Annotated in this window: 54 protein-coding genes, 1 pseudogene and 1 riboswitch (1 of these 56 only partly in view); of the genes and pseudogenes, 24 read left to right on the forward strand and 31 right to left on the reverse strand. The window is 71.1% G+C overall.

Annotated elements, in window-relative coordinates:
* The first annotated feature begins 10 nt into the window (after window positions 1-10).
* Window positions 11-349 (forward strand): YnfA family protein, encoded by a 339-nt coding sequence (locus tag C0R66_RS00570; protein ID WP_101523041.1) that lies wholly within the window; start codon window positions 11-13, stop codon window positions 347-349.
* Here the strand turns inward: C0R66_RS00570 and C0R66_RS00575 are convergent.
* Genes C0R66_RS00575 through C0R66_RS00585 form a run of 3 tightly spaced genes read right to left on the reverse strand, consistent with a single transcriptional unit; the run spans window position 346 to window position 2,959 of the window.
* Window positions 346-1,581, reverse strand: coding sequence for an arginine deiminase (locus C0R66_RS00575; RefSeq protein WP_101523042.1), 1,236 nt, complete (start codon window positions 1,579-1,581; stop codon window positions 346-348). The two genes, C0R66_RS00570 and C0R66_RS00575, sit on opposite strands and share 4 nt — an antisense overlap.
* Window positions 1,582-1,590: 9 nt before the next feature.
* Window positions 1,591-2,346: a GNAT family N-acetyltransferase gene (locus tag C0R66_RS00580; RefSeq protein WP_101523043.1), complete on the reverse strand. Its 756-nt coding sequence runs from the start codon at window positions 2,344-2,346 to the stop codon at window positions 1,591-1,593.
* Window positions 2,347-2,350: 4 nt separating this feature from the next.
* Entirely contained in the window at window positions 2,351-2,959 is a 609-nt protein-coding gene (locus tag C0R66_RS00585; RefSeq protein WP_101523044.1) for a TMEM165/GDT1 family protein, read from the reverse strand.
* A gap of 114 nt (window positions 2,960-3,073) precedes the next feature.
* Here C0R66_RS00585 and C0R66_RS00590 point away from each other — a divergent pair, with 114 nt between their 5' ends.
* A complete protein-coding gene (locus C0R66_RS00590) occupies window positions 3,074-3,475 on the forward strand; it encodes an Rv0909 family putative TA system antitoxin (RefSeq protein WP_101523045.1) in 402 nt (133 codons plus the stop codon).
* A 51-nt stretch (window positions 3,476-3,526) separates the two neighbouring features.
* Here C0R66_RS00590 and C0R66_RS00595 read toward each other — a convergent pair whose 3' ends face one another.
* A complete protein-coding gene (locus tag C0R66_RS00595) occupies window positions 3,527-5,053 on the reverse strand; it encodes an SDR family NAD(P)-dependent oxidoreductase (RefSeq protein ID WP_241901524.1) in 1,527 nt (508 codons plus the stop codon).
* 209 nt (window positions 5,054-5,262) lie between these two features.
* On the opposite strand from C0R66_RS00595, the gene C0R66_RS00600 reads away from it, so the two are divergent.
* Window positions 5,263-6,285: a zinc-dependent alcohol dehydrogenase family protein gene (locus C0R66_RS00600; protein ID WP_101523046.1), complete on the forward strand. Its 1,023-nt coding sequence runs from the start codon at window positions 5,263-5,265 to the stop codon at window positions 6,283-6,285.
* A 26-nt stretch (window positions 6,286-6,311) separates the two neighbouring features.
* Here C0R66_RS00600 and C0R66_RS00605 read toward each other — a convergent pair whose 3' ends face one another.
* Window positions 6,312-7,637: an HNH endonuclease signature motif containing protein gene (locus tag C0R66_RS00605; protein ID WP_101523047.1), complete on the reverse strand. Its 1,326-nt coding sequence runs from the start codon at window positions 7,635-7,637 to the stop codon at window positions 6,312-6,314.
* A gap of 115 nt (window positions 7,638-7,752) precedes the next feature.
* Between C0R66_RS00605 and C0R66_RS00610 the strand changes: the two genes are divergently transcribed.
* Window positions 7,753-8,205 carry an EVE domain-containing protein gene (locus C0R66_RS00610; RefSeq protein WP_101523048.1) on the forward strand — a complete coding sequence of 151 codons (453 nt, stop codon included), beginning with the start codon at window positions 7,753-7,755 and terminating at the stop codon, window positions 8,203-8,205.
* A 99-nt stretch (window positions 8,206-8,304) separates the two neighbouring features.
* Here C0R66_RS00610 and C0R66_RS00615 read toward each other — a convergent pair whose 3' ends face one another.
* On the reverse strand, window positions 8,305-8,583 hold the full coding sequence (locus C0R66_RS00615; protein ID WP_101523049.1) for a GlsB/YeaQ/YmgE family stress response membrane protein: 279 nt from the start codon (window positions 8,581-8,583) through the stop codon (window positions 8,305-8,307).
* A gap of 103 nt (window positions 8,584-8,686) precedes the next feature.
* Here C0R66_RS00615 and C0R66_RS00620 point away from each other — a divergent pair, with 103 nt between their 5' ends.
* The gene (locus tag C0R66_RS00620; protein ID WP_199286750.1) at window positions 8,687-9,349 is read left to right on the forward strand and encodes a response regulator transcription factor; all 663 of its coding nucleotides are present in this window, start codon (window positions 8,687-8,689) and stop codon (window positions 9,347-9,349) included.
* 88 nt (window positions 9,350-9,437) lie between these two features.
* On the forward strand, window positions 9,438-10,133 hold the full coding sequence (locus C0R66_RS00625; protein WP_101525955.1) for a type 1 glutamine amidotransferase domain-containing protein: 696 nt from the start codon (window positions 9,438-9,440) through the stop codon (window positions 10,131-10,133).
* An 11-nt stretch (window positions 10,134-10,144) separates the two neighbouring features.
* Here C0R66_RS00625 and C0R66_RS00630 read toward each other — a convergent pair whose 3' ends face one another.
* On the reverse strand, window positions 10,145-10,738 hold the full coding sequence (locus C0R66_RS00630; protein ID WP_101523050.1) for a dihydrofolate reductase family protein: 594 nt from the start codon (window positions 10,736-10,738) through the stop codon (window positions 10,145-10,147).
* Window positions 10,739-10,756: 18 nt separating this feature from the next.
* Between C0R66_RS00630 and C0R66_RS00635 the strand changes: the two genes are divergently transcribed.
* Complete coding sequence (locus C0R66_RS00635; RefSeq protein ID WP_101523051.1) at window positions 10,757-11,479, forward strand: B3/B4 domain-containing protein; 723 nt, start codon at window positions 10,757-10,759, stop codon at window positions 11,477-11,479.
* A 13-nt stretch (window positions 11,480-11,492) separates the two neighbouring features.
* Here the strand turns inward: C0R66_RS00635 and C0R66_RS00640 are convergent, their stop codons facing one another.
* Both C0R66_RS00640 and C0R66_RS00645 read right to left on the reverse strand, forming a co-directional pair.
* Window positions 11,493-11,729 carry a DUF3099 domain-containing protein gene (locus C0R66_RS00640; RefSeq protein ID WP_101523052.1) on the reverse strand — a complete coding sequence of 79 codons (237 nt, stop codon included), beginning with the start codon at window positions 11,727-11,729 and terminating at the stop codon, window positions 11,493-11,495.
* Window positions 11,726-12,394: a Type 1 glutamine amidotransferase-like domain-containing protein gene (locus tag C0R66_RS00645; RefSeq protein WP_101523053.1), complete on the reverse strand. Its 669-nt coding sequence runs from the start codon at window positions 12,392-12,394 to the stop codon at window positions 11,726-11,728. The genes C0R66_RS00640 and C0R66_RS00645 overlap by 4 nt, the downstream gene beginning before the upstream one ends.
* A gap of 136 nt (window positions 12,395-12,530) precedes the next feature.
* Between C0R66_RS00645 and C0R66_RS00650 the strand changes: the two genes are divergently transcribed.
* Window positions 12,531-13,235, forward strand: coding sequence for a 4a-hydroxytetrahydrobiopterin dehydratase (locus tag C0R66_RS00650; protein ID WP_101523054.1), 705 nt, complete (start codon window positions 12,531-12,533; stop codon window positions 13,233-13,235).
* Window positions 13,236-13,278: 43 nt separating this feature from the next.
* Here the strand turns inward: C0R66_RS00650 and C0R66_RS18480 are convergent.
* From C0R66_RS18480 to C0R66_RS00665, 5 genes and pseudogenes are all read right to left on the reverse strand, one after another.
* Window positions 13,279-13,458 (reverse strand): annotated as a pseudogene (locus C0R66_RS18480) (VOC family protein); the annotation flags it as partial.
* A gap of 99 nt (window positions 13,459-13,557) precedes the next feature.
* On the reverse strand, window positions 13,558-14,769 hold the full coding sequence (locus tag C0R66_RS00655) for a benzoate/H(+) symporter BenE family transporter (RefSeq protein ID WP_101523055.1): 1,212 nt from the start codon (window positions 14,767-14,769) through the stop codon (window positions 13,558-13,560).
* A gap of 24 nt (window positions 14,770-14,793) precedes the next feature.
* A riboswitch (ZMP/ZTP riboswitch) is annotated at window positions 14,794-14,870 on the reverse strand.
* Window positions 14,871-14,923: 53 nt separating this feature from the next.
* Window positions 14,924-15,688: an SGNH/GDSL hydrolase family protein gene (locus C0R66_RS00660; protein ID WP_241901690.1), complete on the reverse strand. Its 765-nt coding sequence runs from the start codon at window positions 15,686-15,688 to the stop codon at window positions 14,924-14,926.
* Window positions 15,637-15,930 (reverse strand): hypothetical protein, encoded by a 294-nt coding sequence (locus C0R66_RS19215; RefSeq protein ID WP_241901525.1) that lies wholly within the window; start codon window positions 15,928-15,930, stop codon window positions 15,637-15,639. The genes C0R66_RS00660 and C0R66_RS19215 overlap by 52 nt, the downstream gene beginning before the upstream one ends.
* 150 nt (window positions 15,931-16,080) lie before the next feature.
* Window positions 16,081-16,299 (reverse strand): hypothetical protein, encoded by a 219-nt coding sequence (locus C0R66_RS00665; RefSeq protein WP_101523056.1) that lies wholly within the window; start codon window positions 16,297-16,299, stop codon window positions 16,081-16,083.
* Between the two features lie 4 nt (window positions 16,300-16,303).
* On the opposite strand from C0R66_RS00665, the gene C0R66_RS00670 reads away from it, so the two are divergent.
* Window positions 16,304-16,483 (forward strand): hypothetical protein, encoded by a 180-nt coding sequence (locus tag C0R66_RS00670; protein WP_101523057.1) that lies wholly within the window; start codon window positions 16,304-16,306, stop codon window positions 16,481-16,483.
* Window positions 16,484-16,535: 52 nt separating this feature from the next.
* Here C0R66_RS00670 and C0R66_RS18485 read toward each other — a convergent pair whose 3' ends face one another.
* Window positions 16,536-16,706: a hypothetical protein gene (locus tag C0R66_RS18485; protein ID WP_158647807.1), complete on the reverse strand. Its 171-nt coding sequence runs from the start codon at window positions 16,704-16,706 to the stop codon at window positions 16,536-16,538.
* A 360-nt stretch (window positions 16,707-17,066) separates the two neighbouring features.
* On the opposite strand from C0R66_RS18485, the gene C0R66_RS00675 reads away from it, so the two are divergent.
* The 4 genes from C0R66_RS00675 to C0R66_RS00690 all read left to right on the forward strand — a co-directional run bounded on the left by C0R66_RS00675 (window position 17,067) and on the right by C0R66_RS00690 (window position 21,865).
* On the forward strand, window positions 17,067-18,368 hold the full coding sequence (locus tag C0R66_RS00675) for a hypothetical protein (protein ID WP_158647808.1): 1,302 nt from the start codon (window positions 17,067-17,069) through the stop codon (window positions 18,366-18,368).
* A gap of 1 nt (window position 18,369) precedes the next feature.
* Window positions 18,370-19,626 carry a YlbE family protein gene (locus C0R66_RS00680; protein WP_101523059.1) on the forward strand — a complete coding sequence of 419 codons (1,257 nt, stop codon included), beginning with the start codon at window positions 18,370-18,372 and terminating at the stop codon, window positions 19,624-19,626.
* 88 nt (window positions 19,627-19,714) lie between these two features.
* Window positions 19,715-21,175, forward strand: a complete 1,461-nt coding sequence (locus C0R66_RS00685; protein ID WP_101523060.1) for an APC family permease — start codon at window positions 19,715-19,717, stop codon at window positions 21,173-21,175.
* Window positions 21,176-21,352: 177 nt separating this feature from the next.
* Entirely contained in the window at window positions 21,353-21,865 is a 513-nt protein-coding gene (locus tag C0R66_RS00690) for an Lrp/AsnC family transcriptional regulator (protein WP_101523061.1), read from the forward strand.
* Between the two features lie 223 nt (window positions 21,866-22,088).
* Here the strand turns inward: C0R66_RS00690 and C0R66_RS19795 are convergent, their stop codons facing one another.
* Complete coding sequence (locus C0R66_RS19795) at window positions 22,089-24,578, reverse strand: excinuclease ABC subunit UvrA (RefSeq protein WP_277869144.1); 2,490 nt, start codon at window positions 24,576-24,578, stop codon at window positions 22,089-22,091.
* A 49-nt stretch (window positions 24,579-24,627) separates the two neighbouring features.
* Window positions 24,628-26,400 carry an FUSC family protein gene (locus tag C0R66_RS00700; RefSeq protein ID WP_101523062.1) on the reverse strand — a complete coding sequence of 591 codons (1,773 nt, stop codon included), beginning with the start codon at window positions 26,398-26,400 and terminating at the stop codon, window positions 24,628-24,630.
* A 190-nt stretch (window positions 26,401-26,590) separates the two neighbouring features.
* On the opposite strand from C0R66_RS00700, the gene C0R66_RS00705 reads away from it, so the two are divergent.
* On the forward strand, window positions 26,591-28,369 hold the full coding sequence (locus C0R66_RS00705; RefSeq protein WP_101523063.1) for a DEAD/DEAH box helicase: 1,779 nt from the start codon (window positions 26,591-26,593) through the stop codon (window positions 28,367-28,369).
* An 84-nt stretch (window positions 28,370-28,453) separates the two neighbouring features.
* On the opposite strand, the gene C0R66_RS00710 is transcribed toward C0R66_RS00705, so the two are convergent.
* The 4 genes from C0R66_RS00710 to C0R66_RS00725 all read right to left on the reverse strand — a co-directional run bounded on the left by C0R66_RS00710 (window position 28,454) and on the right by C0R66_RS00725 (window position 30,820).
* A complete protein-coding gene (locus tag C0R66_RS00710) occupies window positions 28,454-29,053 on the reverse strand; it encodes a YceI family protein (RefSeq protein WP_101523064.1) in 600 nt (199 codons plus the stop codon).
* Window positions 29,054-29,173: 120 nt separating this feature from the next.
* Entirely contained in the window at window positions 29,174-29,926 is a 753-nt protein-coding gene (locus C0R66_RS00715) for an AI-2E family transporter (protein WP_158647809.1), read from the reverse strand.
* Window positions 29,923-30,402 carry a hypothetical protein gene (locus C0R66_RS00720; RefSeq protein ID WP_101523066.1) on the reverse strand — a complete coding sequence of 160 codons (480 nt, stop codon included), beginning with the start codon at window positions 30,400-30,402 and terminating at the stop codon, window positions 29,923-29,925. The genes C0R66_RS00715 and C0R66_RS00720 overlap by 4 nt, the downstream gene beginning before the upstream one ends.
* Before the next feature lie 121 nt (window positions 30,403-30,523).
* Entirely contained in the window at window positions 30,524-30,820 is a 297-nt protein-coding gene (locus tag C0R66_RS00725) for a hypothetical protein (protein WP_101523067.1), read from the reverse strand.
* A 145-nt stretch (window positions 30,821-30,965) separates the two neighbouring features.
* On the opposite strand from C0R66_RS00725, the gene C0R66_RS00730 reads away from it, so the two are divergent.
* Window positions 30,966-31,208 carry a hypothetical protein gene (locus C0R66_RS00730; protein ID WP_241901526.1) on the forward strand — a complete coding sequence of 81 codons (243 nt, stop codon included), beginning with the start codon at window positions 30,966-30,968 and terminating at the stop codon, window positions 31,206-31,208.
* A 22-nt stretch (window positions 31,209-31,230) separates the two neighbouring features.
* A complete protein-coding gene (gene glmS / locus C0R66_RS00735) occupies window positions 31,231-33,036 on the forward strand; it encodes a glutamine--fructose-6-phosphate transaminase (isomerizing) (RefSeq protein ID WP_101523069.1) in 1,806 nt (601 codons plus the stop codon).
* Between the two features lie 159 nt (window positions 33,037-33,195).
* Here the strand turns inward: glmS and C0R66_RS18490 are convergent, their stop codons facing one another.
* Window positions 33,196-34,767 carry a hypothetical protein gene (locus C0R66_RS18490; protein ID WP_158647810.1) on the reverse strand — a complete coding sequence of 524 codons (1,572 nt, stop codon included), beginning with the start codon at window positions 34,765-34,767 and terminating at the stop codon, window positions 33,196-33,198.
* 184 nt (window positions 34,768-34,951) lie between these two features.
* Between C0R66_RS18490 and C0R66_RS00745 the strand changes: the two genes are divergently transcribed.
* A complete protein-coding gene (locus tag C0R66_RS00745) occupies window positions 34,952-36,409 on the forward strand; it encodes an NAD-dependent succinate-semialdehyde dehydrogenase (protein WP_101523070.1) in 1,458 nt (485 codons plus the stop codon).
* A 3-nt stretch (window positions 36,410-36,412) separates the two neighbouring features.
* Here C0R66_RS00745 and C0R66_RS19800 read toward each other — a convergent pair whose 3' ends face one another.
* Together C0R66_RS19800 and C0R66_RS00755 are read right to left on the reverse strand one after the other, a co-directional pair.
* Window positions 36,413-37,135 carry a TetR/AcrR family transcriptional regulator gene (locus tag C0R66_RS19800; RefSeq protein WP_277869145.1) on the reverse strand — a complete coding sequence of 241 codons (723 nt, stop codon included), beginning with the start codon at window positions 37,133-37,135 and terminating at the stop codon, window positions 36,413-36,415.
* Window positions 37,120-37,836, reverse strand: coding sequence for a pirin family protein (locus C0R66_RS00755; protein ID WP_101523071.1), 717 nt, complete (start codon window positions 37,834-37,836; stop codon window positions 37,120-37,122). Before C0R66_RS00755 ends, C0R66_RS19800 begins: the two co-directional genes overlap by 16 nt.
* 17 nt (window positions 37,837-37,853) lie before the next feature.
* Here C0R66_RS00755 and C0R66_RS00760 point away from each other — a divergent pair, with 17 nt between their 5' ends.
* Genes C0R66_RS00760 through C0R66_RS00780 form a run of 5 tightly spaced genes read left to right on the forward strand, consistent with a single transcriptional unit; the run spans window position 37,854 to window position 44,743 of the window.
* On the forward strand, window positions 37,854-39,221 hold the full coding sequence (locus C0R66_RS00760; protein ID WP_101523072.1) for a GH1 family beta-glucosidase: 1,368 nt from the start codon (window positions 37,854-37,856) through the stop codon (window positions 39,219-39,221).
* A 36-nt stretch (window positions 39,222-39,257) separates the two neighbouring features.
* Window positions 39,258-40,313, forward strand: coding sequence for a sulfotransferase family protein (locus C0R66_RS00765; RefSeq protein ID WP_101523073.1), 1,056 nt, complete (start codon window positions 39,258-39,260; stop codon window positions 40,311-40,313).
* Window positions 40,303-41,292 carry a glycosyltransferase family 2 protein gene (locus C0R66_RS00770; RefSeq protein ID WP_241901527.1) on the forward strand — a complete coding sequence of 330 codons (990 nt, stop codon included), beginning with the start codon at window positions 40,303-40,305 and terminating at the stop codon, window positions 41,290-41,292. The genes C0R66_RS00765 and C0R66_RS00770 overlap by 11 nt, the downstream gene beginning before the upstream one ends.
* Window positions 41,289-43,127: a hypothetical protein gene (locus tag C0R66_RS00775; RefSeq protein ID WP_101523074.1), complete on the forward strand. Its 1,839-nt coding sequence runs from the start codon at window positions 41,289-41,291 to the stop codon at window positions 43,125-43,127. The genes C0R66_RS00770 and C0R66_RS00775 overlap by 4 nt, the downstream gene beginning before the upstream one ends.
* Window positions 43,127-44,743, forward strand: a complete 1,617-nt coding sequence (locus tag C0R66_RS00780; protein WP_101523075.1) for a glycosyltransferase family 2 protein — start codon at window positions 43,127-43,129, stop codon at window positions 44,741-44,743. The genes C0R66_RS00775 and C0R66_RS00780 overlap by 1 nt, the downstream gene beginning before the upstream one ends.
* Before the next feature lie 12 nt (window positions 44,744-44,755).
* Here the strand turns inward: C0R66_RS00780 and C0R66_RS00785 are convergent, their stop codons facing one another.
* The 3 genes from C0R66_RS00785 to C0R66_RS00795 form a co-directional block, all read right to left on the reverse strand.
* The gene (locus C0R66_RS00785) at window positions 44,756-45,496 is read right to left on the reverse strand and encodes a PIG-L deacetylase family protein (RefSeq protein WP_101523076.1); all 741 of its coding nucleotides are present in this window, start codon (window positions 45,494-45,496) and stop codon (window positions 44,756-44,758) included.
* Window positions 45,497-45,559: 63 nt separating this feature from the next.
* Window positions 45,560-46,729, reverse strand: coding sequence for a MarP family serine protease (locus C0R66_RS00790; protein ID WP_101523077.1), 1,170 nt, complete (start codon window positions 46,727-46,729; stop codon window positions 45,560-45,562).
* Between the two features lie 46 nt (window positions 46,730-46,775).
* Window positions 46,776-47,678 (reverse strand): SCO6745 family protein, encoded by a 903-nt coding sequence (locus C0R66_RS00795; RefSeq protein WP_101523078.1) that lies wholly within the window; start codon window positions 47,676-47,678, stop codon window positions 46,776-46,778.
* A 60-nt stretch (window positions 47,679-47,738) separates the two neighbouring features.
* Here C0R66_RS00795 and C0R66_RS00800 point away from each other — a divergent pair, with 60 nt between their 5' ends.
* Window positions 47,739-49,337 (forward strand): arylsulfotransferase family protein, encoded by a 1,599-nt coding sequence (locus C0R66_RS00800; protein WP_101523079.1) that lies wholly within the window; start codon window positions 47,739-47,741, stop codon window positions 49,335-49,337.
* 22 nt (window positions 49,338-49,359) lie between these two features.
* On the opposite strand, the gene C0R66_RS18495 is transcribed toward C0R66_RS00800, so the two are convergent.
* Entirely contained in the window at window positions 49,360-50,901 is a 1,542-nt protein-coding gene (locus C0R66_RS18495) for a hypothetical protein (protein WP_158647811.1), read from the reverse strand.
* Between the two features lie 81 nt (window positions 50,902-50,982).
* On the reverse strand, window positions 50,983-52,155 hold the full coding sequence (locus tag C0R66_RS00815; protein ID WP_277869146.1) for a nucleotide sugar dehydrogenase: 1,173 nt from the start codon (window positions 52,153-52,155) through the stop codon (window positions 50,983-50,985).
* Between the two features lie 70 nt (window positions 52,156-52,225).
* Here C0R66_RS00815 and C0R66_RS00820 point away from each other — a divergent pair, with 70 nt between their 5' ends.
* Entirely contained in the window at window positions 52,226-52,957 is a 732-nt protein-coding gene (locus C0R66_RS00820; protein ID WP_101523083.1) for an N-acetyltransferase, read from the forward strand.
* Window positions 52,958-52,988: 31 nt separating this feature from the next.
* Here C0R66_RS00820 and C0R66_RS00825 read toward each other — a convergent pair whose 3' ends face one another.
* Complete coding sequence (locus C0R66_RS00825; protein WP_101523084.1) at window positions 52,989-55,004, reverse strand: NADPH-dependent 2,4-dienoyl-CoA reductase; 2,016 nt, start codon at window positions 55,002-55,004, stop codon at window positions 52,989-52,991.
* A gap of 49 nt (window positions 55,005-55,053) precedes the next feature.
* Window positions 55,054-55,512, reverse strand: the 3' portion of a protein-coding gene (locus C0R66_RS00830; RefSeq protein ID WP_101523085.1) for a PadR family transcriptional regulator. Its footprint extends 87 nt past the window's final position; only the last 459 of its 546 coding nucleotides appear in the window; its start codon lies beyond the right edge, outside the window; it ends in the stop codon at window positions 55,054-55,056.

Here is a 55,512-nt window from a genome sequence, read left to right on the forward strand (position 1 = left end):
TGCTGTGCCCATGAACGTGACGCGCTCGGCGCTCCTCTTCGTGGTCGCCGCGGTGGCCGAGATCGGCGGTGCCTGGCTCATCTGGCAGGCCGTGCGGGAGAACCGCGGTTGGCTGTGGGCCGGCGCCGGCGTGGTGGCGCTCGGCCTCTACGGCTTCGTCGCCACCTTCCAGCCCGAGGCCAGCTTCGGCCGGATCCTGGCGGCGTACGGCGGGGTGTTCGTGGCGGGCTCGCTCGCCTGGGGGATGGCGCTCGACGGCTTCCGCCCCGACCGGTACGACGTCGCCGGCGCGCTGCTGTGCCTGGTCGGCGTGGCGGTCATCATGTATGCCCCCGGCCCGCCTGACTAGTCGACCGGCAGCGGTGCCCGGGAGATCGGGCAGCTCATGCAGCGCGGCCCGCCGCGACCCGAGCCGAGCTCGGAGCCGGCGATCCGGACGACCTCGATGCCGGCCTCCTCGAGACGGTCGTTGGTCTCGTCGTTGCGCTCGTAGGCGACCGCCACCCGGGGCGCCAGCGCCAGGGTGTTGTTGCCGTCGTCCCACTGCTCGCGCTCGGCGGTCACCGGGTCCAGCCCGGTATCGATCTGGTGCAGCGTGTCGATCTCCATCGCCTTCGCCGCGGCCACCAGGAACGGCTCCGCCCCGGCGACCAGCAGCCGGCCCGGCTCGCCCTGCGTCACGGCGTACGCCTGCAGCGTGTCGGCGACGGCCGGGTACATCACGATCTTGTCGACGTCCACCATGGTGCACACGGTGTCCAGGTGCATGGTGGCGCGCTCCTGCGCGATCGGCACGGCGAGCACGGTGTGCGCCAGCTGCTCGGAGAAGACGTGGCGGGCGAAGCGCTCCACCCCGGCGGGCGTGGTCCGCTCGCCGACGCCGACGGCGATCACGCCGGGCGCGAGCAGCAGCACGTCACCGCCCTCCACGCTCTCGTGCTGCCAGCCGTGGATGGTGGCCGTGCCCGCGAACCGGGGGTGGCGGGTGTAGATCAGCTCGGTCAGCTGGGTCTCGCGCCGTCGGGCCGGCATGGCGAGCGAGGTGATCGCCACCCGGTCCCGGATCCACACCGAGGAGTCGCGGGTGAAGAGCAGGTTGGGCAGCGGGTCGATCAGGAAGTCGTCGCTGGCCAGCAGCGAGGTCACCAGGCCGAACCCGCCGCGCACCTCGTCGTTGCGCACTCCGGCGGTCAGGAAGAGCGCCAGCTCGTCGGGGGAGTGGTCGTGCAGGGCGGCGCTGAGGTAGGTGGCCATGGTGTCGCCCAGGTGCAGGGTGTTGGTGACGCCCTCGATCGCCTGCGCGCGGGCATCGGCGTCGGCCAGGGTCTCGACCAGCAGGTCGGTCAGGTAGAGCACCTCGACGTCCCGGTCCCGCAGCGCCTGCGCGAAGGCGTCGTGCTCCTCCTGCGCCCGGCTGACCCAGGGGATGCCGTCGAAGAGCAGCTTGTCGTTGTTGCGCGGGGTGAGCCGCTTCAGCTCGGGGCCGGGACGGTGCAGCATCACGGTCTGCAGGGTGCCGACCTCGGTGTCGGCCCCGTGCCCCTTGGCCGGACTTGGGTTGGGCGTGCCTGTCGAAGCCATGGCGAGACTCTAGACGGCCCCGCCTGCGAAGAACTCCTCGGCGAGCAGGGCGTAGCGCAGAGTGTCGGTCCACCGGCCCTTTGACCAGTAGTCCTGGCGGAAGTGGCCCTCGCGGCGCATGCCCAGCCGCTCGCACAGCGCGGCGGAGCGTTCGTTGCGCGCGTCGAGCTCCGCGGTGAGGCGCATGAAGCCGTAGTGCCCGAAGCCGAGCCGGAGCATCGCGCGGGCCGCCTCGGTGGCCAGCCCCTGGCCGGCCACGTCCGGATGGACCACCCAGCCCAGCTCGGCCTGGGCGTACTCGGGCGCCTTGAACATCAGCACCACGTCGCCCACGACCCGGCCCGCCAGCTCCATCACCAGTCCCAGCCCCTGGGGCGGCTCCTGGTCGTCCCCGGCCAGCCCCAGCCGGCGCCGGATCTCAACCGCCGTCTTGTCCCGGGACATGGGCTCGCTGAGCAGGAGCTCGGAGACGTCCGCACGGCCGTAGTAGGAGTGCAGGTCGTCGACGTCGTCCAGCTGCACCCGGCGCAGCACCAGTCGCTCGGTGCGCAGCGGCAGCTCGGGTGGCAGCGGCAGCAGCAGCCGGTCCCTGGCCTCGGTCACCCAGCTCGGCGGATCGAGGAGCTTGGCCGCGGCCTCCCCCAGCAGTCCCCGGGCCACGTTGTCACGACGATCGGCCTCCAGCCGCAGCGCGCCCTGGTGCGCCTGGTCGAGGAGCCGCTCACGCAGCAGCGCGCGCACGACCAGCTCCTGCTGCTCGGTCATCGCCTCAGCCTGCCACCAGCTCGTAGACCGAGACCAGTGCCAGCACCAGGCAGACGGTGGCGCCCGCGTAGTGCAGCACCGAGAGCCTCACCTTGCTCAGCAGCACCCGGCCCACGATGACCGCGAGCCCGGAGACGGCCAGGAGCGCGCCCCAGGCGCCGAGGAAGACCGAGAGCGGGTCGTCGTACTTGGCGACCAGCGAGAGGGTGAGCAGCTGGGAGAGGTCACCCCACTCGGCCGCGAACAGCACGATGAACGAGGTGGCGACGACCTTGAACCCGTGCACCTCGCCGCGTGCGGCGGCCTTGTCCGCGAACTCCTGCTCGGTACCGGAGGCCTCGGCGTGGCTGCGCGCCTCGCGGAACAGCAGCAGGGCGCCGAGCAGGAACATCACCGCGGCGGCGGCGCGGACCACGTCGGTGGGCAGGAACGACGCCGCGGATCCCAGCGCCACGGCGATGCCGGTCTGCACCGCGAAGGCCAGACCCACGCCGATCCACACCAGGAGCGGACGGAACTTGGTGCTCATGACCAGCGTCGCGATGAACGTCTTGTCCGGCAGCTCCACCACGAAGATCGCGGCGAAGGTCAGGACGACCACGAGCGGGTCCATGACGGTGCTCCTCAGGTGCTTGCGTACGGCGACCGAGGGGTCGCGTCAGTGGGGTCAACCTACTCTTGAGCCGGAGTCCGCCAGGACCCCGCATCCGCTCTCCAGGAGGTAGAGATGTCCCTTGCCAAGGACCTGAAGGCCAAGATCGACGAGCTCGAGCTGGAGCGCCGGCTCAAGGCGCTCGTCGACGACACCGAGAAGACGGCCGGCGAGGCGGTCGAGAAGGCCGGCGGCCTGGCTCACGAGCGACGCGACGAGATCGCCCGGGCGCTCGAGAAGGCCACCACCAAGATCAACTCCCAGACCAAGAACCAGTACGTCGACAAGGTCGAGAAGGTGCGCCACAGCCTGCTCGAGGGGCTCGACAAGCTGGCCGCCCGGCGGCGCCTGGGCGACCCGGTCGCCCCGATCGAGCCGCCGACGGGTCAGACGCAGGACGAGACCCAGGCCAAGATCCAGGACGGGACCCAGGGCGGGACTCAGGCTGACCGGCCGACGGACCCGCCCCTGTCCTGAACCTCAGCTGTCCTGAACCTCAGCTGTCCTGAACCTCAGCTGTCCTGAACCTCACCAGGGCGAGGGTCGGTAGTCCTTCACGAAGCAGCCGTAGAGGTCCTCGCCCTGCTCGCCGAGCACGATCGGGTCGTAGACCCGGGCCGCGCCGTCGACCAGGTCGAGCGGCGCGTGCCAGCCCTCCTCGGCGATCCGCAGCTTGTCCTCGTGGGGACGCTCGTCGGTGATCCAGCCGGTGTCCACCGCGGTCATCAGGATCCGGTCGGTGGTGAACATCTCCTCCGAGCTGGTCCGGGTCATCATGTTGAGCGCGGCCTTGGCCATGTTGGTGTGCGGGTGGCCCGCGCCCTTGTAGCGGCGGGAGAACTGCCCCTCCATCGCCGAGACGTTCACGACGTACGCGCGCCGGGCTCCGGCCTGCACGGCGGCCCGCATCGCCGGCCGCAGCCGGGAGACCAGCAGGAACGGCGCGATCGAGTTGCACAGCTGCACCTCGAGGAGCTCCAACGGGTCGACCTCGTCGACCACCTGGGTCCAGGAGTTGTTGACCTGCATGTCCGGCAGCAGCCCGCCCGCGTCGACCGCGGTGCCGGTCCGGTGCGCCTCCAGCGAGGCGGAGCCGGCCTTCAGCGCCAGCGCCGAGATCGACGCCGCGGTGTGCGCCGCGTGCGCGACCTCGGCGGACTCGCCCTCGTGGCGGGGGACCGCGTCACCGGACAGCGCGCCCGCGATCGCCGCCGGGTGCGCCTCGCTGATGCCGTCGAAGGAGACCATCTCGGGCAGGGCCAGGCCGGCCGGCAGCGGCGCGTCCTCCATCTCGATGAGCTGGGAGTAGGCCCCGGGCGAGCGGCGTACGGTCTGGCAGGCGTTGTTGATCAGGATGTCGAGGGGACCGGCGGCCGCCACGTCGTCGGCGAGGCTGATCACCTGCGCCGGGTCGCGCAGGTCGATCCCGACCACCTTGAGCCGGTGCAGCCAGTCGGCGGAGTCCTCCATGGCGGCGAACCGGCGTACGGCGTCCTTGGGGAAGCGGGTGGTGATCGTGGTGTGGGCGCCGTCGCGGAGCAGCCGCAGCGCGATGTACATGCCGATCTTGGCGCGGCCGCCGGTGAGCAGTGCCCGCTTGCCGGTGAGGTCGGTGCGCTGGTCGCGCTTGGCGTGCGAGCTCGCGGCGCAGGTGGGGCAGAGCCAGTGGTAGAACGCGTCGACCAGGGTGTAGTCGTTCTTGCAGATGTAGCAGCCCCGCGGGTTGATCAGGGTCCCGGCGAACGCGCCCGGGGCGTTGGAGACCAGCGGGATGCCGGCGGTCTCGTCGTCGATCCGCATCGCCGATCCGGTCGCCGTCTGCTCGGTGATCGCCCGGTCGTGGGCGAGCTCGGCCTCCCGCTTGCGGGTACGCCGCTCCTTCTTCAGGGCCTTGTACATGTGCGAGGCCGCCCGCTTGACCCTGACTAGGTCCGCGTGGTCGTCGGGGAGCTCGTGCAGCTGGTCGAGGACCCGGATGGTGGTGGCGAGGTCGTCGGGGTCGATCCCGGGACCGGCCGGGGGTGCGTCCAGGGGTGCTTCGTGGTGCTGTGTCACTGACGGATCTTCCCACCTGCGCGGCGGGTTGCGGGCATCTCGGAGCAGACCGGTGAGGTGACTCACGTCCTCGGGGTGAGTCCTTGTGCCCTTGTTGAACGGCCTGAGCTCCTCCCATAGTGGATCGGGACCGCTCACGATCAGCTGCCCTCGGGACCGTTCGGCGGACCGTTCGCCGGACCGTTCAGGGCGCGACGAAGGAGAGCCTCATGCGAGGAGCCATCCTGCACGGCCCCGGAGACGTCCGGGTCGAGGACCGTCCGGACCCGGTGCTCGAGCAGCCGACCGACGCGATCATCCGGCTGAGCGCCACCTGCGTCTGCGGGTCGGACCTGTGGCCCTACCGGGGCATCGACCGGTCCGGGCCAACGGCCCCGATGGGCCACGAGTACGTCGGCATCGTCGAGGCCGTCGGCGACCAGGTGCAGGCCATCAAGCCCGGCCAGTTCGTGGTGGGGTCGTTCTTCGCCTCGGACAACACCTGCGAGATCTGCCGGGCGGGCTACCAGTCCCGGTGCGTGCGCGCGGAGGGCGTGGGTGGGGTCGGCACCCAGGCGGAGCTCGCCCGCATCCCGCTCGCCGACGGCACCCTGGTGGCCACCCCCGAGGTGCCACCGGCGGAGCTGGTGCCCAGCCTGCTGGCCGCCTCCGACGTCCTGGGCACCGGTTGGTTCGCCGCAGTGGCCGCCGAGGTCGGACCGGGCAAGACCGTCGCCGTGGTCGGCGACGGCGCGGTCGGACTGCTCGGCGTGCTGGCCGCCAAGCAGCTGGGCGCGGAGCGGATCATCGCCATGTCGCGTCACGAGCCCCGGCAGCGGCTGGCCGAGGAGTTCGGCGCCACCGACATCGTCGTCGAGCGCGGCGACGCGGGTGTCGCCCGGATCAAGGAGCTCACCGGGGGGCTGGGTGCGCACTCGGTCATCGAGGCGGTCGGCACCCAGGAGTCGATGATGCAGGCCATCCGGTCCACCCGCCCCGGGGGCCACGTCGGCTACGTCGGGGTCGCCCACGACGTCTCGCTGCCCGGCGGGGAGCTGTTCTTCGCCGAGGTCCACCTGCACGGCGGACCGGCGCCGGTTCGCCGGTTCCTGCCCGACCTGATCGAGAGGATCTGGAACCGTCGGATCGACCCCGGCAAGGTCTTCGACCTCGAGCTACCGCTGGAGGAGGCGGCCGAGGGCTACCGCGCGATGGACGAGCGGCGCGCCGTCAAGGTCCTGCTGTGGCCCTGATCGTCATCCCTTGAGCAGGTCGGCTCCTACCGCCTCCGGTGGAACCGCCACTCGCCGGAGGAGTGCTGTCGCAGGTCCCACGCCGGATCGTGGGCCTTGCGATGGTGGAACCCGCAGAGCGGAAGTCCGTTGTCCAGGTCCGTGGCCCCGCCGCGACCCCAGGAGAGCCGATGATGGTGGATCTCGCACCAGGCGAAGGGCCGTTCGCACCCTGACGTTGCGCACGTCTCGTGGCTCAGGGACAGTGCCCGGCGTTGGGTCGCGGAGTGCAGTCGTCGTTCCCGGCCCAGGTCCAGCGGCTCCGAGGCGCCGCCCAGGACGGCGGGGACCAGACCGGCCTCGCACGCCATCCGTCGGGCCTCCCCGGCGGTGATCCGGACCCCGCTGTCCAAGCGGGCCGCGCCGATCCCGGTCAGCAGTGCGTCGAGGTCCAGCGTCACCAGGACCGTGGCTTGCGACGGCGACAGGCCGGTGGTGGGCAGGTGCTCGATCAGCTCGCAGAACCCCTGCCCGCGGGTCTCCAGGTAGGACTGGGACTGCGGGGCGGAGGGATCGATCGTGCTGGACGTGGACCCGTCCGCGGCGCGCTTCAACCCGAGCCGGCGAGGGCTGGTCAGGTGTGCCAGCACGGTCTCCAGGAGGTTGCCGTGCAGCTCCGGGATGCGAAACTTCCCCGACCAGGTGCCGTCGCCGTTCTCATGCAGGGACAGGAAGGTCTCCGCGTCCGCACCCGCCTTCTCCCGGGTCAGCATCTTGAGCTCGTGCTCGTCGGCCAGGGTCCGGTCGATCGGGTCGAACATCCGACGCGCGGCCTGCCGGAGCCGCTTGGCGTTCATCGGCCGTCCCGAACGGGTCGAGTCCCCGGTCGCCTTGCCCACCAGCAGCTCCTCGGCGGCAGCGACCTGCTCAGGAGTGGCCCGGTCAGGAGCCTCCTCCGCGGCGTCCACGATCACCCGGACCTGGTCGACCCGCAACCGGCCGGCCGCGAACGCCTCCCGCGTCGCCGCATACTTCGAGCCCAGCAACCTGCCCAGCCTCAGGCCCGACGCCTGCGAGGCCCGGGTCGAGCCCAGCAGCCCGGCGAGCCAGGCGTCGGTCCCGGTGGCGGCACCACCCAGGTCGGGGTCCTCGGCCACCCGCCGGGCCTCCGCCTCGGCCGACAGGCGCAGCCGCAGCGCGGTGGCTGCGGACTCCAGCTCGCCCACCCGTTGCAGGGCCTCGGCCAGGTCGGCGGACCCCACCGCATCCGCCGGCACGGCCCCGGCGCCTCGGACCGCCTCCTGGGCGGCCGAGACCAGCATCGTCACCCGGGAGGTCATCTCCCGGGAGGACTGCAGCTGGCTGACCGACATGAGACAAGCCAACCGCGCACCGCCGACAGTTCCGGCCCGGAGAAGGCCCCGATCTCGAACCCTGGACAGGTGTTCGAAAAAAGGCAGAATTGCCCCCTGTGACAGGGTGAGACCCGTGGCAACCACGACACCAGCGCTTACCCGCGAGTCGCTGGGTGCCTGGCTGATCAAGACCAGCCCGGGCTCCACGTCGGTGGAGGATCTCCTGGCCGGCAGGCGCGCCGCCGTCACCACCAGGTGTGTGCGCAGGTCCTACCGGACGGACCTGATCGAGTCGGACCAGCCGGTGCTCCTGTGGATCAGCGGGCGCGACCGGCAGCACCCGCCGGGCATCCACGCCGTGGGCCGGACGACCGGAGCAGCTGTGGTCGACCGTGACGGTCAGCTGGTGATGCCGGTCGAGCTCGAGCCGCTCTCGCGTCCCGTCCCCAGGGCGGAGCTGCTCGCCCATCCCGTGCTCTCGCAGCTCGAGGTGCTCCGGATGCCGGCCGGCAGCAACCCGTCCTTCCTGACGCACCGGCACCTGGACGAGCTGCGGCACGGCTGGCCCCAGGCGGAGGCGCTCTGACCCGCCAGACCTAGGCGGGTCTCTCTAGCCGCAGGGTCCACCATGCGAGCGGACCGGGGCCACTTCGCAGTGGCCCCGGCGCCGGGTTCGTCGGTCGCCTCAGACGTGGGCCGCGCTGCGGCGCTGCGACCACTGCCAGATCAGCAGGGCAATGACGGCGCCGATGATCGAGCCGATGATGCCCGCCGGCTGGAAGAGGCCGTCGTCTGCGTCCTTTCCGAACAACAGGTAGCCGAGCAGCCCGCCGACCAACGAGCCGACGATGCCGAGCACGATGGTCGCGACGATGGAGAGGTCTTGACGACCGGGCACGAGGAGTCGGGCAACGAAGCCGGCGATGGCGCCGACGATGAGAATGGTGAGGATGAGTCCGAGCATGAGTCTGCCTTTCTTCGAGAGGCCGACCGGTGCGTCCTCTGTCCACCACCAGACCACCCCTAGGAGGGGTGTGGCACACCCCTAGGTGGGTTAGCGTGCGGTGGTGAGCAATGGAGGTCGCCCCATCCAGGTCGCCCTGGTGGACGACTACGACGTCGTGGTCATGGGGGTCGCCAACATGCTCGAGCCGTACCGCGACCGGGTCGTGGTGGCCGAGCTGGACACGAACCAGCCCGTCGAGGACGGCGTCGACATCGCGCTGTACGACTCTTTCGCCCAGCCGGAGTCAGATCGCGCGGAGATCAAGACCCTCATCGACAACCCACGTGCCCGACGAGTCGTGGTCTACACCTGGAACTTCCACCCAGACCTCCTCGCGACAGCCCGTGATCTTGGTGTGCACGGCTACCTGTCCAAGGCTCTCACCGCCCGAGAGCTCGTCACCGCCCTCGAGTCCGTGCACGCGGGCGAGATCGTGGTCAGCCCTTCATCGGCCACGGTCCGCACCCAGGGTGGTGACTGGCCCGGCCGTGGCGAGGGGCTGACCGATCGGGAGGCGGAGATCCTCGCCCTCATCACCCAGGGCAAGAACAACGCCGAGATCGCAGCGTTGACCTACCTCAGCCCCAACACGGTCAAGTCCTACATCCGCGGGCTCTATCGCAAGATCGACGTCGAGAGCCGCACCCAAGCAGTTCTCTGGGGTGTGCACCACGGGTTCCTGCCCGACAAGCGCCGGATCGAGCACTGGCGAGGCGGCCCCTGACCGAGGCTCTTCACGACCTCACCACCGCGTGGGTAGCGTCGTGAAGGTCGCCGTACGGCGGCCCCGCAACTGCCTCGAGGAGATTGACGTGCCGAAGATCTTGTTCGTCCTGACCGGCGCCGATCACTGGACTCTCAAGGACGGAACCAAGCACCCGACCGGCTTCTGGGCCGAGGAGCTGCTCGCCCCCCTGGAGGTCTTCTCCGACGCCGGGATCGACGTCGACTTCGCCAGCCCGCAGGGCGGGACGCCCGTCGTGGACGAGGGCAGTCTCGCCCCTGCCACCATTGGCGAGGAGGAGTCGAGGAGACAGCGCGAGGCTCTCGAGGCACTCGCAGGCCGACTCGAGTCACCCCTGGTGCTCGCCGACGTCGACCTCGACACCTACGACGCCGTCTTCGTGCCCGGCGGCCACGGCCCGATGGAGGACCTCGCTGTCAGCGACGACCTGGGCCGCATCCTCGTGACGATGCTCGACGGCGGCAAGGTCGTCTCCTCGGTCTGCCACGGCCCGGCCGGTCTCCTGCCGGCCAAGCGCGCCGACGGATCCTGGCTCTTCGCCGGGCGCCACCTGACAGCCTTCACCGACGCCGAGGAAGAACAGGCCGGGCTCGCCGACAAGGCGCCCTGGCTCTTGGAGTCCCGGCTCCGCGAGGCCGGCGCCACCTTCTCCTCGGGAGAACCGTGGGCGCCCTTCGTGGTCGTCGACGACAAGCTGGTGACTGGCCAGAACCCGGCCTCCAGCACCGAGGCCGCGCAGAAGGTCGTCGACCTGCTCACGTGATCGGGTCGTCCTCAGGCCCGCCGGTAGACCAGGTGCGTGACGTACGGCGTCGTACGGCTGGAGACCGGTGACCAGGCCAGGTCGCCGGCGCCGTCGAAGACCCGCAGCCCCTCGCCCACGGTGAACGGCACGACGTGCAGCCGCAGCTCGTCCACGACCTCGGCCGCGAGGTAGGCGTTGAGCGTGCTCACGCCGCCGGCGATCGAGACATCGCCGTCGCCGGCGGCCTCGCGGGCCTGGGCGAGCGCGGACTCCGGCCCGTCGGTGACGAAGTGGAAGGTGGTCCCACCTGCCATGACCAGCGGCTCCCGCGGGCGGGAGCAGAGCACGAAGACGGGAGCGTGGTACGGCGGCTCCACGCCCCACCAGCCCTGCCAGTCCAGGTCCCAGTCGCCGCGGTCGGGCCCGAACATGTGGCGTCCCATGATGTAGGCGCGGGCCTGCAGGATCCCGGCGATCTCGGCCTCGCTGTCCTCGCGGTGCTCGAGCATCCAGGTGTGCAGCCGATGGCCCACGTGTGGCCCGAAGGGGTGCTCCAGGGACTGGTCGCGACCCGCCCCGACGAGGTCGAGGGAGACGGCCATGTTGGCGCTGACGATGCCCATGGGGGCACGCTAGGACCCATGGTGACTGACCGCAACGAGCTCGACCTCTTCCTCTCCGGAGCCCGGATCGAGTCTTCGGTCTTCGCCCTGCGACCCGACTACCGGGCGCTCCTTGTCGCGGTCGGCGGCATCGCACCCGCCGCGAGTGACGACGTCAGCGAGTCGTTGCTCGGGCGCGCGGAGGCGATGGCGCGGGACCTGGCGGCCCGGGGCCCGGTGGAGGAGATCCCGCACGTGGCCGCTTGGCGGGAGGCCTACCGCGCCTTCGGTGCGAAGCCGCAACGCACCCGCAACAGCCTCGAGGCGCTCCTGAGGCGGGCCCCTGGCGGGCTGCCGCGCGTCAACCGGCTCACCGATGTCTACAACGCGATCAGCGTGCTGCACCAGGTCCCACTCGGCGGTGAGGACCTCACCCGCTACGCCGGCTCACCGCGCCTGGTGCGCAGCGACGGCACGGAGCCGTTCGACACCACGGCCGGAGGGGAGATGGTCACCGAGCACCCCGAGGTGGGGGAAGTGGTGTGGTGCGACGACTCCGGCGTCACCTGCCGCCGCTGGAACTGGCGGCAGGGACGACGGACCCAGCTGCACGACGGCACCACGACCGCCCTGTTCATCATGGACGCGCTCGACCCGATGACCGACGACGCCCTGACAGCGGCCGCGGACGACCTCGTGGGGCACCTCGGGCCCGACGTCGTCTCCGCTCGAAGGCTCATCGCGCCCACGACGAGCCGCTGAGGAGCCGGGTCCGTCAGTGGTCCTCGCCCCAGTTTGCGACCAGGACGGCGACCGGCGGGATGACCGCGGCGACGGCCGACATGGCCACAGCTGCCGTGGTGGACCACAGCCGGACCAGGCACCAGGCCAGCACCAGCAGCACCAGGCAGGTGCCCATCAGCGCGAAGTACCAGTGCCGGCGTCTGCGCAGGCGCTCGCTCTGTGCCTCACGGACGGCGCTCACCGAGGTGCGCCGAGGGTCTCGTCTCATCGCGATTGCTCGAAGTGCCGCCACTTCCCCTCGGAGACCACCTCGACGGCTCCCTCGACGACCTTGATGGCCGTCTGCTCGTCGATGGCGTACGACGGGACGCCGAGGTCCGCGGCCCAGCGCTCGGCGTGGGCCATGGTGTTGGTCGGGAACAGGTCCAGGTGCGGGAAGATGGAGAAGTCGACGACTCCCAGGGTGCGGTCGTCCGACGCGGACGGCCACTCCACGAAGTAGTCCCCGATCCGGGGCGTCAGCACCATGCTCCCGGCGCTGACCCCCACCCAGACCGTGTCGGCCAGGGACGGCAGCAGGTCGGCCAGGCTGGACTCCCGCATCCAGTGGCACAGGTACGTCGCGTCCCCGCCGTCGACCAGCAGCACGTCGGCCTCCCGGACCCACGGCACCCACCGGTCCGCGCCGATGGTGGGCAGCGCGGTGAGCTCCAGCACGCCGAGGGAGGACCAGCCCAGACCGGTCTGGGGCTGCCAGGTGGGCCCGGCGGCGATGAGGCCGCGGACCGATGCCGGTCCGCACATCGGGTGGCCCCACTGGGCGGTCGGGATGCACAGGGCGTGGGACTCCGCGACCGGCTTGCCCAGGAGCTCCTCCAGGGCGGAGTGGATGCTGGGATTCGTGACGCCGCCTGAGGTGAGCAAGAGCTTCACGGGTGCCTCCGAGTGGGCCGTGTGCGAGGCCCCGGCAGGGACCCGGTGATCTGGGGATCGTAGTGCGGCGATCCTTCTCCGGGACACCCTTGAGTCGGCGCGCGTTCGCGGCAGGTCAGCGCTATGGTCGCTGGGCATGGACATGCTGCGGGGCGAGCAGATCGCCGAGGCCGACCTCACCGAGTGGCGCAAGCTGGCTCAGGGGCTGCATGCGCGGTACCTGGTGGACGGCTTCGACGCCGGCGCCAGGTTCATCGCCACGCTGGGTCATGTGGGCGACGCGGTCGGTCACTACCCACGGGTGTCGATGGGCAAGGGGTACGTCGACCTGAAGCTGGTCAGCGACGACGCCATCTACCGCGACGACGACGGCACCGAGTACGTCGTCGAATGGGTGACCCAGCAGGACGTCGACCTCGCGCGACGGATCACCGAGGTCGCCGCCGATCACGAGCTGGAGGCAGACCCGGCCTCGGTGTGCGACATCGAGCTGGGCCTCGACACGGCGCGCTCGGCGACCATCGCTCCGGTGTGGGCCGCGCTGCTGACCGGGAGCGCCGAGTCCCAGGGACGCGGCACCCCGAGCGATGAGATCCGAGATGCCACGGGGCGGGTGCCGAACCTCTGGTTCGGGGACGACGAGCCCGAGGCCTCGGGTCAGCGGTTCCACGTCGAGGTCTACGTCGCACCCGAGGCGGCCGAGCAACGGATCGCCGCCGCTGTCGCTGCTGGCGGCATCGTCGTCGACGACAGCGACGCGCCCTCACTCACGGTGATCGCCGACCAGGACGGCAACAGGGGAGTCCTCTGCGTCGCCGCGCCCGCGGCGAAGAAGGACTGAGCGCTCCACGCCCCACCTGCAGGACGAGCCGGATGACGATGCCTCAGGGCACGCAGAACTCGTTGCCTTCGGGATCCACCATGACGACGTGTCCGAGCGCCCCGTCGTAGTGCTCTTCCCGGACCATGCTGGCGCCGAGGGCCACCAGCTCGGGAACCCTGGCCCGGATCAACTGCTCCCGTTCGGCCACGTCCCAGGGCCCTTCGTCCGTCTGCTGGGCAGACGACCATGCCCGGCCACGGCCCGCCGAGGGCGAGCAGTCGTTGCGGCGCGGAGCGCCCTGCCTGGTGACCCCGCTGGTTCGTGACCCTCGTCGGCGTCGTCAGGGGCCGAGCCGCAGCACGAGCCGTACGACGAGGCCCGCGACGAGCGCCCAGAACGCCGCCCCCACGCCCGCGACGGCGATGCCCGAGGCGGCGGTGGCGAAGGTGACGACGGCCGGGACGTGCTCGCTCGGGTCCGCGAGCGCGGCCCGCAGCGAGGCGGCGAGAGTCCCGAGGAGAGCGAGTCCGGCGACGGCGGCCAGCACTCCGGCGGGGGCCAGCGACACCAGCGTGCCGAAGGCGGACGACGCGACGCCGAGACCGATGACCACCACCCCGCAGGTCACGCTGGCGATCCACCGGCGGGAGCGGTCGGGGCCGGCCTCTGGGCCAGCGGCGAGCGCAGCGCTGATAGCGGCCAGGTTGATCGCGTGCCCGCCCGCCGGTGCCCCGGCCAGGGTGCCCACGCCGGTGACCAGCATCGCTCGGCGCCAGGGCACGGCGTACCCGAGCCCCTTCATCACGGCGACGCCGGGGACGTTCTGCGAGGCCATCGTCACCAGGTAGAGGGGGAGCGCGATCCCGATCAGTCCCGCGACGGTGAACGCCGGCGTCGTGAGCTCAAGGCGCGGCACCAGGGACGCCGTGTCGACGGCGCGCCCGGAGACGGCCAGGTCGACCGTGATCACCGCCGTGGCGGCGAGGAAAGCCAGCGGTGCGGCGAACCTCGGAGCGAACCGGACCCCGAGCAGCCAGGCGACCACGATGGGCGCGATCGCCGCGGGGTTGTCGGCGAGCCCGACGACCGGACCGAGGCAGAGCTGGAAGAGGATCCCGGCGAGCATTGCCTGGGCGATCGAGGTCGGGATCCTGGCGATGAGCCGTCCGAGCTGGGGGAGTAGCCCGGTGAGCACGATCAGGAGGCCCGTGACCAGGAAGGCGCCGACCGCGGCGGGCCAGCCGCCCGCGACCGTGCCCGTGGTGACCAGCAGCGCCGCGCCGGGCGTCGACCAGGCAGAGGTGATCGGCAGCCTGGTCGTGAGGGCGAGCAAGATCGAGGCGAGGCCCATCGTGACGCTGACCGCGAGCAGTCCGCTCGACGCCTGTGCGGTGGTCGCGCCAACGGCCTCGAGTCCGGCGAGGACGACCACGAAGGCGCTGGTGAAGCCGACCAGGCCCGAGACGATCCCGGCGGAGACCGGCTGGAGCAGTACGCCGCGCTGTGGAGGCGCGGAGTCAGCCGGAGGGCGGTCGTCGGTCGCGTCGCGCATGTCGTCCCTCCGGCTCTCTCACCCGAGGGACACCCAGGCGGTCGACGTCTCTCCCGCGCTCCACGCCGGTCAGTCCGGCCACGCCAGTCGCGACGTCAGGCTATCCGCGCGAGGCGGTGCCCGAGGAGTGCGGGCACCGCCTCCGGAGCCGCATTCAGCGCTGGGCCAGGAACGCGTCCAGGTCGACGCCTGCCTTGCGCGCCGCCTTGCGGGCTGCGGGGGTGGTCAGGTCGGGCAGGACGAACTCCTCGGGCTCGATGCTGCGGTCGGCCTCGGCGTACTGCCGCTGGGTCTGGGCCAGGGCCTCGGCCTGGGTGGCGGCCTTGGCGAGCAGGGCGGCGTCGGCGGTCACGGCTGCTCCGGTGAGCAGGCCGCTGACGGCCGGCGTGTAGCCGCCGGAGTGGCCGGCGACGTTGGGGTGGAAGCTCTCGCCGACCGGGACGGACAGGTTGGTGAGCCAGGCCGGACTGTCGCAGACGGCGTGTCCGATGAATCGGCTGGTCGGGTTGGCGAACGAGAAGCCACGTGCCGCTGCAGCGGCGGCCAGTCGGGCGTTGAGCTGGTCAGCGGTCTGGTTGAGCCGGGTCTGCTCGGCCGGTGAGAACCAGGTGAGGGCGCTGCAGTCCTCGCCCATGAAGATCCGCGGGTAGCCCACCACCACCACCTTGGCGTTGGGTGCCTTGCTCCGGATGCTGGCGTAGAGGGTGCCCAGCGCTCCGGGCAGCGTGTTGGAGATGTAGGCCTGGGCGGTGTTGATCTTGCCGTCGCAGTTGCTCGCCCAGGCTGGGAGCGCGCACGCGGTGATCACGTCGGCGAAGCCTGCGTCGTTGCCGCCGACCGAGATGGAGACGTAGTTGGTGGTGGCGGTCAGGGCGCTGAGCTGGGTGTTGGTGACGTCGGGGATCTTCGCCCCCCGCAGGCCCGGAAGTTCAGCGAATAGCCGCGGGCGATGGCGATCAGCGACGGGAACGCCGCCGTCGAGCGCTTGCACGAGGTGCCGTCGTCGATGTAGCTGCGGGTGCCGGTGCCCGAGGAGTAGGAGTCCCCCAGGGCGACGTACGTGGGAGGTGCTGCCTGCGCGACTGGCGCGGTGAGCAGTGAAGCCGTCAGCACGGTGGCGGCGATGCCGGCGAGGTGCGCGAGTGCGCGATTCAGGGCCATGCGATGTCCTCCGGAAGCAACCCCGTAATGTGATGTAGGTCACACTAGGACCTGGTGAGCTTGGTCAGCAATGGATGCTTCGGCGGGACCGCACCGGCGTCAGCCCGCTCCTCGTGTGCCCTCCCTCGCGTGGCGTGAGCGAACGCACCGTCACTGCCTCGATCCCAGTGCAGCGTGCCAGTAGCGCGCGTTCTCGCTCCCGGTGCGGAGGATCGCGTCCTCAGCGAGCGCCTCTGGCCAGAACTCGACCAGGTAGAAGTCCACGACCTCAGGAGCGAGCTCGTCCGCCGGCCCGGCGTCCCTGCCTCGCGCACTCACCCGGACCCGGTAGCTCCCGGCCGGCAGGTTGAGGGACCGCTCGGGCTGCAAGCCCGTGAAGTTCTTGCAGGTCGACGACAACACCTTGCGCGTGGTGCTGAAGCGCAAGCAGGTCATGAAAGGCGCCAAGGTGGTGAAGTGGCGGGCCGCCACCTACGTCCCCACCCCTCAAGGGACCGGTTCGTACGATCCGCTCGGGGCGAGCGACAACTCCTTCTTCACCTGGAAGCCCTGAGTTCACAGGGCTACACCAGTGGGGCGGACCAGGGGCAGTGGACGGCGAACAATCAGACGACGACGACGAACGAGGCGACGGCCGTGTGCCAACCGCCGGCGCCCACGCCGCTGGCCGCCTGCGCGGTGGTCGTGCCCACCCCTTCGAGGCCGGCGAGGACGACGACGGAGGCGCTGCTGAAGCCCGCCGGGCCCGCGACCACCCCGTAGGCGGGCTGGAGCATCCCGCAGCCCCTACCGCAGGGCGCCGCCCGTGCCGTCGGGGCTGGGGGATCGTCGGTCTATCTGCGCACTCGTTCCTCCGGCTCGGGGACCGAAGGGCACCCAGGCGGACGATCTCTCCCACGTGCTTGATGCCGGTCGGGACTAGCTCCCGCCAGCTGCGGGCAGCCCGCACCATCGAACTGCGGTACGAAGTTCGACCCTTGAAACGCAGATTTAACTCGAAAATCAGACTGGTGTGGGCCATAAGCGTTGACATTCGAACTTAATGGGTGCGAGGTTCCTCACACTGTTCACGAGTGTGAGGAAGCAAACTGATGGTGGATGTGGCCAAGTTGAGCGCGGACCTACAGGAGCAGGGCGTGGAATTCGTCTTCGGCTACTACGTGGACATCCACGGCGTGCCCAAGAGCAAGTGCGTCCCCATCGCCTCCTTGCCGTCCATGGCCAAGGGATCAGAGCTCTACACCGTCGGGGCCCTCGAGGGGATGGGCGATCTCGGTCCGCACGAGGACGAGTGCGCGGGTATCCCCGACCTGGAGAAGCTGGTCGTGCTTCCATGGGATCCGCGGTTTGCCCTGGTGCCTTCGCAGCTTCAGTTGAACGGCGTGCCGTACGAGCAGGACTCCCGCAACATGCTGCAACGTCAGGTCGACCGCGCGAGGGACCTCGGGTTCACAGTCAACGTGGGGATCGAGCCCGAGTTCTACGTCGTCCGCGAGACGCCGACCGGCTGGGAGCCCTTTGTTGCCTCCGACGCCCTGAACTCGCCCACGCGCGGCTACGACCTGGAAGCGACCATTCTCTCTGAGCCCTTCATCGGCCCGATGGCGCGGTACATGAACGACCTGAACTGGGGTCTGTACTCCTTCGACCACGAGGGAGGAGACGGGCAGTACGAGTTCAACTTCGCCTACACCGATGCCATGTCGATGGCGGACCGGATGACGCTCTTCCGCCTGATGGCCAAGCATGTGGCTCGCCAGGTTGGTTGCATCGCCACGTTCATGGCCAAGCCGTTCCAAGACGATTTCGGCTCCGCCGCTCACATCAACATCAGCATCGCGTCCGTCGAGACCGGCGAGAATCTCTTCGCCCATGCCGACGGCAGCGCTGCCTACAGCGACCTGGCAGGCCACTTCACCGCAGGGGTCCTGCGGCACGCCGACGCCATCAGCGCCGTGGTCTCGCCCACGGTCAACTCCTACAAGCGCTTCACGAGCAAGGGCTTCATGGATGAAATCTCCTGGGCGCCCGTCTTCCGGGCCTGGGGCAACAACAACCGGACCCTGATGTGCCGTATGCCCGTCAACCGTCATTGTCTGGAAGTGCGTACCGCCGATGCGTCGGTCAACTACTACCTCGGAATGGCCATGGTTATCGCGGCTGGACTCGACGGTATCGAGCAGAAGCTGGACGCTGGTGCGCCCGTCAACGTGGATACCTATCTGTTGGACGAGGGTGAGCGGGAGGCTTATGGCCTGCTGCCGCTGCCGATGACACTCGACACCGCCCTCGACGCCTTCGAGACAGATGATCTGGCACAGCGGGCGTTCACGCCGGCCTTCCACGCCACCTATCTGGCTCACAAGCGGGCGGAGAGCCACGAGTTCCGGTCCGTGGTGACCGACTGGGAGTCCGCTACCTACATGCAGCGGATCTGAGATGGGCTCCCAGGACAGGGATCGTGCCAATCTCACGGCGCTGGGGCATCTGACCGGGTCGGAGCCGCAGTTGGTCGATGTCGCCCCCGCCGGTGAAGTCGTTCTCGGCATGACCACTCACACGATCTTGACCTCCGGGGCCCCTCTCGACTGGGAGGCCTACGAGGGCGGACAACGACGTGCCGTGCTGTTCGGGGCCGTCTATGAGGGCATCGCCGCTGATCCGGAAGAAGCGGAGGCGATGATTCGCCGTGGCGAAATCCAGGTGCGGAGTACCCAGGAATTGAATTGCATCGGGTCTGTCGCGGGAATCCTCACCGCGTCGATGCCAGTGTTTGTAGTTCGGGACGAGACTTCTGGGGCCGTCGGATTCTGCAACCTCTACGAGGGGGAGGACCCCCATCGACTCTGCTACGGGTCCTACAACCGTGGCGTCGCAGATCGTCTCGACTGGTTGCGGGACGTGATGGCCCCAGTGCTCTCCGAAGCGATTCACCGTCGCGGGCCGCTTCCGCTTAAGGGGCTGATGGCACGAGCGCTGAGAATGGGCGACGAGCTGCACAGCAGAAACACCGCGGCGACCATGCTCCTCACAACCGAGCTCATGCCTTCCTTCCTGGACATGATGGGGTCCAGTTCTTCGCCCTCGCAGCTCCTTGAGGTCATCGACTTCCTCAGGCGCAACGAGTACTCGTTCCTGCGGGTCGGGATGGCGGCCGCGAAGGCCACTGCCGATTCGGCGCACGGGGTAGAGGGGAGCTCCCTGGTCACTGCGATGGCTATCAACTCCCGCGAGTTCGCGATCCGGGTCAGTGGACTCGGCGACACCTGGTTCAGAGGGATGCATCCGGAGCTTGAGGGCAAGTTCTTCGACGGGTTCGACCAGGACGACGCTGAGTGGATCGGCGGCGAAAGCTGCGTGACCGAAGTGGTGGGACTGGGCGGATTCGCGCAGGCCTGCGCGCCGACACTCCAGGCTTACCAAGGCGGCACCTTCGAAGCTATGCGGCGCAGCAATGAGTCCATGTACGCAATCACGGTCGGCGAGCATCCAGACTTTCGCATCCCGGTGCTGGAGTTCCGAGGAACACCTGTGGGGATTGACATCTTCGCCGTGGTCCAGTCAGGCATCACGCCAGTCATCGATGGCGGACTCGCTGGCAAGGACGGCGGGCAGATCGGTGCTGGAGTGCTGCGTCCACATCTAGACGTGTTCGAACTCGCCACGAAGGCATACGTCGAACGGTACGGAAGCTGAAACACAAGGCTGCGCCACCTGCGTCCTGAATGGGATCGCGACCAGCAACTCGTCAGTCTCGGGACCGGATTCGTGGAGGAGAAAGAGCATGACCGAACAAACCTCGAAATCAGATGTGGCCCCGGCCGGAGTTGAACCCATGCGCAGGACCATGGGAGCGGTGGAAATCGCGTTCTTCACGGTCGCGGCTGCAGGCCCCCTCCTTGTCGTCGCAGGCTTTGCTCCGCTGTCATTCATGATCGGCGGCGTCGGGACGGTGGGGGCCCAGATGGTCGCGGGCATCGTGCTTCTCGTCTTCGCCGTGGGGCTGACGCGCATGGCCCTTCGAATCCGAAACTCCGGTGCCTTCTACGCCTACATCGGCCAGGGAATCGGACGTCCGATCGGAGGCGGCGCCGCCTTCTTGGCTCTCGCCGCATACGCGTTGATCACGGTCGGACAGATCGGCGCGGTAGGCGCCTTTGCAGTCGGACCGATCCAGGACTTCACCGGACTCGAAGTGCCGTGGTTGGTGTGCTCGCTCATGGCACTCCTCCTCGTGGCGGCTCTCGGCCACCGACAGATCTCACTCAGCGCAAAGGTTCTCGGACTGGCTCTGCTGACCGAGGCCGGGATCCTGCTGGTGCTCGCCGTACCCGTACTGGCGCAGGGCGGGGCCGAGGGACTCGACCTCAGCGGCTTCGAGCCCAACTCGATCTTCCCCGGCACTGGGGCAGGCGCCATGTTCGCGATCGTTTTCGGCGCCTTCATCGGCTTCGAGTCGACCGCGATCTACTCCGAGGAGGCCAAGGATCCCGCGCGTACCTTGCCTCGCGCGGTGTATCTGGCGGTTGGGTTTCTCGCCATCTTTTACACGTTCATGGCATGGGTGTTGGTGGTCGCCTTCGGCAAGTCGAACATCCAGGAGGCCGCAACCGCCGATCCGGTGGGCCTGGTGTTCACCGCCATCGAGCAGTACGTCGGACATCCAGCGGCGGTCGTTGCCGAGACCCTGCTCATCACCAGCGCGTTCGCCTCCGTGTTGGCTTTCCACAACACGGCCACCCGCTACATCTTCACCCTCGGCCGGGAAGGCCTGCTCCCCAAGCCTCTGGCTCAGGTTCACCCCGTTCACCGTTCGCCGTTCGTGGCGAGTCGCACTCTCGCCATCTTCGCCCTGCTGGTGATCCTCGTCCTCGCGACACTGAACGCGGATCCCTATCTTGAAGTCTTTCTCCTTCTGGTCGCGCCAGGGGTCCTCGCGGTGATCGCTCTACAAGCACTCTGTTCGGTGGCGATCGTGGTGTTCTTCAATCGGAACAAGGACTCTCACGAACTGACCAGGTGGAGCACGCTGGTCGCTCCAGCGGTCAGCTTTGTGGCCCTCACGGCAGCCGTCTGGTTGATCGCTACCAACTTCGAGTACTTTTCCGGCCGTACAGGACTAATGAACTGGGTCCTCCTGTCCATAGTTCCGATCGCTTTCGTCATTGGACTGGCGCGCACGCTCCTCATGCGGAAACAGCATCCCGAGCAGTACAAGGAACTCACTCAGACGAAGGTGTACTGAGACAGAAGCCGAGAGAGTCTCGTCTTACGGAAAGGAGGGTGGGGTCGGAAGGCCTGTCGCAGACATGGGCTCGCTGGCGACAAACCCGTGCCGGCCATACAGTTTCTCCGGTCTAGAGTTCGCGGTTCATGAGGGTTGCAATCGCGACCGTTCGGCGATGTCGACGAGGAGTTACGCATGGCTGGTCAGGACGCACGACGGCGACGAAACGCGCGCGGCAGCGCAGCCAGCCCCGGAGTGCTGGATCAGACAGACCGTGAGATCGTGCAGATCCTCCAAGTCGACGGCAGGACGGGAAGCAGCGAGATCGCACGGAGGCTCGGGGTCACCGAGACGACCGTGCGGAAGCGCCTCGCGGCACTTTTGGATGGGGACTACATCGAGGTAGTCGCGATCCCCACCCCTCGGCTCGCAGGAATGACAGTTTCGGCGATCATGGGGATCGCGACGACCCTCGCAGAACTCCGCAACATCTCGGACTCGGTCGCGCAGCGGAGCGAGGTGAGGTACTGCGGTGTGTCGACTGGAAGGTACAACCTCATTATTGAGGCATTCTTTACAGACCATGACCACCTATTGGACTTCACGACGTCCTATCTGGGCAGTCTCAAGGGTGTGAAGGATGTTGAGACATTCGTGATCCTTAGCATTGCCAAATTCTCTGCCGACTGGAAGGTGTCGCAGGAGTAGGGACGTGATAGGAGCCGCGGAAAAACGATCGGCCCACATAGACAGCAAGGAATTCCCTTGGACTACGGGGTCGCTTTCGCGGGCACGCTTCTCGTTTCCTGGATGCGCACGTCTTCTGGGAGGCGGTCCGACGCCTTGCTGCCAGCGCTCCAGAGTCACCCGGGCCCAACTTGGATTGAAGGAGCACCTCCTGACCCCAGGTCTATCTGGGTGGAAAGGGCTATCAACTCGACGTCCGCCGAGAGCGCGCCACGAACCGCGACGCCAGATACTTCGCCGTAACCCCGACCCCCGCCGCAGCCACCTCCACCGGCGTCCCGCTTGCCACCACCTGCCCTCCGGCGTCCCCACCACCCGGCCCCAGGTCCACGACCCAGTCCGCCGACGCAATCGTGTCCAGGTCGTGCTCCACGAGCACCACGGTGTTCCCCGCGTCCACCAGCCGGTGCAGCTGCCGCACCAGCAGCGCGGTGTCGGAGGGGTGCAGGCCTGACGTGGGCTCGTCGAGCAGGTAGAGGGTGTGGCCGCGGTTCGCCCGCTGCAGCTCGGTGGCGAGCTTGATCCGCTGTGCCTCCCCGCCGCTGAGCTCGGTCGCGGGCTGCCCGAGCCGCAGGTAGCCGAGCCCCACCGACTGCAGCGCGGCCAGCCCACGCGCAGCGACCGGCACGTCGGCCAAGAACACAGCAGCCTCGTCCACCGACATCCCCAGCACGTCGGCGATGCTCCGGTCGCGGTAGGTCACCTCGAGCGTCTCAGGGTTGTAGCGCGCCCCGCCGCACTCCGGGCACGGCGCATAGGTGCTCGGCAGGAAGATCAGCTCGACGGAGATGAACCCCTCGCCCTGGCACTTCGGGCACCGCCCCTCAGCGACGTTGAAGGAGAACCGCCCGGCGGCGTACCCACGCTCCTGCGCTAGCGGCGTCGCCGCGAAGACCTTGCGCACCGCGTCGAAGAGCCCGGTGTACGTCGCCAGGTTCGACCGCGGCGTCCGACCGATCGGCTTCTGGTCAACCACCACCAGCCGGTCGAACGCATCCACCCCGCGGGCCTCGCGCACGTCGACCTCGCCGGTGAAGACCTCCTCCTCGTCGTCCCCGTCCGAGGCGACCGAGAGGGGAGCGAGGCCGAGGTGGCGGCGTACCACCTCGCCGAGCACCTGCACGGCCAGCGTCGACTTCCCCGAGCCCGACACCCCGGTCACCGCGGTCATCGCGCCGAGCGGCAGGTCGAGGGAGACGTCGCGCAGGTTGTGCCGCGAGACCCCGACCAGGTGCAGCCAGCCCGAAGGCTCCCGCGGCTCGCGCTCCAGACGAGGTGCCCGCCCGAAGAGGTGGTCCGAGGTGGCGGACTCCGCGACGGACTCCAGCCCGGCGACCGGGCCGGAGTAGAGCACCCGACCGCCGTTCTCCCCGGCGCCCGGACCGATGTCGACCACCCAGTCCGCCCGGCGTACGACGTCCATGTCGTGCTCCACCACGAACAGCGTGTTGCCCGCGGCCTTGAGGTCGTCCAGGAGCGCCAGCAGGGGCTCCGCGTCGGCCGGGTGCAGTCCCGCGGACGGCTCGTCGAGCACGTAGACCACCCCGAAGAGCCCCGAGCGCAGCTGGGTGGCGATCCGCAGCCGCTGCGCTTCCCCGGGTGACAGCGTGGTGGAGCTGCGACCCAGGGACAGGTAGCCCAGCCCGAGACCGAGCAGCACCTCGATCCGGGCGACCAGGTCCCCACTGAGACGCGCCCCGGCGTCGTCGGCGTCCCCGACCGCGAACGGCCGCAGCCGCTCCACCAGGTCGGTGAAGGGCAGCGCGTTCGCCTGCTGGATCGACATCCCCGCGAACGTCACCGCCAGCGCCTCGGGGCGCAGCCCGCTGCCACCGCAGGTCGGGCAGGGCGTGCTCCGCACGAAGCGCTGCATGTCGGCGCGCATCTTCTCGCTGCCCGAGCTGGTCAGCACCTGGCGCACGTGCCGTCTCGCGCTGCGGAAGGTGCCCATGTAGTCGCGCCCGCCGCCACCGTCCTTGTCCTGGGGCCGGATCAGCACCCGCGGCTCCTCCTCGGTGAAGAGCAGCCACTCCTGGTCCTCCCGCTTCAGCTCGCGCCACGGCACGTCCACGTCGATGCCGAGGTTCTTCACGATGCGCCGCAGGTTGTGCCCCTGCCACGCGCCGGGCCACCCGGCGATCGCGCCGTCGCGGATGCTCAGCGAGGTGTCCGGGACCAGCAGCTCCTCGGCGACGTCGTGGGCGACCCCGAGCCCGTGGCAGGTCGGGCAGGCGCCTGCCGCGGTGTTGGGGGAGAACGCCTCGGCTGCCAGGTGCTCGGCGCCCTCGGGATAGTCGCCGGCGCGGGAGTAGAGGATGCGCAGCAGGTTGGACAGCGTGGTGATGGTGCCGACCGTGGACCGGGAGCTGGCCGCGCCGCGCCGCTGCTGCAGCGCCACGGCCGGCGGCAGCCCGGTGATCTCCTCCACGTGCGGTACGCCGACCTGCTGGAGCAGGCGCCGGGCGTACGGCGCGACCGACTCGAAGTAGCGGCGCTGCGCCTCGGCGTAGAGGGTGCCGAAGGCCAGCGACGACTTGCCCGATCCCGACACCCCGGTGAACGCCACGATGGCGTCGCGGGGCAGGTCGACGTCGACGCCGCGGAGGTTGTGCTCCCGGGCTCCCCGCACGCGCACGCAGGAGTCGGGGCCTGGCACTGCCTGGTCGTCGCTCACGCTCCCAGGTTGCCAATCCGGCCCGGCGGCAAACGACCCAGCCCCCGGCTCATGCGGCCGGCAGCGTCCGCAGCAGGGCGCGCTCGGCCGCCTCCGTCTGCTGGGCCAGCGATTCCAGGACCTGCTCCAGCGTCGCCTGGTCGAGCGCGTCGCGGCGCAGCTGCTCGGCCTCCACCAGGGTGAGCAGGTCACGCAGGCCGGTCCGGAGCCTGTCCAGGTCGGCGAGCTGCCGGTCGTCGAGCGGCTCGTGGTCGGGCACCAGCTCCTCCTGCTTCTGCGCGGCCACGCGCTGCAGCGCGAGCACCTCGGACAGCGGGTGCTGGTCGTTGCGGGAGACTCGGAGCGCGGCCTCCGTCGCCTGGGTGGCAGCCTCGATGCGCCGGCGCAGCGGCGCGGGCCGGAACGACGGGACGACGGTGAAGCCCACCACCACTCCGACGACCACGGCAACCAGGGTGAGACCGACGTACTGCAGGAGCAGGTCCACCGGGTCCAGGTCCCGGGTGACGGCGTTCATGCCCACGCTGACCACCACCATGAAGCCCGCACCGAGGGCGGGCCGGGTCACGATGTACCACAGGCCCAGGCACAGCGAGACGCCCGCGATCGGCACCAGGAGGTTCGACGGGGCGACCAGCAGGATGACCGCCACGGCGAGCGACCCCCCGCACAGGCCGATGATCTTGTTCCGGGCCTTGGTGAAGGTGTCGCGCCAGCTGGCCTGGAGGATGCCGAAGGTGGCCAGCAGCACGGTGGAGACCAGCGGATCCCCGGACTCCAGGGGAGCGGTGACCAGCAGCATGATCAGCACCCCGAGCGCGGTGCGGAACGCGTGCCGGACCTGGATCGAGCGCAGTCTCCCCGACGGGTGGAGGAGCGCGTAGCTGAGCTCGCGGCGCCGGTCCCGCTCGATCGGGACCGGCGTGGTGTCGTGCCCGAGGATCGCCTGCTCGACCGCGTCCAGGGCGCTGGCGGCATCCTCCAGCGTGCTCGGACCCCGGGCCGGCTGCCGCACCTGGGCCTGGGCGGCCGCATGCTGCTGCTCGGTGCCCCTTCCGGGCTTCGCCCGCAGTCGGTCGGCCAGCTCGGAGGCCCGGCCCCGGAGCTCGTCGACCTGCCCCTGATCGGCCCCGGGCAGCGTCGAGGGCAGCGTCCCGGGCAGGGCCGCCGCACGCAGCGCGAGCCGGTAGTGCGAGGCCGCCTCGAGCACGTCCGCGAGCCAGCGCTGCCGGCCGTCGCTCAGCCAGGTGCCGAACGCGGTGGAGGTGGCCGAGGCCGGGTCGTCGCCCACCAGCACCTCGGCGACCTGCTCCCGGGTGGGCTTGGAGGGGTCGGCGATGCCGAAGAGGAGCCGGAGCAGCAGCCCCACCAGGACGCCGGCCACAGCGGCGACGACCAGCTGCTGGTCGTCCGCGGATCCCCGGATCGCGTAGCCGTAGCCGAACATCGTGGTCATGCCGAGGCCGAGTCCGGCGTTGCCGAACCGCGGCCCGGCCAGCGGCAGCAGCGCGGCGACGAAGGTGATCAGCACGACGAGCGCGCTCGCCCCGGGGCGCGAGACCTCGCCCACCATCCGGGGGACGACTGCGGCGATCACCAGCAGCGGTGCCAGCACCCCGGCCAGGCGAAGGTCCGCGCGCAGCGGACCGCCCATGAAGACCACCAGCGAGAACAGCCCCGTCAGGCCGCCGATGATGCCGGCGGGTCCGGCGCCCCAGTGGTCGGCCAGGACCACCGACGGCACCACCACGAGCGCCATCAGCACCAGCAGCATGGGGCTGCCCTTGGGGCGGCTGCGGGCGTGCGCCGGATGGGTTGCCACGGGTCGCGCCTCCTGCGGGTGGGCGGTGCGGTCTCTGGTGGGAACCTATGAAGGCGCCGCGGGATGCACCAGAGTCTTCGTGCCCGGGCCGCCCGAAGGCGCGCCGTGACCGGGTCGTGACCGCGTCGTGACACACGTCGCGTCACCCTGGAATCTCTGCGTCGCCCCACCTGGCATTAACGTGAAGGCTATGAACGACGACGCTGCTGCAGACAAGGCAGCCCCTGACGTACCCACTTTCGAAGAGCTCGGGCTGTCCGACTCGGTCCTGAAGACCCTTCGCGAGGTGGGCTACGAGCGCCCCTCGCCGATCCAGGCGGCCACCATCCCGCCCCTGCTCGAGGGCCGGGACGTCGTGGGTCTGGCTCAGACCGGCACCGGCAAGACGGCCGCCTTCGCGCTGCCGATCCTGTCCAACCTGGACATGACCCAGAAGAAGCCGCAGGCGCTGGTGCTGGCCCCGACCCGTGAGCTCGCGCTCCAGGTCTCCGAGGCCTTCGAGCGGTACGCCGCCCACCAGAAGAACGTGCGCGTGCTGCCGGTCTACGGCGGCCAGGGGTACGGCGTCCAGCTCTCCGCCCTGCGTCGCGGCGTCCAGGTCGTCGTCGGCACCCCGGGTCGGATCATGGACCACCTGCAGAAGGGCACCCTCGACCTTTCCGAGCTCCGCTTCCTGGTGCTCGACGAGGCCGACGAGATGCTGAAGATGGGCTTCGCCGAGGACGTCGAGACGATCCTGGCCGACACCCCGAAGACCAAGCAGGTCGCGCTCTTCTCGGCCACGATGCCCGCGCAGATCCGTCGCATCTCCAAGAAGCACCTCAACGACCCGGTCGAGATCACGGTCAAGAACAAGACCACCACCTCCTCCACGATCAACCAGCGCTACCTGATGGTCAGCTACCCGCAGAAGGTCGACGCGCTGACCCGCATCCTCGAGGTCGAGAACTTCGAGGGGATGATCGTCTTCGTCCGCACCAAGCAGGTCACCGAGGTGCTCGCCGAGAAGCTGCGGGCCCGTGGCTTCTCCGCCCAGGCCATCAACGGTGACGTGGCGCAGGTGCAGCGCGAGCGCACCATCAACCAGCTGCGCGACGCCAAGCTCGACATCCTGGTCGCCACCGACGTCGCGGCCCGCGGTCTCGACGTGGAGCGGATCAGCCACGTCGTCAACTTCGACATCCCGACCGACACCGAGTCCTACGTGCACCGCATCGGCCGGACCGGCCGCGCGGGCCGCAACGGCGACTCGATCGCCTTCGTCACCCCCCGCGAGCGCCACCTGCTCCGGGCGATCGAGAAGGCCACCCGTCAGCCGATCACCCAGATGCAGCTGCCGTCGGTCGAGGACATCAACTCCACCCGCCTGACCCGCTTCGACGACGCCATCACCGCGGCGCTCTCGGAGACAGAGCGCATCGAGTTCTTCCGCGACGTGGTCTCGCACTACGTCTCCGAGTACGACGTGCCCGAGGTCGACGTCGCCGCCGCGCTGGCCGCCGTCATGTACGGCGACCACCCGCTGCTGCTGGAGCCGGACACCAAGGCCGAGCTGCTGCACACCCCGCGCGACGACCGCGGGGACCAGGGTGGCCGCGGCCGCAACGACCGGGGCGACCGGGGCGACCGGGGTGACCGGGGCCCGCGCAAGCCGGCTCAGCGCCGCGTGGGCAACGACGCCAACCTGGCGACGTACCGGATCTCGGTGGGCAAGCGCCACAAGGTGGAGCCGCGCCAGATCGTGGGCGCGCTGGCCAACGAGGGCGGTCTGGGCCGCAACGACTTCGGCAAGATCGACATCCGGATGGACCACTCGCTGGTGGACCTCCCTGCCGAGCTGCCCGCGAGCACGTGGGAGGCCCTGCGCGGCACCCGCATCTCGGGCAAGCTGATCGAGCTCACCCAGGACTCCGGGGCGCCGCGGCGCGACGCCGGCTCCGAGGCACCCAAGAAGCCGCGCCACAAGTAGCTCGCTGCGAACAAGCAGTCCCTGAACGAACGAAACGCCCCGGCTGGTGCCGGGGCGTTTCGCGTTGTGCGGGGTGTGTGCGGGTCAGGCGGTCTTGATCGCCGAGACGTCGAACTCGAGCTTGATCTTCTCCGAGACCAGCACGCCGCCGGTCTCCAGGGCCGCGTTCCAGGTGAGGTCCCAGTCCTTGCGGTTGATGGTGGTCGCGCCCTCGAAGCCGATCCGGGTGTTGCCGAACGGGTCCTGGGCGGAGCCGGTCTCCTCGAAGTCGATGGTGACCGGCTTCGTGACGCCCTTGATGGTCAGGTCGCCGGTGACGGTCCAGTCCGAGCCGTCGCGCTCCACGCCGGTGGAGACGAAGACGATGGTCGGGTTGACGTCGGCGTCGAAGAAGTCGGCGGACCGGAGGTGCCCGTCGCGGTCCGCGGAGCCGGTGTCGATGCTGGCGGTCTGGATGGTCAGCCGCACCGAGGAGCTCGCGGGGGTGGCGGTGTCGACGTGGGCGGTGCCCTCGAAGTCGCGGAACGAGCCGCGGACGGTGGTCACCATGGCGTGGCGGGCCGAGAAGCCGAGCCGGCTGTGGCTGGGGTCGATCGTGTAGTCGCCGGTGATGTCGCCGACCGACTGGGTGGGGGCGTCGAAGGTGTCGCTGGTCGTCTCTGACTTGCGGTTGAAGAAGTTCATGGTCGCTCCCGATGTCTGTGTGGTTGATGTTTCAACTACCAGAACAATAGAGTGAGCACGCCGATTCCCGTCCGCTATGTGATGCACATCACACACCGGACGGTCCGCGGCGGCGGTGCCTCAGGTGGCGGTGGGGGGTCGCTCCTGGGCGGCCAGCTCCAGCTGCTCCCGGCTGTAGCGGTACACCGCGGTGTAGACCGCGAGCGCCGGCACCGCCAGGAAGGTGCCGATGATGCCCGCCAGGGACCCGCCGGCCGTGACTGCGAGGATCACCAGCGCCGGGTGCATGTCCAGGGTCCGTCCCACCAGGATGGGCTGCAGGACGTTGCCCTCCAGCTGCTGGACGATCAGCACCAGGATCACGACGATGATCGCGCTGGTCAGGCCGTTGGTGACCAGCGCGACCAGTGCGGCCAGCACCCCGGTCACCAGGGCGCCGAGGATCGGGATGAAGGCACCGAAGAAGATCAGCACCGCGAGCGGGAGCGCGAAGGGGATGTCGAGCACCAGCAGTCCCGCCCCGATGGCGACGGCGTCGATCAGGCCGACGAGCGCCTGGGCCCTGATGAAGCCGCTCAGCGCCGTCCAGCTGCGCAGGGCCATCTCGGCCGTGTGCGTGGAGCTGTTGGGGCCGACCAGGCCGCTCATCCACGGGATGAACTTGTTGCCGTCCTTGAGGAAGAAGAAGCAGAGCACCAGTGCGATCAGCGCGGTGACCAGGAGGGAGCTGGCGGTGGAGACGCCGGACAGGACGCCCCCGGCGATGGAGCCGGCGTTGCCCTGGAGCTCCTCCACGAACTTGTCCACCCCCTGGTCGATCTGGCTCGAGCTGACGTTGAAGGGCTCCTCGGAGAGCATGTCCTGCACCTTCACGACCCCGTCCGACGCGGCGTCGACGACCTCCCCCACTGGCCCGAGACCTGGGGGGCCAGGGCGAAGCCGAGAGCGACCAGGGCGCCGATGCCGGCCAGCAGGGTCAGGCCGGCGGCCGCCGCCGCGGGCATGAAGCGCCGCAGGAACCCGGCCACCGGCGCCAGCACCGTGCTCAGCAGCAGCGCGAGGAGGATCGGGAGCGTGATGTCCCAGACCTTGCCGAGCACCCAGAAGAAGACCAGCAGGGCGGCACTGACCAGCAGCAGGCGCAGGCTCCAGGTGGCTGCCCGTCCGCCGAATCGGTCCAGGACCGCACCGCGGTAGTCCGGCGGTGCCAGCGGCGGGACGGTCTCCGCCTCCGGCGGCGGCGCGTGCTCCGGCGCCACCGCAGCGGGCGGCTCGTCGGCGGTGCGCGCCCGCTTTCCGGCGGGCTGGTCCTGCGGGCTCGACGTGGTCGATCGCTGTCTGTTGAACATGGTGCTCCTGATCCCCGGTATGAGGTTGTGAGGCTATCCCTCGCCGCTCACACACCAAGAGAGGTGGCGTCCGACCTGTCGTGGCGTGGTACCCCGCACAGGAGGCCTCAAACCAGCCGGGTCATCCCCGCGACGCCCAGGAGAAGGCGACCAGGATCCCCAGGGTCAGCGGGAGCAGCACCAGCCACATGACCGCGTCGGACCAGTGCAGGCGCCAGCCGGCGAGCGGCATGACCACTCCCAGCACCCCGACCGTCACGGCGAACACCCGTGCCGCGCCGCCACCCTCGAGGGCGCCGTAGACGATCAGCGCCAGCGCGATCACCACCATGCCGACCGCCAGCCGCTCGAGGACCAGCCCTTGGAGCGCCCTGGCCGCTGCGGTGACGGTCGATTCCTCGGATTCGGGGGTGCTCATGGCCGCACCCTAGCCAGCCTCCGTCCCTCGGGCCGGGAAGGCGCCGGGCCGGTTCCTGCCCGATTTCGGGCAGGAATGCGACAACGGGGGGTGGCGAGGCGCATGATTTCTGGGTGCACAGCCCCGGGCCGACGTGGAAGCGTTGGTGGACCACCTGGTCTCGACCTCAGGACTCACCGAGTCCGAGGTGCGCCGCATCGTGGGCGACGTGCTGGCCTTCCACGCCGAGACCGTGGAGGCGCTGGTGCGTCGCCGGCACGCCGAGCTCAAGACGTACGGCGCGAAGAACGACCAGATCTTCCCGCTGCTGGCCGCCGAGCTCAGGACCCGGGTGGTGGCGGCACCGGCTCTCACCGAACGTCAGCTGCGGCGCATCGTCTACGGCTGACCCCTCTCTGGAAGGCAAGCTCATGTGCGGAATCGTGGGATATCTCGGACCTCAGGATGCGGTGCCGATCCTGCTCGAGGGCCTGGCCCGGCTCGAGCACCGTGGCTATGACTCCGCCGGTCTGGCGGTGCTCACCGACGCCGGGGCGGTGCGGGTCGCCAAGCGGGCCGGCCGGGTCCGTGACCTGGCGGCCGGACTGCCCAAGCGCTTCGCCGGCCACCTCGGCATCGGCCACACCCGCTGGGCCACCCACGGGCCTGCGACCGACGCCAACGCGCACCCCCACACCGACGCCTCAGGACGGGTGGCGGTGGTGCACAACGGCATCCTGGACAACGCGGCCACCCTGCGCGCCCGGCTGGCCGAGCGGGGCGTGCCGCTCACCAGCGACACCGACACCGAGGTGCTGGCCCACCTGGTGGCGGCCGCTACCGCCGACACCCTGGAGGAGAAGGTGCGCCAGGCCCTCGGCCAGGTCGAGGGCACCTGGGGCCTGGCGGTGCTGCACGCCGACCACCCCGGCGAGATCGTGGTGGCCTGCAACGGCAGCCCGCTGATCCTGGGCGTGGGCAACGGCGAGATGTACGTCGCCTCCGACCTGGCCGCGCTGGTGCGGCACACGACCCGCGTAGTGATGCTGGAGGACGGCGAGCTGGCCACCGTGACCGCGGACGGCTTCACCACCTCCACCGGCAAGGGCGCCCAGGAGATCGACGTCGACCCGGACTCCTACGAGGCCGGCGACCACGAGTCCTTCATGCGCAAGGAGATCAGCGAGCAGCCGTCTGCAGCGGAGAGCGTGCTGCGCGGCCGGCTCGACGAGCGGTTCGGCACCACCCACCTGGGCGGGCTCAACCTGGACGCCCGGGAGAGCCGGGCCGTGCGCCGGGTCAAGATCCTGGGCTGCGGGTCGTCGTACTACGTGGGGCAGATGGGGGCCGGCCTGATCGAGGAGCTCGCCCGGGTGCCCGCGGACGCCGAGCCCGCCAGCGAGTTCCGCTACCGCAACCCGATCATCGAGCTCGACACCCTCTACGTCGCGGTGAGCCAGTCGGGGGAGACCGTCGACACCCTGCTCGCCGTGCAGGAGATCCGGCGCAAGGGCGGCCGGGTGATCGGCCTGGTCAACGTGGTCGGCAGCGCCATCGCCCGCGCCTGCGACGGAGGCATCTACCTGCACGCCGGGCCCGAGGTGGCCGTGGCGAGCACCAAGGCGCTGACCAACATGTTCCTCGGCTTCGCGCTGCTCGCGCTCCAGCTCGGCAGGGTCCGCGACCTCTCGGTGGCCGACGGCAGGCGCCTGGTCGCCGCCCTGGAGCAGCTGCCCGGGAAGATGAAGGAGGTGCTCGACACCGAGCCGCAGATCGCCGAGATCGCCCGCGAGCTGTCCCGGGCGGAGTCGTTGTTCTTCGTCGGCCGGGTGCGCGGCTACCCGGTCGCCCGGGAGGGGGCCCAGAAGTTCAAGGAGATCACCTATCGCCACGCCGAGGCCTACCCGACCTCCGAGCTCAAGCACGGCCCGCTCGCCCTGATCGCCCCGGAGGTGCCCACGGTGGCGATCGTGCCGGCCGACGAGCTGACCGAGCGCAACATCGGGGCGCTCCACGAGATCGCAGCCCGGGGCGGCCCGCTCGTGGTGGTCACCCACCCCGAGGTCGACCTGACCGGGCTGGACGTCCGACGGATCGACGTACCGCGCAGCGAGGTCGAGCTGGACCCCGTCCTGCTGACCATCCCGCTGCAGCTGCTGGCCTACCACGCCGCCCAGGAGCTGGGGCTGGACATCGACAAGCCGCGCAACCTGGCGAAGTCGGTCACCGTCGAGTAGCGGGTCCAGGCGGCGCGACAGCCCGGCTGCGCCGGCCGAAGAGGGGGAGGAGCCGGGCGTACCCCCATGTCACGCCCGGCCCTCTGCGTCAAAAGTACGACGGCCCGCGGTCGGACCCCGGACTTGTTGCAGCGCACGCCAGGTCTGGTGGAATTCCGGTCACGGTGTCACGCGGGGACCGTCGTCCAGCAGCCACCGCGCCGTGGCGGAAGTCTCAGCATCGGTGCTCGGGTGCTGGCCCGACGCGATCTCACCCAGGACCGGGTTCCCGGCCAGCGCCAGTGCGGCCAAGGCACGCACGCCGTACTGGGGCAGCGGGGAGAGGAACGGGGCGACCGCATCGAGGGGGACCGGGCGCCCGCTGTGGGCCAGCACCAGCGCGGCGACGAGTCCCTGGGGCTCGGGCCCCACCCAGTCGCCGACGTGCGGAGCGGCGTCCGGGGAGCGCATGCGCATCAGCAGCCACGGGGCCACGGTCCGCGTCGTCTCGTCCGAGATGTCGTCGTGCAGCGCGGCGACGTGCCGGACCACCGAGTCGGCGAACGGCAGGCCGCTGAGCATCAGCACCGCGGGGAACTCGCGCGACATGCGGGGGTCGTAGAGCGCCTCGAAGAGCAGGCGGGCGAGCACGGGCTGCTCGGGGATCCCCTGCTCCTCGGTGATCCTGCGGGCCACGTCGAGGGCAGCGGTGTGGTGGATGTTGCGTCGGCTCGACGTCCACTCCGCCGGCTGGCGGATGGGGGCGGGAAGCGGCTCCCCGATCCGCGCCAGCACCCGGTGGCGCTGCTCGGCGGGCAGGACGCGCACCAGGTAGGCGAGGTTGGCGCGGCGCCAGGAGCCGGGCTCGCTCTCCAGGTAGGAGCGCCCCACCGGCTCGGTCAGCACCTCCCACGCCGAGCTGGGCAGACCGTTGACGGTGCTGGCCTGGGCCAGCGCGGTCACGACGCCCTCCAGCAGCGAGGGGGTCCCGTCGAGTCGCCGGCTCAGCTCGGTCAGCAGCCGCTCGCTGGGCTGCTCGCCCAGGGCGCGCGCCAGGTCCAGCAGCGGTGGCGCGGGGACCTGGTCGAGCAGCTCCAGGCCGATGTCCAGCACGATGTCGCCGTAGCGGCTGCAGCGCAGCAGCGACAGCGCCTCGTAGCGGGCGGCCATGCCGATCCCCACGCTGCGCCGTACCTCGCTGGCCAGCGGCCGGATCGCCGTGCGCGCCAGCCCCTCGGGCAGCGCCACCACGTCGGGGTGGCTCAGCACGTCGGCGAAGGCCAGCCACTGCTCCCCGCTGACCGGTCCGGCGAGCACCGGTTCCACCGCGGCGGTGACGGCGGCCAGGGTGGTCGGCGCCGGCTTGCGTCCGGGGTCCTGGCCGGTGCCGCGGCACAGCACCTCGATCGGCGCCCGCAACGACGTGGGCGCCAGGCCCAGCACCTGCTCGTAGCCGTCGACCAGGGCGCCGGAGCGCACCCGGCCGGCCTCCAGCCGGCTCAGTGTCGACTCCGACGCCGCGATGCCCAGCTTGCGCAGCGCCACCACCAGCTCGCGCAGCCCGACGTCGTCGCGGGTCTCCTCGCCAGCGGTCAGCCGGGAGACCCTCAGCATCCAGCCGACCCGGGTGCCGACGTCGATCGCGGCACCGTTCAACGGCGTCCGGTCGACCAGGGGAGAGGGCGGACGTCCCCGCCGGGCAGCCTCCGCAGGCATGCCGCTCTCTGGGCTCTGCGCCCGAAGATCTCCCATGGCGCGGACTCTAGGCTGGACGTCGTACGCCGGGACCGGCTGATCGTGAAGTTGTGCGGGAAATGACCAGACCCCTTGCTGCATGGGGTCAGCAAGGGGTCTGCGAGGCAGAGACTACAGCGCTTCACCGGCCCGCGATCGGGTACCTGAGTGTTTTACCAACGTGTATGGACCAGGAGGCGACATGGCGTCGAACGCCGTCGGGATCGAAGGACTTCCCACCCAGCTCTTCGTCAACGGGAAGTGGCGCGACGCCGCTGACGGACGCCGGCTGACCGTCGACGACCCGGCCGACGGATCGGCGCTGGTCGAGGTCGCTGACGCGAGCGTCGACGACGCCCGGGAGGCGCTCGACGCCGCGGTCGCGGCACAGCACGCGTGGGCGGCGACGGCCCCGCGCGAGCGCGCCGAGCTGCTGCGGGCGGCGTACGAGCTGGTCAACAGCCGGGCCGAGGACTTCGCCCGGGTGATCAGCCTGGAGATGGGCAAGCCGCTCGCCGAGGCGCGCGGCGAGGTGCTTTACGGCAACGAGTTCCTGCGGTGGTTCTCCGAGGAGGCGGTGCGGGTGCACGGCCGCTGGATGCAGAACCCCGCCGGCGGCTCCCGGCTGCTCACGATGAAGCGGCCGGTGGGGCCGTGCCTGCTGATCACGCCCTGGAACTTCCCCCTCGCCATGGGCACCCGCAAGCTGGGGGCCGCGCTGGCCGCGGGCTGCACCGCCGTGGTGAAGCCGGCCAGCCAGACCCCGCTGACGATGCTGCTGCTGGCCTCGGTCCTCGACGAGGTGGGCGTCCCGGCCGGTGTGGTCAACGTGGTCACCACCAGCTCCTCCGGCGAGGTCGGCGAGGCGCTGATGGCCGACGACCGGCTGCGCAAGGTCAGCTTCACCGGCTCCACCGCGGTGGGCAAGACCCTGGTGCGCCAGTCCGCGGACAACCTGCTGCGGGTCTCCATGGAGCTCGGCGGCAACGCGCCTTTCCTGGTCTTCGAGGATGCCGACCTGGACGCGGCCGTCGAGGGCGCGATGGCGGCCAAGATGCGCAACATGGGCGAGGCCTGCACCGCGGCCAACCGGTTCCTGGTGCACGAGTCGGTGGCGCAGGAGTTCTCCGAGCGGCTCGCGGCCCAGATGTCGGCGCTCTCGGTGGGTCGCGGCCAGGACGACGGGGTCGAGGTGGGTCCGCTGATCGACGAGAAGGCCAGGAACGGCGTCTCCGCGCTGGTCGCCGACGCCGTCGACGACGGCGCCCGGGTGCTGACCGGCGGCGAGGTGCCGCAGGGTCCGGGCTGGTTCTACCCGCCGACCGTGCTGGTCGACGTACCGGAGGACTCGGAGATCAACCGGGAGGAGATCTTCGGTCCCGTCGCCCCGGTGACCTCGTTCCGCACCGAGGAGGAGGCGATCGAGCGGGCCAACTCCAGCGAGTACGGCCTGGTCGCCTACGCCTACACCCGCGACCTGACCCGCGCCCTGCGGGTCAGCGAGGCCCTCCAGTTCGGCATGGTGGGCCTCAACACCGGGGTCGTCTCCAACGCCGCAGCCCCCTTCGGCGGAGTCAAGGCGAGCGGCTTCGGGCGCGAGGGCGGCTTCGAGGGTATCGAGGAGTACCTGGACGTCAGCTACGTCGCGATCCCGCTCTGAGGATCACGGACGCAGGGTTCGGGCGACCAGCTCGTGCAGCTCCTCGGTCAGCTGCGCCTCGGACACGTCCTGGTCGACCATGGTGCTCAGGCTCAGCGCGAAGCCGTGACTGGCCAGCAGCAGGGTGCGTGCCAGGACGCCGGGGTCGCCGGGACGGACCTCGCCGCAGCCCTGGCCCTGCGCGATCCGGGCCGTCAGCGCCTCCAGGATCGCCTGCTGGCTGCGCCCGCGGCGGGTGAGCAGGTAGGGCAGGAGCAGCTCCGGGTCCAGCTCGATGATCCGCACGAAGAGCTCGTTCTCGCGCAGCAGCCCGATCATGGAGACCACGCCGTCGGCGATGGTGCCGTCTCCGACGGCGTCCGCCACGACCACGCCCCACTCGCGCGTCATCAGGTCGGCCATCAGCGCCGCCATGTCGCTCCACGCGCGATAGATCGTCATCCTGCTCACCCCGGCCCGGCGCGCCACCTCGGTCAGGGTGGTGCGGCGCCACCCGACGTCGAGGATGCAGGCCCGGGCGGCATCGAGGAAGGGATCGTGCCGGGGGTCGAGCCCCGCTTTCGTCCGCGGCGGGGCCTGGGCAGCCCTCAGCTCAGCTCCGGAGGGGGGTGACCAAGTGACGTCATCCGGGCTGACACCTGAGCACGTGGACCCCCTGGTCGCAATCCTGGGCGGCGGAGCACCTTCGCCCCGACGGTGAGTCCCGAAGGCTACGGCAGCGTCCACAGCAGCACCACGGCCTCGGTGACGGCCAGGATCTGCAGCTGCTCGAAGGCGTCGTCGCCGGACTCCTCCACCGTGCGCAGGGCGTCGCCGGACTCCAGGGTCACCGGCTCCACGCTGATCGGCGTCCTGACTCGTACCGTGCCGCTGGCCACGAACAGGTGGTGCCGCGGGCCGGGCGGCACCGGGTGCGACGACCCGGGGTCCAGGGTGCCCACCCACAGGGTGGCGCCGGCCGTGCCGACCGGCACCTCGGCACCCTCGCCCGCGACCGCCACCAGTCCCGGTCCGGCCAGCCCGGAGGCGACGAAGCGCGAGGGCGGCTCGCCGGGCTCGTCCGGGGTCAGCCACGACTGCACGAAGCGGGTGGGCTCCGAGGAGGTGTCGGCGAACTCGGCGTGCCGGATGCCGCTGCCTGCGGACTGGACCTGCACGGTCCCGGCGGGGAGCAGCGACCGGTTGCCCAGCGAGTCGGTGTGCACGAGCTGGCCCCGCAGCACCCAGGTGACGAGCTCGACGTCGGCGTGCGCGTGGTCGGCGAAGCCGGCGCCCCAGGAGAGCCGGTGGTCGTCGTGGGCGACGAGCGCGCCGAAGGAGACGTTGTCCGGGTCGTAGTGCTTCCCGAACGCCAGGGAGTGGTACGTCACCCGGTCGTCGCGCCGGCTCGCAAACCTTTCGGAACCGGCGTACACGCGCATCTTCATGCCGCTATCGTCTCCGGGTGACCAGCGACCGCTCGACCCGGGGGGGCGGTGAGTTCCCGCTGCTCCCTGCGGGCTTCCGTTTCGGCACCAGCACGGCTGCCTACCAGGTGGAGGGCGCGGTGGCCGAGGACGGCCGCGGCCCCAGCGTCTGGGACACCTTCTCCCACCTCGAGGGCACCATCGCCGACGGCTCGACCGGCGACGTGGCGAGCGACCACTACCACCGGTTCGAGGAGGACGTCGCGCTGATGGCGCGGCTGGGCACCCGGGACTACCGCTTCTCGATCTCCTGGCCGCGGATCCAGCCCACCGGGACCGGCCCGGCCAACCCAGCCGGGCTGGACTTCTACGACGCGCTGGTCGACCGGCTGCTCGAGCACGGCGTCCAGCCGATGGCGACGCTCTACCACTACGACCTGCCGCAGGCGCTGCAGGACGACGGCGGCTGGCTCAACCGGGCCACCGCGGACCGCTTCGGCGAGTACGCCGCGATCGTGGGGGAGCGCCTCGCCGACCGGGTCGAGCACTGGGTGCCGATCAACGACCCCAACGTGGTGACGATGCTGGGCTACGGCGACGGGCGGCACGCGCCGGGGCAGACGATGCTCTTCGAGGCCCTGCCCGCGGCCCATCACCTGCTGCTGGGCCACGGCCGCGCGGCGGCGGCGCTGCGCGCCGCAGGGGCCCGGAGCGTCGGCTGCGCCAACAATCACTCCCCGGTCTGGCCGGCCAGCGAGGACGAGGCCGACACCGGGATGAGCAAGATCTTCGACCAGATGTGGAACGGCCTCTTCCTGGAGCCGATGCTGCTGGGCCGGTTCCCCGTCGACCTCGCGCCGCTGCTCGAGGACGTGGTGCAGACCGGCGACATGGCGACCATCCGTCAGCCGCTGGACTTCTACGGCGTGAACTTCTACTACCCGCTGCGAGTGGGCGCGGCGCCGGAGGAGCAGGAGAACCCCTTCCAGTTCCTCGACGTGCTCGGCTACCCGACCACGGACGCCGGCGCGCCGGTCGTCCCGGACAGCCTGCGCGAGTGGCTCATCGTCTTCCGGGCGCGCTACCGCGCCGCCCTGCCGCCGATCTACATCACCGAGTGCGGAGCGGCCTTCAACGCCGGACCTGACGAGGACGGAGTGGTGGACGACCAGCCGCGCATCGACTTCCTCGACGCCCACCTGCGGGCGGTCGCGGAGGCGGTCAACCGAGGCGTCGACGTGCAGGGCTTCTACGCCTGGTCGCTGCTGGACACCTTCGAGTGGACCAAGGGGCTGAGCCAGCGGTTCGGGCTGGTGCACGTGGACCACGAGACCCAGGTGCGCACCCCCAAGAGGTCCTTCCAGTGGTACGCCGACATGATCGCCTCGCAGCCGACAGACGGTTGAGCAGCAGCGCCGGCCCCGCGCACTAGGCTGACCCGCATGAGTGCGCCCAGCAGTGCCCGCCGCGTCGTCTACGTCGTCGGCTCGGGCCGAAGCGGCACCAGCACGATGGCCGGCACGCTGCGCACCCTGGGCCTGCACGTGCCGCAGCCCGAGGTCGCCGCGGACAGCACCAACCCCAAGGGATTCGGCGAGCCGCAGTGGCTGGTCGACCTGCACGACGAGCTGCTCAAGCGCTCCGGGGTGCAGGTCTCCGACGCCCGGCCGCGGGCCTGGCTGGAGGCCGGCAAGGTGAGCGCCGACCACGCCCTGCGCGAGCGGGTCACCGACTGGCTGGCCAGCCAGCTCGAGCAGAGCGACGAGCTGGTGCTCAAGGACCCTCGTGCCGCCTGGTTCCTCGGGCTGTGGCGGGCGGCCGCCGAGCGCTCCGGCGCCGCCACGTCGTACGTCACGATGCTCCGGCCGGTCACCGAGGTGGTGGGCTCCAAGCAGAAGTACTACGACGCCCGCCAGGGCGGCGTGACCCGCACCGCGGCCTGGGTCAACATGATGCTCGGCACCGAGCGGGCCACCCGCGGCGAGCAGCGCGCGTTCGTCCGGTACGCCGACCTGCTGGACGACTGGACGGTCCCGGTCTTCGCCCTCGGGGAGCAGTTCGACCTGCACGCGGTGAAGACCGCGATGGCCACCGACATCGCCGCGGTGCACAGCTTCATCGACCCCTCACTGCGCCGCGTCACGCTGACCTGGGACGACGTGCAGGTCCCCGCCCCGCTGCGCGAGCTCGCCGACCAGACCTGGGCCGTGCTCGACGCCATGGCGCAGCCCGGCGGCGACACCGCCGCCGCCCACGAGACCTGCGACCAGCTGCGGGTCGCCTACGGCGAGATGTACGACGAGGCCGAGGCGTTCGCCGCGTCCAGCGTGCTGGCGGCGCGCCGCGAGGGGCTGCGCGAGGGCGTGCGCCAGGCCCGCGAGGAGGGCGGTCAGCAGCTGGCGGCCCGGGCCGCGGACCACGTCCCGCACGCCGTCCGCGCCCTGGTCCCGCCGGCCGCCCGCAGCAGGATCCGTAAGGTCATCGGGCGTGAGCGCTGATCCGTCCCGGCAGGTGCCTGACATCGCCTGCCTCGAGGGCCTGCCCGAGTACGACGTCACCTGGCCCTGGCGCGCCCCGGACGGCGGCAGCCGGCGGCTCGCCCCCGGCCTGACCTGCGTGTTCCGGGTGCGCGACGAGGCTCGCAACCTGCCCTGGGTGCTGCCGCCGGTCCTGGACGCCGTGCAGCACGTGATCGTGGTCGACAACGGCTCGACCGACGGCACCGCTGAGGTGGCCCGCGAGATCGCGGAGTCCCGCGGCGCCGGAGACCGGCTGACGTCGCTGAGCTACCCGCACCGGGTGAGCCGCGCGGGCGGGGAGCACCTGGCCACCCCCGCCACGTCGGTGCACTCCCTGACCCACTTCTACAACTGGTCCTTCAGCCACGTACGCACCGCCTACTCGATGAAGTGGGACGGCGACATGGTGCTGACCCCCGAGGGGTCGGCGATCCTGCGGGACCTGAGCTGGCAGCTGGAGGCCGCCTCCGCGATCGTGGCGATGCCCCGGCACCCGTTGACCGTGGTGGACGAGTCCACCGGCTGGCTGGACCTGAGCCTGCGGTTCCTGGAGCCGTGGATCTATCCCACCGGCCCCGAGACCACCTTCGTGAAGGCCTTCGACTGGGAGCTGCGCGAGCAGCCCGCGGGGGCGGAGCGGATCGTGCTGCCGCAGGGACTGGTGGTCGAGGTGAAGTGGCTCGACGCCGACGAGTTCGCCCACTGGCGCACCGAGGGCGTCGACTTCACCACCACCCGGCTCTACCGCAAGCTGCGGGAGTTCGAGGTCGACCAGGCGATCCGCGAGGGCCGGGCCGCGGAGCTGGGCGGGCTCACCAAGGTGACCGCGCCTCCCGGGGTGCACATCATCGACCACGTGACCCGCACCTGGCTGCGGGAGCAGCCTCGGCCCCTGGTCACGCACAGTCTTCCGGCCTCCCTCCGGGAGCGGGCCCCGCGCGAAGGAGCGTCTCGATGACCCATCCGCTGGACAGCTTCTTCGAGAACGCCGCGGCGCCGGTGCTGCTGATCGCCGCCGACGACCCGGTGGTCGGCGCGCTGCCGACGGGGTTCGACGGCTCCATGCTGGCGCTCTCCCAGGTCACTCCCGGCGCGGTGCACAAGGGCGGCTGGAAGACGGTCCTGCTGGTCGCCTCCGACCGCGGTGCGCTGCGGCAGGCGGCCTCGCTGGTGCCCCGGCTGGGCCAGTGCCGGGTCGTCGGGGTCTGGCTCAGCCAGGGGCTCAGCCCGCTGCCGCTGCTGCCCCGGGCGGAGTGGCCGCCGCTGTCCAGCCTGCACGGCCGGCGCCTGGGCTCGCCCGAGGAGGACGAGGGAGTCCTCACCGTGGCCCGGTTCGAGGCTCCGGTGGGCGCCCACCAGGTGCTCAAGGAGATGGCCCGCCAGGCCGTGCCCGGCGTCGACACCACCCAGCAGGGCGTGGTGCTGGCCTATGCCGGGCGCCCGCCCGCGCCCGGGCTCGACGTACGCGCGCTGCGGCTGGCCGACGTCGCCGAGGCCGGCGACGCCGAGCGGGACGTGCCCCCCGACGTGGTCCTGGTGCCGGAGGCACCGGTGGACGTGGTGCCAGAGCCGCCGGTCGCGGACGAGGCGCCGGCCGCCCACCACGTGATCGACCGGGCGCCGGCGGTGGTGTGCTCCCCGCTGGACCCGGTGGACGAGCAGGTCTACAACCCGATCGACTGGCGCAAGACCTGGGACCTGCCGCTGGTCGACCTGCGCAGCCTGGCACCTGGTCCCTGCTGCATCACCGAGTCCGTGGTCGCCCGGGCCCGGGCACACCAGGGGGTGCAGCTCGACCTCGGCTCCGAGGACCCCCAGCACGTGCTGCGGCTCGCGATGGCCGGCGTACCGCTGGTGGCCTCGGGGCGGCAGCCGCGCCTGGACGGCGAGCTGGAGCGGGCCATCCTGGAGCGACCCGACCTCGATGACCCGCTGGCCCGCGAGGAGCACTCGCTGCGGGTGCGGCGGCTGACCTTCGACCGGCACTCCACGCTGGCCTGGCGCCGGTCCCTGGCGCCGTCGGACAGCGGTGCCCCCCGCCATCCCGGACTGCCGCCGGTCAGCCTGCTGCTGCCCACCAAGCGCCCCGAGCAGCTGGAGTTCGCGCTGGGCCAGGTGGCCCGCCAGCGGGGCGCCGACATCGAGCTGGTGCTCGGCGCGCACGGCTTCGCCGTCGACCGCGCGCGGGTCGCCGAGCTGCTGGGCGAGGTGCCGTTCACCCTCCTGGAGTTCGAGGCCGACGCGTTCTTCGGCGACGTGCTGACCGCGCTCACCCACGCGGCCTCGGCGATGCTGGTGATGAAGGTCGACGACGATGACTGGTACTCCCCGGACGCGGTGCACGACGTGCTGATGGCCCGCCGGTTCTCCGGGGCCGACGTGGTGGGCATGCCCAGCGAGTTCGTCTACCTCGCCGAGCCCGACCTCACCGTGCGGCGCAACCACCCCTCCGAGCGGTTCAGCCGGTTCGTCGCCGGCGGCACCACCCTGCTGGACCGCACCCTGCTCTCCGCGCTGGGCGACTTCCGCCGGGTACGCCGGTTCGTCGACACCCAGCTGCTCACCGCGGTGGAGGCGGCCGGCGGCCGGATCTACCGCACCCACGGGCTGGGCTACGTGCTGCACCGCGCGTCGGGGGGACACACCTGGGAGCGCGACGCCCAGGAGTTCCGGCGGCCCGACATCATCGACACCGAGTGGTCCGGCTTCCGGCCCAGTCGTGCCATGGAGCTCGACAGCGAAGTCGAGGCTGAAGTCGAGGCCGGGGCCGGGCGCAGCGTGGGGCGCGTCTGATGCCCCGCCAGCCCCTGGTGCGGCACAACGACTACCGCTCGCTGCAGCCCCCGGCGCTCGGCACCTGGGAGCCGCGGCTGTCGGTGAGCATGATCGTCCCGGCGTACAACTACCACCACACGCTGCCCTACGTGCTCGCCGCGTTGGCCGGGCAGAGCTACCCCGCGCACCTGCTCGAGGTCGTGGTGGTGGACGACCAGAGCACGCCGCCGCTGACGCTGCCCGAGGTGCGCCCGGACAACACCCGCATCGTCCGGGTCGAGTCCGGCTGGGGGCGGGCCAACGCCTGCCACCTCGGCGCGACGAGCAGCGACGGGGACGTCCTGCACTGGTACGACGCGGACATGCTCGCCCACCGCGAGGAGGTGGAGGCGCACATGCGCTGGCACCACCTCATCGACTACGCGGTGCCCGGGGGAGACAAGCGGTTCGTGGACCCGGCCTGGCTGCTCGGTCAGGAGCCCGCGGTGATCCGGGACCGGGTCGCGGCCGGCGAGGCGGGGGAGTTCTTCCCCGACTGCGTGCACGAGGAGCACGGCTGGGTGGAGGGCTACTGGAAGCGCACCGCCGACCTGGCGCTCGCCGGTCCGCGGGCCCAGCGGGTGCACATCGGGATGACCGGGTCGGTCACCCGGGCGCTCTACCAGGCCTCCCGGGGGTTCGACCCCGAGCTGCGCCTGGGGGAGGACATGGCGCTGGGCCACGAGCTGGCCCAGGTCGGGGGCGTCTTCGTGGTGGACCGGCAGGCGATGTCCTGGCACCTGGGCCGATCGCAGGTGCTGCGACGGGCCGAGCAGGTCAACCGCTACAACGACCCCTACCTGGCCAACCTGGTGCCGGCGATGCGGCCCAAGCGCCGTAAGCACGGGCGGGCCTACGAGCGGCCCTACCTGGAGGTGGTCGTCCCCGCCGGAGCCGCGCTGGCCGGGCCGGGGGCCGAGCAGCCCGCGGACGGCGTGGTGGCGTGCGTGGACGCCCTGCTGGACGCCGACTTCACCGACCTGCGGGTGGTCCTCGTCGGCGACTGGGACCAGGTGCACGAGGAGCGGACCCAGCCGGTGGAGGACCCGACCCTGGAGCTGCGGATCGTGCACCGCTCCTACCGGGGCGAGCCCCGGGTGCACCTGGTGACCAGGGTGCCCGAGGAGACCGACGCGGAGTTCCGCCTCTTCCTGCCCGACACCTCCCAGGCCCCGGAGCCGCACGCGCTCCAGCGGCTCCTGGACGACCTGGAGCGCACCCACCACGGTCGGCGGCTGGTGCGCTATCCCGGCGGCGCGGTGGCGCGCCTGGACCGGATCGCCGCCCTGGCCCGGGTGGCTCGTGTCGCGGGTCCCGAGGACGACCCGGCCGACCTGATGGACCAGTGCTTCGGCACCGCGTCGTACGACGCCGCGCAGGTCGGCTTCGTGCCGACCGCGCAGCGCGAGCTACCGCGTTTCGTGCTCAAGCCGAAGGCGGCGGTGTCGCCGGAGGAGTCCCGCGCGATCCTGCTCGGGCAGATGTCACGCCCTCCGGCCGAGGCGCCAGCCGGACCACCGGTCTCCGACCAGGCCGATCACCGGCCCGCGAGCCGGACGGCTCCGCGCACCCGCTCCTGGCGCCGCAGGGACTGAGCAGCCCCGACGTCACGCCGGCGGCGCGTGCAGGTCGTGCGCGCGGAAGTGCACGGCGTACGGCACCCCCAGGCGGCGGCCCTGGGCGGCGGCCATCTCGGTGAGCATCGGCCGCGGCGGCGGGTGTCCGGGGATTCCGGCGAGGTACTGCTGGTGGGACTCCAGCGAGGTGATGCCGCGCTCCAGCGGGTCTCCGGTGACGTCGACCCCGTGCGTGGGCCGGGAGTCGCCGCTGACCAGGAGCCAGCGGGTGGACCACGGCTCCAGGCCCTCGGCGATCAGGTCGGGGAAGACCCACCGGTTGGCCGCGTCTCGCACCGCGTCGGCAGCGGCGAGGCCGGCGACGCGGTGGTCGGCCTGGTTGAGCCTGCCGGCGATCTCGACCTCCCAGCTCCCGACCACCACGGCGTCGGGCCGGTGGCGGCGGATCTCGCGGGCGATGTCGCGCCGCAGGTCCAGGGAGTACTCCAGCACCCCGTCGGGGTAGGGCAGGAAGTCGACCTCGCTCACCCTGACGGCCGTGGAGCCGACGATCTGCTCGGCCACCCGCAGGTCCGCGGTGCGGTCCGGGGTGAGGGCGTCCATCCCCGCCTCGCCGCGGGTCAGCAGGAGGTAGGCGACCTGGATACCGCGGCTGGTCCAGGCGGCCACCGCCGCGGAGGTGCCGTACTCCAGGTCGTCGGGGTGGGCGACCACGCACAGCACCCGGGCGAAGGCGTCGTCGTCGAACTGTGCCAGCGGGTCGTCGACCATCGGGCGAGCGTAGGCAGCAAGGAGGCGGATCCGCCACCCCCAACTGCCCCAGCCCCTGCTGACTCAGTCGTCCCGGGAGCAGGGGGCGGCGTCCGCGTCGGGCTCCAGGGAGCGACGCAGGGGCTCGGCGACCTGCTTCCGGGTGAGGACGTAGCCCGTTTCCTTGTCCACCCGGGAGGAGGCCACCACGACCCCGAGCGCGCGGCCGGCAGGTGTCACCAGGGGGCCGCCGGAGTCGCCGCCGCGGATGTCTCCGCGCACCGAGTAGGCGTCGTGCTCCTCGCGGTGGTCCCGCCAGATGTCGCTGGACTGCCAGGGCCCCTGGTCGCGGACCCGGGCCGGGGCGACCGTCAGCGGGCCGTTGTCCGGGTAGCCGATGACCGCGGCGGGGTCACCGTGCACCGCGTCGGTGAAGCGGAGGACCCGGCCCTTCAGCCCCGGTACGGCGAGCACGGCGACGTCGTGCCGGGCGTCGCAGACCACGACCGTGGCGTCGAGGAGCCCCTGGTCCGTCTCGACGCCGATGCGGCGGGAGTCGGGCACCACGTGGGCCGCGGTCATCACCCGCTCGGGGGCGACCAGGAAGCCCGATCCCTGGTGCCCCATGACCTCCCCGTCGGCCAGGATCCGCCAGACGGACCGGGCCGCTCGCCGCACTCCCGGTCGGCTCACCACGTCCTCGGGTGGCGCGGCCACCGGCACGATGTCGACCGCGGTGAACACGTCGACGTACCGGGGGAAGTCGGAGCCGCGGCCCAGGTGGGCGAACTGCTCCACCAGTCGGCTGCTGAGGGGGAGGTGGACGTCGTTGAGCGTCCGCAGCGCCACCGACCGGTTCGCCGCACCCGCGACGCTGGACACGTTCGAGCCGGCCAGTGCCAGGCCCAGCATCCAGCTGACCCCGAGCGCCGCGACGATGCCGAAGACCAGCCCGCCGGGGTGGTCGAGCCACGGCCGGGGATGCCAGTTGATCCGGGTGCGCAGCCGGTGCTCCAGCCGGACCGCCAGAATGCGTACGCCGACCGCGCTGGCGCCGACGATGACCAGGGCCGCGAGGGCGACCCAGACCGAGAGCCCGACGTCCTCGAGCACGATCGGTGCCAGCACCAGGCCGAGCGCGGTGCCCAGCATCAGCCCCGTGTAGCCCCACAGTGCCCGCACCAGGCCCTCGGACCAGCCGAGGGCGGCGACCAGCAGGACCGCGGCCAGGATCAGGGCGTCGACGGGGTTCACCGGGGTGCCGTCCCGCCGCCTGGTGTCGTCCCGCTCCGTGAGGTGCTCAGCGTCCGGCGGTCAGGTCGGGGATCAGTCCGCTGCCCAGGGCCGCGTCCCGCAGCGGGGCAGCGAGCTCGGCCACCCGGCGGGTGCCGTCGAGGCCCAGGTGCTGCCAGCCTTCCAGCGCCAACCGGTCGGTCTCCTTCTCCAGCGCCTTGCGGAAGGCCACGCCCTCCTCGGTGAGGCGGTCCTCGGCGACCAGGCCCCGGTCCGCCAGCCGCTGGGTCCCGGCGTTCCACTCCTCCTCGCTCCACCCGCGGCTCGCCCGCATGAACCCGGTGGTGCCCGCGAAGAGGCCGTTGAGCACGATCGACTCGACCGGGTCCAGGCCGGCGCGCAGCAGCACGGCGACGTGGCCGTCGCCGCGGTGCTCGCGGATCAGGGTGCTCGCGTGCCAGAGCGCCAGGCCGGGCTCCTCGGGCCAGTCCAGGCCCGCGTGGGCGGCGTACAGCGGGCGGCCGTGGAGGGTGAGGCCGGCGCAGACGGTGCGGGTGAGCTCGAGGAGCTCCGCGACGTCGGTGTCGCCGACGACCTGCGCCATCAGCTCGGACATGCCGTCGTGCCGAGCCTGCAGCACCTGCTCCGGCGAGGCCGCCTCCCAGGAGGAGGGCAGAGCCTTGTCCAGCAGCCAGGGGGCGAAGACGTAGAAGGTGGCGGTCGGCACCTCGGGGCCCACCGGGCCGAACGCGGCGGAGCGGGCCGCGAAGTAGCTCAGCCGGGGGCGAAGCCCCAGGTCGACGTACTTCGCGGTCACGGAGGGGGCGAAGTAGCCCAGGATGTGCAGCACCTCCAGCGACCACCAGGCGTGCCGGGACGCCTTGGTCAGGTCTCGCGTGGGGTCGGCGGCCAGCTCGCCGGGCTGGGCGTCCGTCGGGGTGGCGCTCGTCAGGTCGGTGGACGCAGTCATGGACGGCAAACTATCGCGCAGAGGCTGTCCGTGGGGGTGCTCGATGGCTAGGTTCGCTCTGTGGCACCGACCGGGGAGGACGACGAGGCCGCCCGAGGGGTGACCCGGCGGGCCTGGTTGGGCTACGCGTCAGCGGCGGCCGGCGGGGTGGTCCTGGGCGCTGGCGGCACGGCCGCCGGGTTCGCCCTCGCCGGGGACTCGGACCGCGATGGGGACTCAGCAGGCTCTGAGGAGTCCTCGGACGCGCCTGACGCGGGGGCTGCCTCGGGCACGGCGGAGCCGAGCGACCCCGAGCCGCGGCGCTACCTCAGCAACCAGCTCGTCGCCCCCGACGTCTCGGTGGAGACCACCGGAGCGGTCGCGGCCGGCCTGCTCTTCACGGGCGGCCGGATGTCGGTCTTCCAGGGAGCGATCCTGGACAACGACGGCGAGCCGGTGTGGCTGGAGCCGGATGGCCGGGGGGTCGCGGACCTGAAGGTGCAGACCTATCGGGGCAGGCCGGTGCTGACCTACTGGGCGGGCAACGTCTTCGAGGGCTGGGGCACGGGGCAGGGCGTCATCCTGGACGACCGCTACCGGGAGGTCGCGACCGTGCGCACCGGTCACGGCGTGGCCGCCGACCTGCACGAGTTCACCCTGACCGACCGCGGTACGGCGCTGCTGGTCTCCTACCCGACCATCCCGTTCGACCTGACTCCGGTCGGGGGCCCGGCGCAGGGCTGGCTGCTCTCCAACCGGGTGCAGGAGGTGGACGTCGAGACCGGCGAGGTGCTGCTGGACTGGGTGGCCGAGGAGCGGCTCGACCTGACTGAGACGCACGAGAAGCCGGGCGGCACCCGCCCCGGGGACTCCCCGGCCGGCGCCTTCGACGCGTGGCACGTCAACTCCGTCCAGGCGCGCGGGAACGCACTGCTGCTGGGGTTCCGGCACTCCAGCTCCCTGGTCCTGGTGGACCGCCGCAGCGGCGAGGTGCGGTGGCGTCTCGGTGGCGAGCGCAGCGACTTCGAGGTGGCCGAGGACGCCCACTTCGGCTACCAGCACGACGCCCGGTTCCTCGACGGCGGAGCGGACGGCACCACGGTGACGGGGCGGCTGAGCGTCTTCGACAACAACGGCCGGATCGGCACCACGGGCCGCAGCTCTTCGGGGCTGCTGCTCGACGTGGACGAGTCGGCCCGCACGGTCCGCCTGGTACGCCGGTACACCCGCGGCGACCGGTTCTCCGGGGCGATGGGGAGCATGCAGGTGCTCGACGACTCCCACGTCCTGGTGGGCTGGGGCACCGATCCCTCGGCCACCGAGTTCACTCCCGATGGGCAGGTGGTCCAGGAGGTGACCGGGTTGGCTGGCGGCTCCTACCGGGTCTACCGGCACCGGTGGACGGGTCGGCCGGACTCGGCGCCCGACGTGGCGGCGGCGCTGGACGAGGCCGGACTCACCGTGCACGCCTCCTGGAACGGCGCCACCGGTGTCGCCCGCTGGCGGGTGCTGGGCGCGGACGACCCGGACCGGCTGCGCCCGCTCAGCACCGGCAAGCGCACCGGCTTCGAGACCACGCTGACGGCGAAGCCCGTCGAGCACGTCGCCGTGGCGGCGCTCGACGCACGGGGCCGCGAGCTGGGTCGGTCCCGGACCGTGCGGGTACGCCGCCCGCGTTGACCCGGCCGCTCGCGGTGCGGGGTCAGCCGGGAGCCAGGTGGCGGTTGATCAGGTGGAGCTCGGCGCCGGTGGCGTCGTGGTAGCGCTGGCCCTGGCGGTTGGTGAGGGGTCGGGTGCCGTGGGGTCCGACGAGGTAGTGGTGCCCGTGGGGAGTGGCCCAGGCGTAGGTCGCGGGGGCGATCTGGCGTGAGCGGAACCCGGCGTGGGTCTTCCAGCGGTGGTGGCGTCGGGACAGGGGTGCGCTGTTGTGGGTGCCGGTCTGATCTGGTTGGCCGGGTGGTGCGTCGTGGCGGTACGGGGTGGGGTGGTCGTGGTCGAGGTGGCGGGACCTGCTGGTGGCGTAGGGGAAGGTGTCGCGGGCGCCGACCAGGAGCCGGATGCGTTCCTTCAGGCCTGGGGAGTGTTCGTAGGCGGTGGTGGTGATGGTCTCTGCGAGGTCGATGACGGGTTTGACGGTGAGGTGGGTGTGGCTCAGCCAGCCGGTGAGCTGGGCGGCCAGGACCGGGCCGTGGTCCTCGATGCGGGCCACCCCGGTCTCGGGGTGGGTCAGGGTGTGGTCGGTGAGGTGGAGGTAGAGCACCGCGGCGGGGCGCAGCCGGGTGGGGTCGATGCTGCGTAGTGCGGTGAGCAGGTCGGCGGGGAACGCCAACGCCCGGCTCAGGCCGGGGCCGTCCTGGGGATCGGCGGGCTCGGGCTGGTTCGGCTGGTCGGGTTGGTCGGGTTGGTCGGGGGTGGTGTGTTCGAGGAGGAGCTGGAGCAGCTCCGCGGGACGGGCCAGCCATCCCAGGGCCTCGGCCCGGAGCTCGTCCCGGCTGGGCCGCGACGCAGCCCCAGCTGTCCCGGTCTGGGTGGCTGTCTGGTCGTGCTGGGTGGCCAGGATCTCCGCGACCCGGGCCACCATCGCCTCCACATAGACCGCGTCCCCGGCCTCGACCCGGGCCACCAGGTGCCGCAGGCCGTGCTCATCGGTACGCGAAAGGGAGACGAACCGGCGCCGCCGCTGCTCCTCGACCCGGGCCGCGTGCCCGGCCGGGTCGGCCGCGATGACCGCGGCCTCGGCGACCTCCAGCACCCGCGCGGGCGCCTCCCCGCCGATGCACCCCGCGACCGCGGCATCGACCACGCCGACCTCGACCAGCCCCAACCGCCGCGACAACGACGCCACCCGCCGCGCCAGCCACGGCTCGCACCCCAACCCCAGCACCACCGCCCAGGTCCGCGGCAACCGCCACTGCAGATCCAGCACATCAGCCATCACCGAGCGCACCGAGAGCCCGTGCACCCGCCGTACCACCGCCAGCTCTCCCAGGCACAGGTCCCGCACCCGCGGCGTGCCCTCACCACCGATCTCCACCAACCGGTCCCACCCCGACGCGCCCGGGTCATCACGCGGATCACCACCGTGCAGCACCGCCCACTGCGCCACCAGCCGCAGGTCCTCCACCTCCACCGCCCGCCGCGCCACCAACGCACACTCGGCCCGCTCCAACACCCCCGCAGCATCCAGCTCGTCGAGAGGGAACACATCTCCCTCGATCGACCCGGAGGTCCCTGGCAACGTCATAGACCCAGGATAATCGAACAGGTGTTCGAGCAATATCGCCCAGACTGGGGATTCGCGGCCCTGCGGTGGCCGGCGACTCGGCTAGTCGGAGCCGAAGAGGTCGCGGGTGTAGACGCGGTCGGCTACGTCTGCGATGTCGTCGGTGAGGCGGTTGGCGACGATGACGTCGGCGGTCTTCTTGAACTCGTCGAGGTCGCGGATGATGCGGGAGCCGAAGAAGGTGTCGTCGGTGAGCTCGGGTTCGTAGACGATGACCTCGATGCCCTTGGCCTTGATCCGTTTCATGATTCCTTGGACCGAGGAGGAGCGGAAGTTGTCGGAGCCGGCTTTCATGATGAGGCGATGGATGCCGACGACGTGGGGGTTGCGTTCGAGGATGTCGAAGGCGATGAAGTCCTTGCGGGTGCGGTTGGCGGTGACGATGGCGGAGATGAGGGTCTGGGGGACTTCGGAGTAGTTGGCCAGGAGCTGTTTGGTGTCCTTGGGCAGGCAGTAGCCGCCGTAGCCGAAGGAGGGGTTGTTGTAGTGGGTGCCGATCCGGGGGTCCAGGCCGACGCCGTCGATGATGGCGCGGGTGTCGAGGCCGCGGGTGATGGCGAAGGAGTCGAGCTCGTTGAAATAGGCCACGCGCATGGCGAGGTAGGTGTTGGCGAAGAGCTTGATGGCCTCGGCCTCGGTGGGGTTGGTGAGCAGCACGGGGACGTCGTGGTCCAGGGCTCCGGCCAGGAGGAGGTCGGCGAAGCGTTGGGCGCGGGGTGTGTTCTCGCCGACGATGATGCGGGAGGGGCGCAGGTTGTCGAGCAGGGCTTTGCCCTCGCGGAGGAACTCGGGGGAGAAGATGATGTTCTCGGTGCCCATTCGGGCGCGGATGTCTTCGACGTAGCCGACGGGGATGGTGGACTTGATGACCATGACCGCGTCTGGGTTGGCGGCCATGACCGCGGTGATGACGGCTTCGACGCTGGAGGTGTCGAAGTAGTTGGTCTGGGCGTCGTAGTCGGTGGGGGTGGCGATCACGACGTACTCGGCTTCGGCGTACGCGGTGGCGGGGTCGAGGGTGAAGGTGAGGTCGAGGTCGCGGGTGGTGAGGTAGTCGGAGATCTCGGGGTCGTGGATCGGGGAGCGTTTGGCGTTGAGTGCCTCGACCTTGTCGGGGTCGACCTCGAGGCCGACGACCTCGTTGTGCTGGGAGAGCAGCACCGCGATGGACAGGCCGACGTACCCCAGCCCGACGACGGCGATCTTGGTGGTCACGGCGGTGAGTCTAGGGCGGGGAGCAGACCTGCGCTCGGCGCAGCCCGAGCGCCACGGGCAGAATGACGGCGTGGACGTGACGATCTCGGTGCTCGCGGACCGACCGGACTTGGTCGAGGCCTTCTGGGCCATGGATAGCCCTTGGCCGGAGTTCATGGCGCACGACCCGATCAGCAACCTCTTCTACGGAGTCCTCGAGCAGTACGCCGACTACGTGCTCCTCGCCCAGGATCACACGGGCGAGGTGGTGGCGCAGGCATGCTCGGTGCCGTTCCACCTCGACGGCGACGAGCTGCCCGACGACGGCTGGGACGGGGCGGTCCGCCGGGCGGCAGCCACCCGGATGCGCGGACAGCAGCCGAACGCCGTCTCCGCACTCGAGGTCGCGATCAGGCCCGACCACCAGGGTGCCGGTCTCTCGAGCCGGATGCTGATCGCGCTGCGGGACAACGCCGCCCGCCTCGGGTACGCCGAGCTCGTCGCGCCGGTACGCCCCAACGGCAAGGCCGACGTCGACGAGCCGATGGCCGGCTATGCCTTCCGGACCCGCGAGGACGGCCTGCCGGTGGACCCCTGGCTGCGGGTCCACGTCCGCATCGGAGGCCGTATCGACAAGGTCGCCCCTCGTTCGATGGTCATCCCGAGCACCCTGGAGGAGTGGCGCCGCTGGACCGGGCTGCCCTTCGACCGCACCGGCCCCGTGGCGGTGCCGAAGGCGCTGGCGCCGGTGCACTGCGACGTGGAGCACGGGATCGCGGTCTACACCGAGCCCAACGTCTGGGTGCGGCACCCGACCGCCTGACCGAGCCCCGGCCGCCCGCGAGCCGCGGCGCTCACAGCGCCGCGGCGACCTCGGTCCCCTGACGGATGGCGCGCTTGGCGTCCAGCTCGGCTGCCACGTCCGCGCCGCCGATGAGGTGCACGCCGCCACCGATCAGGCGGCCCTGCTCCTCCAGGGTGTCGTAGAGCTCCCGGACCGACTCCTGCCCGGCGCACACCACGACGTGGTCGACCTCGAGCAGCCGCTGCTGGCCGCCCACGACCAGGTGCAGGCCCGCGTCGTCGATCCGGTCGTACGTCGCCCCGCTGACCTGGGCGACCCCGGACTGCTTGAGCACCGCCCGGTGCGCCCAGCCCGAGGTCTTGCCCAGCCCGATGCCGATGGGGGTCTCCTTGCGCTGGACCAGCGTCACCTCGCGGACGGCGTGCCGGGGCTTCTTCTCCATCAGCCCGCCGCGGTGCAGCGACGGGTCGCCGACGCCCCAGTGGGCCATCCAGTCCTCCTGGGTCTCGCCCGCGTCGTGGGTCAGGAAGTGGCTGACGTCCACGCCGATGCCGCCCGCGCCGATCACCGCGACGCGCCGGCCCGGGACGACCCGGCCCGACAGCACGTCGGCGTAGGAGACCGACTTGGGGTGGTAGATGCCCTCGATCTCGGGCATCCGGGGCTCCACGCCCGTGGCCACGATGACGTGGTCGAAGCCGTCGAGCTGCCCCGCGCTGGCGCGCGTGCCGAGGCGTACGTCGACCCCGAGCACCTCCAGCCGACGCCCGAAGTAGCGCAGCGTCTCCGCGAAGTCCTCCTTGCCGGGCACCTGCATGGCCAGCCGGAACTGGCCGCCGATCTCGCCGGCCTGCTCGAAGAGCGTGACGGCCAGGCCGCGCTCGGCCGCGCTGACGGCGGCGGAGAGCCCGGCCGGCCCGGCGCCGACCACCGCGACGCTCTCACGACGGCGTACCGGACCGAGGACGAGCTTGGTCTCGTGGCAGGCGCGGGGGTTGACCAGGCAGGAGGCGGTCTTGTTCGCGAAGACGTGGTCCAGGCAGGCCTGGTTGCAGGCGATGCAGGTGTTGATCTCGTCGGCGCGACCGGCCGCGGCCTTGTTGACGAACTCCGGGTCGGCCAGCAGCGGCCGGGCCATCGAGACCAGGTCCGCCTCGCCCGCGGCCAGGATCTCCTCGGCCGTGGTGGGGGAGCTGATCCGGTTGGAGGCGCAGACCGGCACCGAGACCGCCGCCTTGAGGCGGGCGGTGACCGAGCGCCAGGCGCCCTGCGGCACCTGGGTGATGATCGTGGGCACCCGGGCCTCGTGCCAGCCGATGCCGGTGTTCAGGACGGTGACCCCCGCGTCGGTCAGCCGGTGGGCCAGCTCAACGGTCTCCTCCCAGGTCTGGCCGTCCTCGACGAGGTCCAGCAGCGAGATCCGGTAGATGATCGGGAAGTCGCCGACCAGCTCGCGGGCCCGGCGCACGACCTCGACGGGGAAGCGCATCCGCTTCTCGGCGGTGCCGCCCCACTCGTCGGTGCGCTCGTTGGTCCGGGCCGCCAGGAACTGGTTGATCAGGTAGCCCTCCGAGCCCATGATCTCGACCGCGTCGTAGCCGGCTTTGCGGGCCAGCGCGACGGACTTGGCGAAGTCGGTCGCCGTCGCGTCCACCGCCTTGGCCGACAGGGCGCTCGGCTTGAACGGGTTGATCGGCGCCTGCTTGGCTGAGGCGCTGACGCTGAACGGGTGGTAGGCGTAGCGGCCGGCGTGCAGGATCTGCATCGCGATGGCGCCGCCCTCGGCGTGCACCGCCGCGGTCACCCGGCGGTGCCGCATCGCCTGCATCCGGGTGGTCATCTCCGACCCGAGCGGCTTGAGCCAGCCGCGCTTGTTGGGTGCGTAGCCGCCGGTGATGATCAGCCCGGTGCCGCCGCGGGCCCGCTCGGCGAAGTACGCCGCGAGCCGGTCGATGTGCCACGGCGCGTCCTCGAGGCCGGTGTGCATCGAGCCCATCACCGCCCGGTTGCGCAGGGTCAGCGGCCCCAGGGTGAGCGGGGTCAGGAGGTGCGGGAAGTCGGTCACGTGGTCGTCCTTGTCGTGGGCGGCGGCGTCGTGGCGGGAGGGGCTGGGTCTAGCCGTGATCGGTGCTGCGCTCGTGGGCAGCGAGGTAGTCCTCGAGCCAGGCGATCCAGAACTGCTCCAGGCCGATGCCCCCTCGGAGCACGAGGTACTGGTCGAGCTCGTGGCCGGTCAGGGCCGACGGGTCGTCGTACTCCTTCTCCAGCTGGCGGTAGTGCGCGAGCCGGAGCTGGTGGTCGGCGGCGTTGCCGCGCAGCACCTCGAGGACCGCCTCGCGGTCGCCGAAGGAGGCGCCGCGCATCCGGACCGCCACCTCGCTGCGGAGCTCCTCCATCGGGGTCGGCGCGGCGAGCCAGTCGCTCAGCGCCCGCGCGCCGGCGGCCGTCACCCGGTAGACCTTCTTGTCGGGCTTGCCGGACTGCCCCACGACCTCGACGGCGAGCCAGCCGTCTCCCTCCATCCGCCCCAGCACCCGGTAGATCTGCTGGTGCGTGGCGTGCCAGAAGAAGCC

This window comes from Nocardioides houyundeii, assembly GCF_002865585.1.
In the GTDB taxonomy this organism is placed as follows: Bacteria; Actinomycetota; Actinomycetes; order Propionibacteriales; family Nocardioidaceae; genus Nocardioides; species Nocardioides houyundeii.

Coding starts and splice junctions, on each gene's coding strand:
- C0R66_RS00570 (WP_101523041.1), top strand. CDS start 11: ATGAACGTGACGCGCTCGGCGCTCCTCTTCGTGGTCGCCGCGGTGGCC.
- C0R66_RS00575 (WP_101523042.1), bottom strand. CDS start 1,581: ATGGCTTCGACAGGCACGCCCAACCCAAGTCCGGCCAAGGGGCACGGG.
- C0R66_RS00580 (WP_101523043.1), bottom strand. CDS start 2,346: ATGACCGAGCAGCAGGAGCTGGTCGTGCGCGCGCTGCTGCGTGAGCGG.
- C0R66_RS00585 (WP_101523044.1), bottom strand. CDS start 2,959: ATGGACCCGCTCGTGGTCGTCCTGACCTTCGCCGCGATCTTCGTGGTG.
- C0R66_RS00590 (WP_101523045.1), top strand. CDS start 3,074: ATGTCCCTTGCCAAGGACCTGAAGGCCAAGATCGACGAGCTCGAGCTG.
- C0R66_RS00600 (WP_101523046.1), top strand. CDS start 5,263: ATGCGAGGAGCCATCCTGCACGGCCCCGGAGACGTCCGGGTCGAGGAC.
- C0R66_RS00605 (WP_101523047.1), bottom strand. CDS start 7,637: ATGTCGGTCAGCCAGCTGCAGTCCTCCCGGGAGATGACCTCCCGGGTG.
- C0R66_RS00615 (WP_101523049.1), bottom strand. CDS start 8,583: ATGCTCGGACTCATCCTCACCATTCTCATCGTCGGCGCCATCGCCGGC.
- C0R66_RS00630 (WP_101523050.1), bottom strand. CDS start 10,738: ATGGGCATCGTCAGCGCCAACATGGCCGTCTCCCTCGACCTCGTCGGG.
- C0R66_RS00635 (WP_101523051.1), top strand. CDS start 10,757: ATGGTGACTGACCGCAACGAGCTCGACCTCTTCCTCTCCGGAGCCCGG.
- C0R66_RS00640 (WP_101523052.1), bottom strand. CDS start 11,729: ATGAGACGAGACCCTCGGCGCACCTCGGTGAGCGCCGTCCGTGAGGCA.
- C0R66_RS00650 (WP_101523054.1), top strand. CDS start 12,531: ATGGACATGCTGCGGGGCGAGCAGATCGCCGAGGCCGACCTCACCGAG.
- C0R66_RS00655 (WP_101523055.1), bottom strand. CDS start 14,769: ATGCGCGACGCGACCGACGACCGCCCTCCGGCTGACTCCGCGCCTCCA.
- C0R66_RS19215 (WP_241901525.1), bottom strand. CDS start 15,930: ATGGCCCTGAATCGCGCACTCGCGCACCTCGCCGGCATCGCCGCCACC.
- C0R66_RS18485 (WP_158647807.1), bottom strand. CDS start 16,706: ATGCTCCAGCCCGCCTACGGGGTGGTCGCGGGCCCGGCGGGCTTCAGC.
- C0R66_RS00680 (WP_101523059.1), top strand. CDS start 18,370: ATGGGCTCCCAGGACAGGGATCGTGCCAATCTCACGGCGCTGGGGCAT.
- C0R66_RS00685 (WP_101523060.1), top strand. CDS start 19,715: ATGACCGAACAAACCTCGAAATCAGATGTGGCCCCGGCCGGAGTTGAA.
- C0R66_RS00690 (WP_101523061.1), top strand. CDS start 21,353: ATGGCTGGTCAGGACGCACGACGGCGACGAAACGCGCGCGGCAGCGCA.
- C0R66_RS00705 (WP_101523063.1), top strand. CDS start 26,591: ATGAACGACGACGCTGCTGCAGACAAGGCAGCCCCTGACGTACCCACT.
- C0R66_RS00710 (WP_101523064.1), bottom strand. CDS start 29,053: ATGAACTTCTTCAACCGCAAGTCAGAGACGACCAGCGACACCTTCGAC.
- C0R66_RS00720 (WP_101523066.1), bottom strand. CDS start 30,402: ATGTTCAACAGACAGCGATCGACCACGTCGAGCCCGCAGGACCAGCCC.
- C0R66_RS00725 (WP_101523067.1), bottom strand. CDS start 30,820: ATGAGCACCCCCGAATCCGAGGAATCGACCGTCACCGCAGCGGCCAGG.
- glmS (WP_101523069.1), top strand. CDS start 31,231: ATGTGCGGAATCGTGGGATATCTCGGACCTCAGGATGCGGTGCCGATC.
- C0R66_RS18490 (WP_158647810.1), bottom strand. CDS start 34,767: ATGGGAGATCTTCGGGCGCAGAGCCCAGAGAGCGGCATGCCTGCGGAG.
- C0R66_RS00745 (WP_101523070.1), top strand. CDS start 34,952: ATGGCGTCGAACGCCGTCGGGATCGAAGGACTTCCCACCCAGCTCTTC.
- C0R66_RS00755 (WP_101523071.1), bottom strand. CDS start 37,836: ATGAAGATGCGCGTGTACGCCGGTTCCGAAAGGTTTGCGAGCCGGCGC.
- C0R66_RS00765 (WP_101523073.1), top strand. CDS start 39,258: ATGAGTGCGCCCAGCAGTGCCCGCCGCGTCGTCTACGTCGTCGGCTCG.
- C0R66_RS00775 (WP_101523074.1), top strand. CDS start 41,289: ATGACCCATCCGCTGGACAGCTTCTTCGAGAACGCCGCGGCGCCGGTG.
- C0R66_RS00780 (WP_101523075.1), top strand. CDS start 43,127: ATGCCCCGCCAGCCCCTGGTGCGGCACAACGACTACCGCTCGCTGCAG.
- C0R66_RS00785 (WP_101523076.1), bottom strand. CDS start 45,496: ATGGTCGACGACCCGCTGGCACAGTTCGACGACGACGCCTTCGCCCGG.
- C0R66_RS00795 (WP_101523078.1), bottom strand. CDS start 47,678: ATGACTGCGTCCACCGACCTGACGAGCGCCACCCCGACGGACGCCCAG.
- C0R66_RS18495 (WP_158647811.1), bottom strand. CDS start 50,901: ATGACGTTGCCAGGGACCTCCGGGTCGATCGAGGGAGATGTGTTCCCT.